This is a genomic window from Pseudomonas saponiphila (assembly GCF_900105185.1).
Classification (GTDB): Bacteria; Pseudomonadota; Gammaproteobacteria; order Pseudomonadales; family Pseudomonadaceae; genus Aquipseudomonas; species Aquipseudomonas saponiphila.
The window spans coordinates 1,379,842-1,437,512 of sequence record NZ_FNTJ01000001.1 but is presented as its reverse complement, the minus strand read 5'-3'; the positions used below and the strand labels follow the sequence as shown (position 1 = coordinate 1,437,512).

Below are 57,671 nucleotides of genomic sequence, written 5' to 3'. Positions count from 1 at the left end.
AGCCGTCCGGCTGGATCAGGGCAATGTCACCGGTCTTCAGCCAGCCTTCGCTGCTGAGGACTTCGTCGGTGGCGTCCTGGCGCTGCCAGTAGCCCTTCATCACTTGCGGGCCCTTCACGCACAACTCGCCGACCTCGCCCAGCGCCAGCTCTTCGCCGGCGTCGTTGACCACCCGGCACAGGGTCGAAGGCACCGGAATGCCGATGGTGCCGACCTGGATGTTCTGGATCGGGTTGACCGTGGCCACCGGGCTGGTTTCGGTCATGCCGTAGCCTTCGCAGATCGGGCAGTTGGTCACTTCCTTCCAACGCTCGGCGGCCGCCAGTTGCAGGGCCATGCCCCCGGACAAGGTGACTTTCAGCGCAGAGAAATCCAGCTTGCGGAAGGCTTCGTTGTTGCACAGAGCCACGAACAGGGTGTTGAGGCCGACAAAACCGCTGAACTTCCACTTCGACAGTTCCTTGACCATCGCCGGCAAGTCCCGCGGGTTGCTGATCAGGATGTTGTGGTTGCCCATGAGCATGATGGCCATGCAATGGAAGGTGAACGCATAGATGTGGTACAGCGGCAGCGGGGTGATGAGGATCTCGCAGCCTTCATTGAGGTTGGAGCCCATCAGCGCCTTGCACTGCAGCATGTTGGCCACCAGGTTGCGGTGGGTCAGCATCGCGCCCTTGGCCACGCCGGTGGTACCGCCGGTGTATTGCAAGACAGCCACATCGCCGCCAGCGGGATTGGCTTCCTGCACCGGCTGGCCGCGGCCCTTGCTCAAGGCGTCATTGAATTTGACCGCCTGGGGCAAGTGGTAGGCCGGCACCATCTTCTTCACGTACTTGATCACGCTGTTGATCAGCAGGCGCTTGAGTGGCGGCAGCAGATCCGCCACTTCGGTGACGATCACATGCTTGACCCCGGTCTTGGGCACCACGCTTTCTGCCAGATGGGCCATGTTGGCCAGGCAGACCAGGGCCTTGGCCCCGGAGTCATTGAATTGGTGTTCCATTTCCCGCGCGGTGTACAGCGGGTTGGTGTTGACCACGATCAGGCCGGCGCGGATCGCACCAAATACCGCGATCGGGTATTGCAGCAGGTTGGGCAGTTGCAGAGCGATTCGATCGCCGGGCCGCAAATCGGTATGCTGCTGCAGGTACGCGGCGAAGGCACCGGACAATTCATACAACTCACCATAGGTGATTGTCTTGCCAAGGTTGCTAAAGGCCGGTTTGTCAGCGAAACGTTGGCAGGATTGTTTCAATACCGCCTGAATATTCGGATACTCGTCTGGATTGATATCGGCAGCAATTCCAGCTGGGTACTTATCCTTCCAAAAGTCTTCGATCATGGAAGCCCACTCCTCAGCAACGCGAATTCATCACCGCAGTTGATGCGATTATTATTTGTCTGTGTTTTTTATTGGTGTCTATTGTTGGTGAGTCTGGCTGTTTACTTAGGCCGAGAAGTCACAAAGCGCGCCGAGAGTAGCAGCTTTGAAAAAGGCCGCCTAGAGCCAAAGAAGGCCTGAATAGTCACGCTTGTGACTCAAGACCATTTAATGGTCATTTTTAGAGTAAAAATTCTATCACTTTGAATTCCGCTCTAGCTCGGGGCTTTGCGCCCCTGAAATGACTCGGGGGCCAGCCCGTTGCGTCAACCGACCGGCCCCCGAGGGAGGAACTCAAGGATCAGGCGATGTCACGCAACTCGCGGCGCAGGATCTTGCCCACGGGCGTCATCGGCAGCGACTCACGCAGGACGATGTGCTTGGGCACCTTGTAGGCGGTGAAATTCTCCTTGCAGTAGGCCTTGAGCTCTTCCAGGCTGACCCCCGTTTCACGGGGCACCACAAACAGCTTCACCGCCTCGCCGGAACGCTCGTCCGGCACGCCGATCACCGCGCAGTTGGCGACCTTGGGGTGAGCCATGACCACGTCTTCGATCTCGTTGGGATACACGTTGAAACCCGAGACGATGATCATGTCCTTCTTGCGATCGACAATACGCACGAAACCGTCCGGATCGATTACCGCGATATCCCCGGACTTGAACCAGCCTTCGGCGTCCAGCACCTCCGCGGTGGCTTCAGCCTTGTTCCAGTAGCCCTTCATGACCTGCGGCCCCTTGATGCACAGCTCGCCGCGCTCGCCCAGTGGCTGCTCGTTGCCCTGGTCATCGACGACCTTCAAGGTGGTGCCCGGCACCGGCAGACCGACCGTGCCCAACCGCGAGCGGTCGCCATAAGGGTTGGTGCACGCCACCGGCGAGGTTTCGGTGAGGCCATAGCCTTCGGTGATCCGGCATCCGGTGAGCTGCTGCCAGCGTTCCGCCGTGGCCTTGACCAGGGCCGTGCCACCGGAGTTGGTCAGCTTGAGACTGGAAAAATCCAGGTGCTTGAACTCCGGATGATCCATCAGTGCCACGAACAGCGTGTTCAGCCCCAGCAGCGCGGAAAACCGCCACTTCTTCAACTCCTTGATAAAGCCACCGATGTCTCGCGGGTTGGTGATCAGCACGTTGTGGTTGCCAGTGACCATCATGCACATGCAGTTCGCGGTGAAGGCATAGATGTGGTAGAGCGGCAGCGGCGCGATCATCACTTCCTGGCCTTCGCGCCACTGGGTATGGCCATCGGGCCCATGCTGGCCGAGGCAGGCCCGGACCTGCTGCATGTTGGCCACCAGGTTGCCGTGGGTCAGCATTGCCCCCTTGGCCAGGCCAGTGGTGCCACCGGTGTACTGCAGCACGGCAAGATCTTCCAGGCCGACCTGCAGCGGTTTGATCCCCTGGCCACGCCCGAGGCGCAAGGCACTCTTGAAGGCAATGGCCTGGGGCAGGTGATAGGCCGGCACCATCTTCTTGACCTTGTCCACCACGGTATTGACCAGCCAGCCCTTGGCACTGGACAGCATGTCGCCCATCTTGGCTTCGATCAGGAACTGGATGTCGGTGTCGCCCAGCACTTCCTGAACCTTCTGCCCGAACACGTTCAGGTAGACCAGGGCCCGGGCTCCGGAATCCTTGAATTGATGACGCATCTCCCGCGCGGTGTACAGCGGGTTGGTGTTGACCACCACCAGCCCGGCCCGCAGCGCGCCGAACACCGCGATCGGGTACTGCAGGACATTGGGCATCTGCACCGCGATACGATCCCCCGGAACCAGGTCGGTATGGCTTTGCAGATAACCGGCGAAAGCCGCGCTGTAGCGTTCCAGCTCGGCGTAGGTGAGGGTCACCCCCATATTGCTGAACGCCGGGCGGTCAGCAAACTTCTTGCAGGAACGCTCAAACACCTCGATCACCGACTTGTAGGCCCCCAGATCGATCTCGTTGGGGACGCCGGCGGGGCGCTTATCATTCCAGAAATCAGGTTGCATTATTCTTGTCCTCTTTTTGCCTGAACGGTCCGGGACGCCACTGTAACGCTATCAGCGGCGGGGCTCCTCGGACGTTAGCAGCTATGGCGATTCAGGCAAATATGCGCAAGTGTGTCATTAACTGTGTGAATCTTGCGTCCAACAGGCCGACGAATCGGACGGACACGCATTGATGCGCTATAAAGTGCAGCGTCTTCGAGCAAAGGAATCGCCATGACCCACGACACCTTCTGGTTGACCACAAGCGACCACCAGCGCCTCTTCGTCAACCAGTGGCTGCCCGAGCCTGCGCTCAAGGCGGTGATCCTGCTGTCCCACGGCATGGCCGAGCACAGTGGGCGCTATGCCCGGCTGGCGGCGGCCCTGTGCGCCGCAGGTTATGGCCTCTATGCCCCGGATCAGCGCGGCCACGGCAACACCGCGCAGCACGGCGTGCTCGGCCACTACGCGGATCACGGCGGCTGGAACAAGGTGGTCGGCGACCTGGCCAGCCTCAACCAGCACATCGGCCAGCAGCACCCTGGCACCCCCATCGTGCTGCTGGGCCACAGCATGGGCAGCTACATCGCCCAGGCATACCTGCTGCACCACAGCGCCAGCCTGCATGGGGCGATCCTCAGCGGCTCGAACTTCCAGCCCGTGGCCCTGTACCGCATCGCCAGCCTGATCGCCCGTTTCGAACGCTGGCGCCAGGGCGCAACTGGACGCAGCGCCCTGATCGAGTGGCTGTCCTTCGGCTCGTTCAACAAGGCCTTCAAACCCAATCGCACCGCCTTCGACTGGCTCAGCCGCGACCCGGAAGAAGTCGACAAGTACGTGAATGACCCCTTGTGCGGCTACCGCTGCAGCAACCAGCTATGGATCGACCTGCTGGGCGGCCTGCAGCAGATCAGCAAGATTTCCAACCTGGCACAGATCGATCCGGGCCTGCCGTTGCTGGTGATGGGCGGTGAATGTGATCCAGTAAGCGCCGGCAAGCGTCTCAAGGATCTGGCCAGCGCCTTGCGCGAGGCCGGCAGCCAGTGCCTGCAACTCAATATCTACCCGCAAGCGCGTCATGAGCTGTTCAACGAAAGCAACCGTGACCAAGTGACCCACGACGTCCTGGCCTGGCTCGATCAGGCCCTGCTACACCGTCGCCCGCCCCGCGCGGAGTAAGGGCTGGCACAGTCGCTACGTTCATTTATCTGTCAGAGGATTTCAGCAACATGACCCAGGTTACCAACACCCCTTACGAAGCCCTGGAAGTCGGTCAGACCGCCCAGTACAGCAAGACGGTCGAAGAGCGTGACATCCAGCTGTTCGCCGCCATGTCCGGCGACCACAACCCGGTGCACCTGGACCCCGAGTTCGCCGCCGCCACCATGTTCAAGGAGCGCATCGCCCACGGCATGTTCAGTGGCGCGCTGATCAGCGCCGCCGTCGCCTGCGAGCTGCCTGGCCCGGGCACCATCTACATCGGCCAGCAGATGAGCTTCCAGAAGCCGGTGAGGATCGGCGACACCCTGACCGTGCGCCTGGAAATCCTCGAAAAACTGCCCAAGTTCCGCGTGCGCATCGCCACCCGCGTGTTCAACCAGCGCGATGAGCTGGTGGTGGACGGCGAGGCCGAGATCCTCGCCCCACGCAAGCAACAGACCGTGACCTTGCCGACCCTGCCGGCCATCACCATCGGCTGAGCCTCGCTCCCGGCAGGAGCCGGCTGCCGACGACGGCGATGGATTCGCCGGCAAGCCGACTCCTACCGTTTACCCTCCTCCACCTGCACGCTGGCGGTCATGCCGGCACTCAGGCTGATGCCTTCAGGCACCTTGTCGAGCTGGATCCGCACCGGTATCCGCTGGGCCAGACGCACCCAGTTGAAGGTCGGTTCGACTTCCGCCAGCAGTTGCCCGTCAGGGGTGGCGTTGCGATCGGTAATGCCCCGGCTGATGCTTTGCACGTGCCCCTGCAAGGCATCGCCAGCACTCATCAGCCAGACCTTGACCGGATCGCCGACGCGGATCCGCGGCAGCTTGGTTTCCTCGAAATAGGCCTGCACGTAGAACGTCGAATCATCGATCAGCGCCATCACCGGCTGCCCGGCGTTGACATAGTTGCCTTCGGCCAGACGCAGATTGGTGATGTGCCCATCGCGGGGTGCGCGCACCTGGCTGCGGGCCAGGTTCAGTTCGGCGACCTTGGCCTCGGCCTGGGCCTGGCGCAATTCGCCGCGGGCGATACCGGCGTTGATCTGGGCGTTCTCCCGTAGTTCGGCACTGATGGCCTGGGGCCCCAGGGCGGCGCGGCGGCTGGCCTCGTGCTCGCGCAGGCTCAGTTGCTGCTGGCGGGTCTGCACCACCGCCTGGGCCTTCTCCAGCGCGGCCTCGAAACGCTCGCGATCGATGCTCAGCAGCAAATCACCGGCCTTGACCTGCTGGTTGTCCGCCACCTTGAGTTCGCGCACCCAGCCGGACACGTCCGGGGCCACGATCACCACATCGGCACGGATCCGCGCATCCCGGGTCCAGGGCGTGAGCATGTAGTACTGCCACAGGTGATACCCGGCGAAGATCGCCACCGCCACCAGGCACAAGGTCACTACGACACGTACAGGTGTACGCATAATCAACTCCTTATAAAGGTCCCAGGACCACCGTGATCAGGGTCAGGACGCACACGTAAAGGGCGCAATCGAACAGGGCTTCATGCCAGATCCAGCGCCCCAGCCCGGTGACTCGCACCAGCACCCGCAGACCGGCGGTGACCACCAGGGCCAGCACCACATAAATCAGAAACGGGCTGAGCAACACCCCGCCCAACGACCACTCACGCAGCCCCATGGCTGTCCTCCTGCTGCCGGCACCAAGTGCGCCAGCTGTTGTGCAATTGCACCACCGCGCCCTTGGCCAGCTTCAAGGCGTCGCTGGGCGGCTGTTGCTCCAGGGCGGCGAGCAAGGTGGCGCTGGGCTGCGCCAGCGCTTCCTGACATGGGCCCGCCGGCCCCTGTTCCAGAACCCGTTGCAACTGCTCGAAATACTCGCGCTGCGCAGCACTGACCGGCACCTGGGCCACCGCCAGGCTCAGGCGCAGGTGCAGCAGCTCGTCACCGATATCCAGGCCCAGCAAACCATCGTCCCAGCGGCTGCGGGCCGGTTCCGGCAGCTCCGGGTAATGCCGAGCCAGTTGCAGCAGACGGTCGGCCATGCGCCCGCCGAACCAGCTTTCCGCGCCCCGCAGGTTACGCCGGGTCAGGCGCACCAGATCGCTCAGGGTCGCCGCCAACAGCCGCCGGCCATGCCAGGCCGGGTTGCGCAGGATCAGCAGGTGAAAGGCCAGCACCGCAGCTCCCACCCCCAGCACCATGGCCTGGGCGTTATTGAAGAAACTGGCGACATCGAAACTCATGTGGTTCATCGGCGAGATCAACACGATGAAGTGCAGGCAGAACGAGGTGGCCGTGGCGCCGGTCTGCGGCTTGGCCATGCCCAGTGCACCGAAGAACAGCGGCACGCCCATGGCCATGGCCAACAGCGCAAAACCGCTCCATTGCGGCAGCAGGATCTGCCCCACCAGGAACGCCGCCGGAACCGCCAGGAAGATCCCGCGCATGAAGCTCATGCCGATCTGCGCACCGTTTTCACGACTGGCGAACAGGCTGCAGACCACACAGGTCAGGAGCATGGCCCCAGAGGCGGCAGGCCAGGCCGTGGCCAGCCAGAAGCTGGCCACGGTCAGGAATGCCAAGGCACTGCGAGCACCGAACACCAGGGCCAGCGACAGGTCGCGATGGGGCGTCAGGGTTGCCGGCTGCTCCAGCGGCGCGCGCCCTTGCTGCACCGCTTCCAGCGCATTGCTTGCCGCCAGAGCGGTATCCAGCAGCAGCGCCAGGCGTGCCAGACAAAAGCTCTGCGCCGCGCTGAGCCGGGCATCATGGGAGGCCTCCAGCAGGCGCGGACGCAACGCTTGCAAGGCCTGCTTGTCGGAGCCGCCCAGGGCCTCCTGCACCGGCGCCATCAAGGGCTGCAGTTGCCGGGCCTCGTCGGCGTCCAACTGTTTCCACTGGCGGCGTACCGAGCGGGCAATCCGCAACAGCATCAGCAGCTTCTGGCTCAGGCCACTGATGGCCCGCGCTCGTTGGCGGCCCATCGGGCCTTCGAACCAGGCGTGCTCCCGCTGGGAATCCACGGCGACAATGCGCCCGAGTATCTCCAGCAAGCCCTGGCGCGCCAGCGCATCGCCGGCCAGGGTCGCGCGTGCCGCCTGCATGCCGCTGTGCCAGGCGCTGCGAGCCTGATCCGCCAGTTGCCGCTCGACCCGCATCGGCCAGATCAGGGCACTGCTGGCCGTGGCGCAAATGATCCCCAGGGAGATTTCCGTGCAACGGGCCACGGCCTGATCGAACACCGTCAACGGGTGGCTGATGGCAGGCAAGGCGATGATCGCCACGGTGTAACCCGCCAGCACGAAGGAATACGACCAGGCACTGCGCAGCAGCGTGGAACTGGCGGTGCACAGCCCCAGCCACAGGGCCAGGGCCAGCAGGAACAGCCAGGGCGTCTGGGCGAACAGGCCCATGAACAGCACCGACATCAGCGTACCGATCAAGGTCCCCAGCAGCCGGGCCAATCCCTTTTGCAGCACCATGCCGGACAACGGCTGGGCGACGATGAACGCGGTCATCAGCGCCCAGGCCGGCTGCTCCAGGCCCCAGCGCAAGGCCAGCCACAGCGCCAGACCACCGCCCAACAGGGTCTTGATCGCGAACTGCAACGCAGGAAGGCTGGGAGCAAACAACGCCTGCAAGGTAATAGGCACGAAGCGGGACTCTCGAAGGGATGAATTAACCATAGTCGTGATCGCCACGAGCGGGCGCGAGCTAATTATTAGCTAGCTAACTAAATCCCGTCCAGCACTAAATCCCGGGCATAAAAAAACGCCAGACTGGCTGGCGTTTTTGACAGGTTTATCACTTACGAACGGGCACGGGCCTGGTTGCGCAAGACTTTGACCTGATCGTGATTGCGTTGCACGCCGTGGTACTGGCGCTCCACCACGTCACGGATGCCCACCAGGTTGTGCTTGGCAATTTTCTCCAGGGCTTCCTTGTAGGACTTCAGCGCGTGATCTTCACCGCGTTCGGCCTCGTTGAGCACCGCCTCCTCGTCCTTGCCGGTCACCAGCGACTTGAGGTCGACCCAACGGCGGTGCAGGTCGCCACTGAGGCTGGTGGAGGTTTCCGGGTCACCGCCCATGGAACGCACCACAGACTGCAGTTCGGCAGCGGCAGTCGCGCAATCGGCGGAGCGCTTGATGAACAGCGCCTTGAGCTCCGGATGCTGGATGTCCTCGGCACAGGTCTTGAACCCTTCCTGACCGTCCTTGCTGGTCTCGATCAGGCTGTTGAGTACCGAAATCGCTTCTTTGTTCAAGTCAGTCATTGTCTGGCTCCTTACGGGTTGGGAGAGTTGAGTCAACTGCTGAGTTAACTGCTGGACTAACCTTTGCACCCGCCATGCCAGACTTTTCACATATATTTTTTACTTATATTTCAACGACTTAATCAATCCGAATAAATCTGTATCCGCGTTATTTGCATGATCTGTCATTTGGCCTGCATGCAGAATGCCTGTATTTTCACAGGCGTTCGAACCACCGCCAGGCCACCCATGACTCCTGAAACACTTGAACTGCTGGTCACCCGGGAAATGCCCTTCGGCAAATACAAGGGCCGCATCCTCGCCGACCTGCCCGGCCCCTACCTGAACTGGTTCGCCCGCGAAGGCTTCCCCAAGGGGGAATTGGGTGGCCTGCTGGCCCTGATGCAGGAAATCGACCACAACGGACTGTCCGATCTGCTGGACCCGCTACGCGCCAAACACGGCAAACCCAAGCCCCGTCACTGAAAGAGCCCGCCATGCCAAGGACTGCCGACACGCTTGCCCGCGACGAACAACACTGGCAGGGCATTGCTCGCCAGTTCGATCTCGAGCCGGGCCCGATCAACCTGGAAAACGGCTATTTCGGGCGCATGACCCGCACCGTGGCCGAGGAATACCAGCACAACATCCATTGGGTGAACCGCAGCAACTCGGTGCTGGTGCGCCAGCGCTTCGAACAACTCGACGCCCTGCAGATCCGCGGCCAGCTGGCGGCACTGCTGGGGGTGCCGGACAATGCCGTGGCCCTGACCCGCTGCGCCTCCGACGCCCTGCAGTCGCTGATCCGCAACTACAACCGCCTGCAACCGGGCGACCAGGTCCTGGTCAGCGACCTGGAGTACGACACGGTCAAAAGCGCCATGCGCTGGCTGGCCCGCCAGCGCGGGGTCGAGGTGATAGAAATCGTCCACCCGCACCCTGCCAGTTTTGACAGCCTTGTCGGCGCCTACACCAATGCGTTCCAGCGTTATCCAAGGCTCCGACTGATGCCCCTAACCTACGTCACTCATCGCAGCGGCCTGGTCATGCCGGTCCAGGCGATTGCCGCCGCGGCTCGGGAACACGGAGTCGATATCATCCTCGACGGCGCCCATGCCCTGGGCCAGATCGACTTCGACCTGACCGAGCTGGGCATCGCCTTTGCCGGCTTCAACCTGCATAAATGGATCGGCGCACCGCTGAGCCTGGGCTTTCTGTATATCCACCCTGAGCGCCTGCAAGACATCGCCCCGGACATGGGCGAGTTCCACTTTCCAAGTGATGACGTGCGCGCCCGCACGCCCTACAGCACCCCGAACATTCCTGCGCTGATGACCCTGCCCCGGGTGTTCGAGGAACACCGGGCCATGGGCGGCGCGGCAACCAAGGGCGCGCGCCTGAACTACCTGCGACACACCTGGAGCGAAGCGCTGCGCGAGCTGCCGGGAGTCGAGATCATGACCCCGCAGGACCCGCGCCTGTGCTGCGCCATCAGCGCCCTGCGCTTCACCGGGCATTCGGACCAGCAGGCCCTGGTGAATCGCCTGCTGCAGGACTACAACCTGTTCACCGTGGTCCGCAACGGCGCAGGGTTCGGCCCCTGCATCCGCATCACGCCGGGGCTGGCGACACCCCTTGAGCACATGCAGCGGCTGATCCAGGCGGTGACCGAACTGGCTCGCCACTAAGCGCCGCGAGCACCGCCCCCCGGCCCAGCAACAGCCGCGCCAGCCGAGCAGCGCGGCGTTGCAGGCCGTGGCGATTGAACGCTACCGGGCTTTTCGCCAGGCAAAAAAAAACGGTGCACCGACCAAGCGCACCGTAAAGCCGTAGAACACACCAACGAATCAGATAAAACTTCAGTCCAGCAGGGCCAGGGCCTCGGCCGTGCATTCTTGAATCCGTGCCCAGTCGCCGTTCTTGATCCACTCGGGATCGAGCATCCAGCTACCGCCCACGCACATCACATTCTTCAAGGCCATGTAGCTCTTGATGTTGGCCGGACCGACACCGCCGGTCGGGCAGAATTTAACTTCGCCGAACGGGCCACCCAGGGCCTTGATCGCCGCCACACCGCCACTGACTTCCGCCGGGAACAGCTTGAAGCGGCGATAACCCAGGGCATAACCCTCCATGATTCCGGAGGCGTTGCTGATCCCCGGCAACAGCGGGATCGGGCTGGCCACGCTGGCTTGCAGCAGGTCACGGGTAATCCCCGGGGTGACGATGAACTGCGAGCCGGCCGCCTCCGCTGCCGCCAGCATCTGCGGATCGAGCACGGTGCCGGCACCGGTCACCAGTTCCGGGCGCTGCTCGCGCAGGATCTGGATCGCCTTGAGGCCGAACTGCGAACGCAGGGTCACTTCCAGGGCCGTCAGGCCACCGGCGGCCAGGGCATCGGCCAGTGGCAGTACATCCTGCTCCCGGGCGATGGTGATCACCGGCAGGATCCGCGCCTTGGCGCAGAGGCTGTCGATCAGGGCAACTTTGTCCGCCATGGAAACGGTCGGGGATAGGTTTGTCATAGCGGCTGATCCTTGGCTCATGGGCACCAGTAAATCTCTAACGGGGTTTGCAGGAAGGCGCGAATCGGCATCTCGGCGACAGCGTCACCAGCCAGTGCGGCGCTCAGGGTGGCCAGCTTGGACTGACCGGAAATCGACAACAGCGAATGCCGGGCCGAAGCCAGCAAGGCCCGGCTCATGCTCAGGCGCTGATGGGGCACGCTCGGCGCCAGCATCGGCCAGCAGCGGCGAGTGCCGTCGGCCTGGAGCGCTTCGGCCAGGTTCGGGCTGTTGGGAAACAGCGACGCGGTGTGGCCGTCATCGCCCATGCCCAGAACCAGCACATCGATGCCCGGCAACTCGGCCAACAGACGATCGGCCTGCTGGGCCGCCTCCTCCAGATTGGCCGCGGCGCTGTAGAGGCTGAGGAAACCGGCCTTGGCCACAGGTCCCTGAAGCAGGTAACGCTTGAGCAGGCCAGCATTGCTGTCGGCATGCTCCACCGGCACCCAACGCTCGTCCGCCAGGGTGATCAGCACCTTGGACCAGTCCAGTTCCTGTTTCACCAGGGCCTGGAAAAACGCCACCGGGCTGCGACCACCAGACACCACCAGGGTCGCCTGCCCGCGGGCGGCAATGGCCTCGCGCAGCAGCTCGGCCACTCTCAGTGCCTGGCCTTCAGCCAACAGCGTCGGGCTGCGGAATTCGTGGGCGGCTACACCCGCCGGCAGTTGCAAATCAGATATCGCCATACCAGGACCTCCCATCCCGCGTGATCAGAGCAATCGAGCTCATCGGCCCCCAGGACCCGGCCGCATACGGCTTGGGCGCATCGCCGGATTTCTTCCACCCGGCAATCAACTGGTCACACCACTTCCACGCGGCTTCGATTTCATCTTTGCGGACAAACAGGTTCTGATTGCCGCGCATCACTTCCAACAGCAACCGCTCGTAGGCATCGGGGATCCGCGCGCTGCGATAGGTATCGGAAAAATTCAGCTGCAACGGACCGCTGCGCAGTTGCATGCCCTTGTCCAGGCCTTGTTCCTTGGTCATCACCCGCAGCGAGATACCTTCGTCCGGCTGCAGGCGAATGATCAGCTTGTTGCTGATCTGCAGGCGCTGCTCGGGGGCGAAGATGTAGTGCGACGGTTCCTTGAAGTGGATGACGATCTGCGACAGCTTCTGCGGCATGCGCTTGCCGGTGCGCAGGTAGAACGGCACCCCGGCCCAGCGCCAGTTGCGGATATCGGCACGCAGGGCGACGAAGGTTTCAGTGTCGCTCTGGGTATTGGAGTTTTCTTCCTCCAGGTAACCCGGCACCGACTGGCCTTCACTGTGGCCGGCAATGTACTGGCCACGCACCACCTGGGTGGTCAGGCCTTCCGGGCTGATGGGCGCCAGGGCCTTGAGCACCTTGACCTTCTCGTCACGGATGCTGTCGGCGGAGAGGTCCGCCGGTGGGTCCATGGCGATCAGGCAGAGCAGTTGCAGCAGGTGATTCTGGATCATGTCCCGCAGTTGGCCGGCCTTGTCGAAATAGCCCCAGCGGCCTTCGATGCCGACCTTCTCGGCCACGGTGATTTCCACGTGGGAGATGTAATTCTGGTTCCACTGGGTTTCGAACAGGCTGTTGGCGAAACGCAGGGCGATCAGGTTCTGCACCGTCTCCTTGCCCAGGTAGTGGTCGATCCGGTAGATGCGGTTTTCCGGGAAGAACTGGGCCACCGCGTCGTTGACCTTGCGCGAGGAATCCAGGTCCGAGCCGATGGGTTTTTCCAGGACCACGCGGGTGTGCTGGTTGAGCCCGACCTTCGACAGGTTCTCGCAGATCGCGCCATACACCGCGGCCGGAGTGGCGAAGTAGGCGATCAGGCGCTGTTCGCTGCCGACGCGCTCGGCCAGGGCCACGTAGTCCTCGGCCTTGAGGAAGTCCACATGCAGGTAGCTCAGGCGGGCCAGAAAGGTCTTGAGAACCTCGGCATCGATGTCCTTGTCGCCGACGTACTTGCGCAACTCGGTTTCGATGTTCGCCAGGTGCTCCAGCTCGCTGCCCGGCTCACGGGCCAGGGCCAGAATCCGCGTGTTCTCGTGCAGCAGACCGGCGGCATCGAGTTGGTACAAGGCAGGAAACAGCTTACGCAGCGCCAGATCGCCCAACGCGCCGAACAAGGCAAAGGTGCAGGGTTCAACCGTAATCGAAGGCATGATGTTTGTTCTTTTATCAAGTTAAGCTACAAATACCTTTTTTCAAGGCATCACTCAAGGAAAAATGTAGTAATAAACACAACATTTTTACAAAATACAGATTCCAGGTGGTGGTCGTTCCGAGCCATCAGTAGGATAGGCCTCCTCTCAACTTCGCATTGCGGGCGCTTGTCTCGGCTCTGCCGCGGCGCCTGTCTAGCCGATCTAGGAAACGTTAATGGACCGAGTGCGAAATCTTCTGGAGCAGATCCAGAACCGCCTTGAAGAACTGAACAAAGCGGAACGTAAAGTCGCCGAAGTCATCCTGCTCAACCCGCAGCAGGCGACTCGCTTCAGCATCGCCGCCCTGGCCCAGGCCGCCTCGGTGAGCGAACCGACGGTCAATCGCTTCTGCCGCTCCTTCGGCGTCAGCGGCTACCCGGAACTCAAGCTGCAACTGGCCCAGAGCCTGGCCAGCGGCGCGGCCTACGTCAGCCGCGCGGTGGAGGCCGACGACAACCCCGAAGCCTACACGCAAAAGATCTTCGGCAGCGCCATCGCCTCCCTGGACAGCGCCTGCCAGGCCCTGGACCCGAACCTGATCAGCAAGGCCGTCGACCTGTTGATCCAGGCCCGGCAGATCCACTTCTTCGGCCTCGGCGCCTCGGCCCCGGTGGCCATGGATGCGCTGCACAAGTTCTTCCGTTTCAACCTGGCGGTCACCGCCCATGCCGACGTGCTGATGCAGCGCATGATCGCCTCGGTGGCCCACACCGGCGAGCTGTTCGTGATCATCTCCTACACCGGCCGCACCCGCGAACTGGTGGAAGTGGCACGCATTGCCCGGGAAAACGGCGCATCGGTGCTGGGGCTGACCGCGGAAAACTCGCCCCTGGCCAAGGCCAGCACCCTGAGCCTGAACATTCCGCTGCCGGAAGACACCGACATCTACATGCCGATGACCTCGCGGATCATCCAGCTCACCGTGCTCGACGTGCTGGCCACCGGCATGACCCTGCGCCGCGGCGTGGACTTCCAGCCGCACCTGCGCAAGATCAAGGAAAGCCTCAACGCCAGCCGCTATCCGGTGGGCGACGAGTTCAACTGAGGCCGGCCGGCTCGCCGGCCAGCAACGCCTACACCGCAGCCCGCGCCTGCAAGCTCAGGTGCGCCTGCTCCCCCGGCGCCAGGCATAGGCTGTCGGTGCCCCCGGCAGCCGCTTCGACACAGACAAACCGCGACACCTCATTCCAGCTCACTCCCAGCAGCGGCCGGCTCCCCGGATGCCAGACCACGGTGTCGGCGTCGTCACCGGTATCGATGCACAGCTCGCGTTGCCAGGCGTGATCCTTGAGCTGCAACTCGCCTTCGTGCTGGAACACCCGCTGGCAACCGCCCTCGACCCGCAACTCGCCCTGCTGCTGGCAGGCCTGGCGATTCAACTGGTCGTAACCCTGGGCGCCATCGAGCCCAGACAGCGCTACCTCGCCGACGTCGCCAATACGCCAGTAGGCGTGCAAAGCCTGGCTCAACTGGCAGGGTTCAGTGTCCTGATGCTCGGTGCTCAGGCGCAGGTCCATGCCCTGGCCCAGATGCGCATGCAGGTCCACCTTCCAGTCGCACAGCTGCAATTGCCAGTGCAGGCGCACGCCGTCCTCATCGTTGCTGCTGTCCAGCAGCTTCCAGTCCAGGAGCCGCGCCCAACCGTGGGACGGCCAGGCATTCTCGCTGGGGTGACGGCCATACCAGGGCCAGCACACCGGCACCCCACCACGGATCGCCCCCACTTGCGGCCACTTCGAGGCGCACCACAGCCAGGGCTTCTGCCCGGCCGGCTGGAAGTGCAGCAACTGGGCCCCCTGGCGACTGAACACCGCCTGGCACAGCGGGTGATCGATCACCAGCACATCGCGCATCTGATAGCGCTCCCAGGCGAACACCGGGCGTTCACGCAAGGATTTGAAAAAGCGTTGTAGCGGATGCTCATGCATGGGCCGCGGTCCTGAAAATCACTGCTGTCTCGATATTCATGAGGGGCTGCGCCTGCCCCACAAAAAAAAGCGGACGGCCTGGGCCATCCGCAAAATGCGCACATGGAGAAGGAGCTTATCGCAACAGCTCTAGAACACCGACTGAATTTTCAGCCCGGCCACCACCGCGTTATCCACTTGCTCCACGCCGCCCGGATGGGTGATGTATTGCAGGTTGGGGCGCACGGTCAGCCAGTTGGTCACGTGGAAACCGTAGTTGATCTCGTAGTTGTATTCCGTATCGCGCAGCGGCATGTACAGCGGGTTGTCGTAGTTGCTGATGCCGTTGTCCTCATTGATCAGCTGGGCGTTCTTGCGCACATCGTCGTTGACGTGGATACGCGCGAAACCGATGCCCACGTCATCTTTCGGACGGGCGTCGAACGGCCCCTTGTAGACGAACATCAACGACTGGTAGTTGTCGACGACGTTGGTGTCCTTGTCGTGGAAGGTGGCGTTGGCGGCGATGTTCAGGCCACGGGAAGCGTCACCGTTGTGCGTGGTGAGCTGCTGCTGGGCAACGAACCAGTAGCCGTGCTTGCTGTCGTGCACGCGATAGGCTTTGCCTGTGTCCGCGGCGTCCTGGCCGTTGACGTCCTTGCGCACGTCATTGGCGTCGGCCGTGCTCTTGTAGTAACCCACGCGGTATTCGCCCGGCAGGCTATTGAGCTTGGGCGACCAGACCAATTCCACCGGCAACACCGTGCCCTTGGTGCCGCTGCCGCTGAGCTTGAAGCCGTTGCCGTGCTCCAGTTGCGAAGGGTTCTGGTTGTAGGCGCCGATCTGCGCATACAGCTCGGGGGTGATGTTGTACTTGACGCGCAACGCCGCCTGGCTGACCGGCCAGTTGTACCAGATGCCGGTGGCCCAGTTGCCCACCTGGGAGCCGCAGAAGGCCAGGTTCTGGAACTCGCAGGGGAAGGTGTTGAAGTCTTCGCCCTCGCCGAAATAACCAGCCTTGACGTCCAGCTTGCCGTCAAGGAACTGGTGCTGAACCCACAGCTGGGTCAGCCGCACCATGTGCCCACGACCGTAGACTTCCTGGGAGGAACTCAGGGTGCCGGCACGGGGGTCGCCGATGCGGTCATTGGAGATGTTCTGACCGTTGCGGTTGGTCAGCTGGATCTTGGCCTGGGTGTTGTCCCAGCCCAGCAGTTTCTGCAGATCGAAAGCCACGCCAAGGCCGAACTGGTCGCTGTAGCGCCCGGTCTTGTCGTCGTTGTAGCCACCACGCAGGTTGGCGCCCATTTCCCCGACGTAGTCGGCCTTGATGTCGATCCCCTGCTCGATCAGCTTGGTGCGCTCACCGCCCCAGTCGCCGGTCATCCACTTGGAACTGGCGCTGAACGCCTCGTCAGCCAGGGCATGGCCGGACAAGACCAATGCCGCAGCCGCTGACAGCTGGCAAAGCAGCCGAGTGTTGCTGTGTCGCTTTTTCATCCCTACATCCTCGTCTTTATTGTTATTAACGATCTATCCAACGTGGTTTACAGCGGGTGCGACGGATGACAGGCCATCCGCCATGGATTCAGCGGCCCTTGAACTGCGCCACATTGCCGCTACGGGGCTCGGACGCCGGCGTACCGGCGGTTCCCAGGCGCTCGCCGCTCTGGGCATCGAACAGCAGCACCCGGGCCGGATCGAACTGCAGGGTCAGGGTTTCCCCGGCATCGGGGGCCTGGTCCGGTGCCAGGCGGCAACAGACCTTGGTGCCATTGAGGGTGACGAACACCAGGGTGTCGGGGCCGGTGGGCTCGACCACCTGGACCTCGGCGCGCAGGGTCGGCAAGCCATTGGCTTCGGCGGGAGCCAGGGAAATCTGCTCCGGACGGATGCCGAGGATCACCTCGCGGTCTTCCAGACCGGCGTCCTGCGGGCCCAGGGGCAGCTCGCAACGGGCCTGGCCACTGTCCAGCAGGGCCTGCAGGCGGCCGTCCTTGCGTTGCAGGCGCAGGGGAATGAAGTTCATCGGCGGCGAACCGATGAAGCTCGCCACGAACAGGTTGGCCGGGTCGTTGTAGATCTGCTTCGGCGTGCCGAACTGCTGGATGATCCCGTCCTTCATCACCGCCACCTTGTCGCCCAGGGTCATGGCTTCGATCTGGTCGTGGGTGACGTAGACCGTGGTGGTCTTCAGGCGCTGGTGCATCAGTTTCATTTCGGTGCGCATCTCGACCCGCAGCTTGGCGTCGAGGTTGGACAGCGGCTCGTCGAACAGGTAGATCTTCGGCCGCCGCGCCAGGGCCCGGCCCATGGCCACCCGCTGTTGCTGGCCGCCGGAAAGCTGGCCCGGCTTGCGGGTCAGCAGGTGCTCGATCTGCAGCAGCTTGGCCACCCGCGCCACTTCCGCGTCGATCTCGGCAGTAGGCATCTTGCGGATCTTCAGGCCGAAGGCGATGTTGTCGCGCACGCTCATGGTCGGGTACAGCGCGTAGGACTGGAACACCATGGCAATGTCGCGATCCTTGGGGCTCATGCCGCTGATGTCGGCATCGTCCACCAGGATCGCCCCGCCGCTGATGTTCTCCAGCCCGGCGATGCAGTTCATCAGGGTGGATTTGCCGCAGCCGGAGGGGCCGACGAGGATCAGGAACTCCCCGTCGTCGATCTTCAGCTCGATGTTCTTCAGGGTGTCGGGCAGCCCGGCACCGTAGGTCTTGTTGACGTTGCGTAATTCGAGAGTGGCCATGCTTTACCCCTTGACTGCGCCGGACGTCAGCCCGCGCAGGAAATACTTGCCGGCGAAGATGTAGACCAGCAGTGTCGGCAGCCCGGCGATCATCGCCGCCGCCATATCAACGTTGTATTCCTTGGCCCCGGTGCTGGTGTTGACCAGGTTGTTCAGGGCCACGGTGATCGGTTGCGCGTCGCCGCTTGCAAACACCACGCCGAAGAGGAAGTCGTTCCAGATCTGGGTGAACTGCCAGATCAGGCAGACCATGATGATCGGCACCGACATCGGCAGCAGGATCTTGCCGAAGATGGTGAAGAACCCAGCGCCGTCCAGGCGCGCCGCCTTGACCAGGGCATCCGGCACGCTCACGTAGTAGTTGCGGAAAAACAGCGTGGTGAAGGCCAGGCCGTAGACCACGTGCACCAGCACCAGCCCTGTGGTGGTGTTGGCCAGGCCGAACTTGCCGAGGGTGAACGAGGCCGGCAGCAGCACGGTCTGGAACGGCAGGAAGCAGCCGAACAGCAGCAGGCCGAAGAACAGCTGGGAGCCGCGAAAGCGCCACATCGACAGCACGTAGCCGTTCATCGCACCGATGAAGGTGGAGATCAGCACCGCCGGCACGGTGATCTTCACCGAGTTCCAGAAGTAGCCGCCCACGGTGTCCCAGGCCTTGATCCAGCCGATGCCGTCCACCACCTGGGGCCAGCTCAGCAGGTTGCCGGTGCGGATGTCTTCCGGGGTCTTGAAACTGGTCAGCAGCATCACCACCAGCGGAATCAGGTACACCGCCGCCGCCAGCAGCAAGGTGGCGTAGATGGCGATCCGACTGAAGTTCAGGGTCGGCTTGGCGAGGGAGTTAGTCATGACGCTTGCCTCGCAGTTCGGAGTACAGGTACGGCACCAGGATGGTCAGCACGGCGCCGAGCATCAGCATGGCGCTGGCCGAACCTATGCCCATCTGGCCCCGGCTGAAGGTGAAGGAATACATGAACATCGCCGGCAGGTCCGAGGAGTAGCCCGGGCCACCCGCGGTCATCGCCGCCACCAGGTCGAAGCTCTTGATGGCGATGTGGGCGAGGATCATGAAGGCGCTGAAGAACACCGGACGCAGGCTCGGCAGGACGATCTTCAGGTAGATGGTCGGCAGGCTCGCACCGTCCACCTGGGCGGCGCGGATGATCGATTGGTCAACACCGCGCAAGCCCGCTAGGAACATCGCCATGACAAAGCCCGAGGCCTGCCACACGGCAGCGATCACCAGGCAGTAGACCACCCGGTCCTGATCCACCAGCCAGTCCAGGCGAAAGCCTTCCCAGCCCCAGTCGCGGAGCATCTTGTCCAGGCCCAGGCCGGGGTTGAGCAGCCACTTCCAGGCGGTGCCGGTGACGATCATCGACAGCGCCATGGGGTACAGATACACGGTGCGGATGAAGCCTTCCTTGCGGATGCGCTGGTCCAGCAGCACCGCCAGGAACACCCCCAGCACCAGGCTGATGGCGATGAACATGCCGCCGAACAGCGCGAGGTTCTTGCTCGCCACCCACCAGCGGTCGTTGTCCATCAAGCGCAGGTATTGCTGCAGGCCGACCCACTTGTAGCTCGGCATGAAGCTGGAATTGGTAAAGGACAGAATGAACGTCCAGATGATGTAGCCATAAAACCCTACGAGCACGATCACCATGCTCGGCGCCAGCACCAGCTTGGGTAGCCAGCGCTGCAATGCGTCCAGGGGTGAGGCCTTGCTGAAAACCGCCACAGAGCTCATCGCAATAACCCGGTTGAAGAAATGAAGTCCGACGCGCCCTCCGTAGGAGCGAGCTTGCTCGCGAACGCGATCCAACCGTCGACACCCAGGGTGAATGTCAGGCCGTCATCGCGAGCAAGCTCGCTCCTACAGAAGGGGGAGGCATCGTCAGATGAATCGCCGCAGGCAAGCCTGCGGCGTGCGCAGTCACTGAGCGGCCTTGACCGCCGAGGCCAGTTGCGCACCGGCCTTGGCCGGGTCCGCATCCTTGTCGTTCATGAAGTTAGTGACCACGTCGAAGATCGCGCCCTGCACCGCCAGGGAAGTGGCCATGTTGTGCGCCATGCTCGGCTGCAGGCCGCCGGTCTTCTCGTCCGCCAGGAAGTCCTTGGCCGACGCCTGGGCGCAGGAGTCGAAGCCTTCGGCGCTCATGTCATTGAGCATGTCGGTACGCACCGGGATCGAACCCTTGTTGATGCTGAAGACCTTCTGGAAGTCCTTGCCCAGGGCGACCTTGGCCAGGTCCTGCTGAGCGGCGATGTCACCCTTGCGATCGGCCTTGAGCTTGAACACCGCCAGGGAGTCGATGTTGTAGGTGAAGGCCTTGTCGGTGCCCGGGAACGGCACGCACTGGTAGTCCTTGCCGGCGACTTTCTTCGCCGCGGTCCACTCGCTCTTGGCCCAGTCGCCCATCATCTGCATGCCGGCCTTGCCGCCGATCACGTCGGCGGCGGCGATGTTCCAGTCACGTCCGGCGCGGTTGGGGTCCATGTAGCCGGTGATCTTCTTCAGCTCGGCGAAGGCCTTGACCATTTCCGGGCCGGCGAGGGTTTTCTGGTCCAGGTCCACCAGGGCTTTCTTGTAGCCTTCAGGCCCCATGACCGAGAGCACCACGTCTTCGAACACGGTGCTGTCCTGCCACGGCTGGCCACCGTGGGCCAGGGCGATGAAGCCCGCGGCCTTGAGCTTGTCGCCGGCGGCATAGAACTCTTCGAGGGTGGTCGGGGCCTTGTCGATCCCGGCCTTCTTGAATACGGCGGGGTTGATCCACAGCCAGTTGACCCGGTGGATGTTCACCGGCACGGCGACGTAGTCCCCTTCGTACTTGACGGTGTTGGCCACCTTGGACGAAAGCAGGCCGTCCCAGTTTTCCGCCTTGGCCACGTCCTTGAGGGTGTCGGTGCTGAGCAGGCCGGTGCTGCCCCATTCCTGGATGTCCGGACCCTTGATCTGCGCCACACCCGGCGGATTGCCGGCCACGGCGCGGCTTTTCAGCACGGTCATCGCGGTGGAACCGCCACCACCGGCCACGGCGCCGTCCTTCCAGGTGAAACCGTCTTTTTCCACTTGGGCCTTGAGCACATCGACGGCAGCTTTTTCACCACCCGAGGTCCACCAGTGGACAACTTCCACGGAACCTTTGGAGTCGGCGGCAAGGGCACTCAGGGGGAACAGAGAGGCAAGGGAAATGACAGTGGCGAGGCGAGAAATCGCATTCATTTGAAGTACCTTTCTTGTTGTTATGCATGCAAGTCTGGTGCTTGCGCTGCACACGAGTCTAAACAGCCTAGTCGAACGTTCGGGTAACGAAGCGACGGTGAAATGTCACGACATGGTTACACAAGGCCCGGAACAGACGCCTGGGCCAAGGCCGAGGCCATGCTCGGCGCCAGCGCCAGGCGCGGAATCAGCACCGCCTGCCAGGCGTGATAGAGGTCCGGCTTGCCGCCCCAGATCTCGGCGGCCGGGCGATTGTCGCGGCCCAGTTCGTGATGCCAGCTGCCCTGCTGGCGATCGATGAAATGCGCTTCGCAGAAGTCCCAGAAACGCCGGTACCAGACCTCGTACTGCTCCTGGCCGGTGCGCTTGAGCAAGGCGCTGGCGGCGGCGCTGGCCTCGGCGTGGGTCCAGTGCAAACGCTGGTGCACCACCGGCCGGTTGTCCCAGTCCAGGGTGTAGACGATGCCCAGGGCGCCATCCACGTCCCAGCCGTGGCGGCAGTTGCTGGCGAACAGGCGTTGCGCATCCAGGGCCAGCCAGCCCGGGGTCGGCATCCCGGCCAGGTCGCGCGACGCCTCCAGATGCAAGAGCAGGCGCGCCCACTCGAAACCGTGGCCCGGCGTGGTGCCGAAGGGCCGGAAACCATCGGCGGGAAAGGCCCGGTTGTAGTCGCGCAGAGGCTGCCAGTCACAGTCGAAATGCTCGATCACCATGTAGTCGTTGGCGGCGGCGTGCTGATGGATCACCCGCTCGACGATGCGCAGGGCGCGGTTGAGCCAGCGCGGGTCCCGGGTGACATCGGCCAGGGCCAGAAAGGCCTCGGTGGCGTGCATGTTGCTGTTGGCGCCGCGATAGGCTTCCAGCTCGCTCCAGTCGCGATTGAAGGATTCGAGCATGGCGCCCTCCTCCTCGCTCCAGAAATGCCCGTCGATGATGCGGATCGCCTCCTCAAGCAGGGCCTCGGCACCCGGCCGCTGCGCCACCACCGCGGAGCTGGCGGCCAGGGCGACAAAGGCGTGCAGGTAGGCGGCCTTGGCGCTGTTGCCATCCGCCTGCCCGGCCACGGCGAACCAGCCGCCGCGCTCGGCATCGCGCAACGGCCCCATGAGCGCGGCGATACCGTGATCCACCAGCCCGGCATAACCCGGCAGGCCCTGAATATGCGCCATGGCGAAGCTGTGGGTCATGCGTGCGGTGTTCATGGTTTCGGCGCGGGCGCCTTCGGGCAGGCGGCCCCGGGCATCGGGATTGCCGAAGCCCTGAGAGAGTCGTGAAGCCTTGGCGAAATCCAGCAGGCGCAGGCCTTCGGCGGCGAGCCAGGCCTGATGCGCAGGCGCATTCAACCAACTGCGCAGTGGCAGGGAAAGAGTGTCCATGGGTGACCTGTTGTTGTTTTTATCGAAGGCCTGAGTCTAATCAAGCCGTGCACAACGGCAGGTAACGAAGGGCACGCACAATGTCACCAACCCGTGACATTGCACAGCTCCCTCCCGTAGGAGCCGGCTTGCCGGCGAAGAGGCCCTTGGGTCCTGTGGTGCCCTTGAGGACGCCTTCGCTGGCAAGCCAGCTCCTACACAAGCCAGCTCCCACACAAGCCAGTTCCTGAACAAGCCAGCTCCCGAACAGGTCAGCTCCTGAACAGGTCAGCGCCTGCACAGGCCAGCCGCTCAGTCGGAGGTCCGGGGCAGGTACAGGGTCACCCGCAGGCCGCCTTCGCGCAGGTTCTGCAGGCTGACTTCGCCGCCATGGCTGTGGGCGATGTTGCGGGCGATGCCCAGGCCCAGGCCGTAGCCCTGCTGCTGGCCGGCCAGGCGGAAGTGCGGCTCGAACACCTGTTCCAGGCGCTGCTCCGGCACGCCCGGGCCTTCGTCGTCCACATGCAGGACGAAGCCGCTGTCGTCGTCTTCGATGTACAGGTGGGCGTTCTGCCCGTACTTCAGGGCGTTGTCGATCAGGTTGCCCATGCAGCGCTTGAGCGCCAGGGGCTTGCCCGGATAGCTGGCCAGCGCCCGTCCCTGCTGGGTTACCCGGCCATTGCCATGGGGCGCCAAGTAAGGCTCCACCAGGCAGTCGAGCACCTGGTTGAGGTCCACCGGCTCGATGTTCTCGTGGATGTCGGTGTCCTTGACGCACTGCAACGCGCCCTTGACCAGCAATTCCAGTTCGTCCAGGTCGCGGCCGAACTTGGCTTGCAGTTGCTCGTCCTCCAGCAGTTCGACCCGCAGGCGCAGGCGGGTGATGGGGGTGCGCAGGTCGTGGGAAATGGCACTGAACAGCTGGCTGCGCTCGGTCAGGTAGCGGCTGATGCGTTCGCGCATGCTGTTGAAGGCCCGCCCCACTTCCACCACTTCACTGCCACCGCCCTGCGCCACCGGCTCGACGTCGGCGCCCAGGGACATGTCCCGCGCCGCCCGGGCCAGGCGCTTGAGGGGCCGGCTCTGCCAGTGCACCAAGAGGCCGATGAACAGCAGCAGAAAACCGCTGGTGAGGAGGATGAACCACACCTGCTGCGCCGGCAGGCCCTGCTCTTCGAGACTGGTGTAGGGCTCGGGCAGCAGCGAGGCGATGTACAGCCACTCCCCGGGGGCCATCTGGATCTGGGTCACCAGCACCGGTGGGTTCACCGGCTCCAGGGTGAGGGCGTAATGGGCCCAGGAGCGGGGCAACTCGTCGAGCTTGAGGCCGCCATTGAAGATCCGCAGGTCATCGGGGCTGACAAAGGTCACCGAGATATCCGCGTCATTGCCCAGGGACTGGCGCAGCACCTGTTCCACCGCCTGCAGCACCGCTTCCTTGCGCGCAGTGGCGGGCAGCACCTGCATGCCCAGGGGCTTGTCATTGAGGGTCACGACAAAGCGGGTGCCGCCCATGCTGCGCAACTGGTCCAGCACCAGGGGCCGGTACGCCACCGGCAACGAACGCAGGTAGCTGACGCTGGCGGTCATCGAATGGGCCAGGCTGCGGGCGCTGGTCACCAGGCCTTCGAGCTGGGTGGCGCGCAACTGCGAAACCCAGATCACGCTGGACAGCGCCTGGGCGAACAACACCGCGAGCAAGGTCAACAGCAGCATGCGGCCCAGCAGCGAGCGGGGCACCGGCACCCGTCGCAGCAGACCGCGCAATGCCTCAGAGAGCATTGCCGGCAACCACATTGGCTGCCAACTGATAGCCGCTGCCACGCACGGTGCGGATCAGCCGCGGCGGCTTTTCGGTGTCCCGCAGGCGCTGGCGCAGGCGGCTGACCGCCATGTCGACGATGCGGTCCAGGGGCATAAGGTCGCGACCACGGGTGGCATTGCCGATGGTGTCGCGGTCGAGGATTTCCTGGGGATGGTCGAGGAACAGCTTGAGCAGGGCGAAGTCGGCGCCAGAGAGAATCACCTCCTCGCCGTCGTTGTGGAACAGCCGGTGACTGATCACATCCAGGCGCCATTCGTCGAAGCACAAGACTTCACCGGCGACCCGCTCCTGGGCGAACTGCACGCGGCGCAGCAGCGCCTTGATCCGCGCCTGCAGCTCCCGGGGGCTGAAGGGCTTGCCCAGGTAGTCGTCGGCCCCCAGTTCCAGGCCGATCACCCGGTCGGCCTCGTCGGAGCTGGCGGTGAGCATGATGATCGGCACCTGGCTGCGCCGTGGATGCTGGCGAATCCAGCGGCACAGGCTGAAGCCGTCTTCGTCGGGCAGCATCACGTCGAGGATCACCAGGTCGCTGGGCGCCTCGTTCAGAGCCTGACGAAAACCGGCGCCATCGGCGGTCGTGCGCACCTGGAAACCACAACGGCTGAGGTAGGTTTCCAGCAGCTCGCGAATTTCCTGATCGTCGTCGACCAACAAGATCGACTTACTGACTGAACTCACCGGGGCCGTCCTCATTGTTGGGCAGGGAGCGCGATTATGCCTGATGGCGGGAGGCCTGTTAGCGCCTCTTCGCCGGCAAGCCGGCTCCTACGCCATGCGGCTCGGTGTCAGCCCTGGGCCTGCTCCAGGGCTACACCGGCGCCGGTCAGCCCGGAGTACGGCGCGGTGACCAGCCATACCGGAATGCCCTTGAAGTAATCGCTCATGCAGCCCTTGTCGGCAAAACTCTTGGCAAAGCCACTCTGGATGAAGAAATCGGCAAAGCGCGGAATCACCCCGCCGACGATATACACCCCGCCCCGCGCGCCCGTGGTCAGCACGTTGTTGCCCGCCACCCGCCCCAGCCAGCAGCAGAACTGCTCCAGCACTTCCCGGGCAATCGGATCACCGGCCAGACCGGCCGCGGTGATGGCTTCCGGGGTATGCAGACGCGGTTCATGACCGTCCACCGCGCAGATCGCCCGGTACAACCGGGGCAATCCGCTGCCGCTCAAGGCGGTTTCGGCGCTGACATGGCCAATCTCGGCGTGGATGTGTTGCCAGAGCTGGGTTTCCCGCGGACTGCTCAAGGGCAGGTCGACATGGCCGCCCTCCCCCGGCAAGGCCATGTAGCGACCGTCGCCGAAATCCAACAGGGTGCCGACGCCGAGGCCAGTGCCCGGGCCGATCACTACCGCCGGACGCAAGGGCTCGGCGACACCTTCGCAGACCACGCGAAACTCATCAGGCTGCAGACGGGTCATGCCCAGGGCCATGGCCGAGAAGTCGTTGACCAGCAACAGCCGCTCCACTTGCAGGGCCTGGCAGAACGCCTGACGGCTCAGGCGCCAGTGGTTGTTGGTGAAACGGAACTCATCACCGCTGACCGGACCGGCCACCGACAGGCACACCGAGCCGATGGCGCCCGGGGCCAGGCCCTGGGCGTGCAGATAGGCCAGGATGGCGTCTTCCGGGCAGCGATAATCCGCCGTTGCCAGCACCTGGATCGCGTCCAGCTGCTGATCCTTCCACAACGCGAACCGCGCGTTGGTCCCACCGATGTCACCGACCAGGGCCAGTTTCAATTAAGCGTCTCCAGTGCAGAGGTAAAGGCGCTGGCGCCCTGCTCCGCCGAGCTGAAGGCCATGCGCATGAAAGCGAAGAGTTCGCGGCCGGTGCCGACGTTGTTGCCCAACAGGCCCTTGGCCGGTTCCCGGGCGGCGAATTCGGCGGCGTCGACCTTGAGTTCCAGGGTGCCCTTGACTCCGTCGACGCGAATGATGTCACCGTCCAGCACCCGGGCCAGGGCTCCGCCGACCTGGGCTTCGGGACTGACATGAATCGCCGCCGGAATCTTGCCCGAAGCACCGGACATACGTCCATCGGTGACCAGCGCCACCTTGAAGCCACGGTCCTGCAGCACCCCGAGGAACGGGGTCATCTTGTGCAGCTCGGGCATGCCGTTGGAGCGCGGGCCCTGGAAGCGCATCACCGCGACGAAGTCCTTCTCCAGCAGGCCGGCCTTGAACGCATCGGCCAGATCCTGCTGGTCCTGGAACACCACCGCCGGGGCTTCGACGATCTGGTGTTCGGCAGCCACGGCGGAGACTTTCATCACCCCACGGCCGAGGTTGCCTTCCATGACTCGCAAGCCGCCTTCCGGGGAGAAGGCACGGTCCACCGGCCGCAGGATGTTTTCGTCGAGGCTTTCGATCGGGCCGTCGCGCCATACCAGCTTGCCGTTGTCGAGGAACGGTTCCTGGGTGTAGCGACTCAGGCCGCGGCCGGCCACGGTGTTGACGTCCTCGTGAAGCAGGCCGGCTTCCAGCAGTTCGCGAATCAGGAACGACATGCCCCCCGCGGCCTGGAAGTGGTTGATGTCGGCCTTGCCGTTGGGATAGACGTGGGACAGGGTCGGCACCACCTCGGACAGGTCAGCCATGTCCTGCCAGGTCAGCTGGATGCCCGCCGCCTGGGCGATGGCTGGCATGTGCAGGGTGTGGTTGGTGGAACCACCGGTGGCGTGCAGGGCGACGATGGAATTGACCAGGCAACGCTCGTCGACGATCTCGCCGATGGGCATGAAGTTGCCGCTCTGCTTGGTCAGGCGCGTGACCTGCTGCGCCGCCTCATGGGTCAGGGCGTCGCGCAGCGGCGTGTTGGGGTTGACGAAGGAGGCGCCCGGCAGGTGCAGGCCCATGACTTCCATCAGCAACTGGTTGGTGTTGGCGGTGCCGTAGAAGGTGCAGGTGCCAGGGCTGTGGTAGGACTTCATTTCCGACTCCAGCAACTCTTCGCGGCTGGCCTTGCCTTCGGCATAGCGCTGGCGCACATCGGCCTTCTGCTTGTTGGAGATCCCCGACACCATCGGCCCGCCCGGGACGAAGACCATCGGCAGGTGACCAAAGCGCAGGGCGCCCATCATCAGGCCCGGGACGATCTTGTCGCAGATCCCCAGCATCAGCGCGGCGTCGAACATGTTGTGGGACAGGGCCACCGCCGTGGACAGCGCGATCACCTCACGGCTCGGCAGGCTCAGCTCCATGCCGGCCTCGCCCTGGGTCACGCCATCGCACATGGCCGGGGTGCCACCGGCGAACTGCCCCACCGAACCGATCTCGCGCAGGGCTTTCTTGATCTGCTCGGGAAAGTGCTCGTAAGGCTGGTGGGCCGACAACATGTCGTTATATGACGAAACAATTGCCACGTTGGCCGCGTTCATCATCCGCAGGCTGTGCTTGTCTTCGGCGCCGCAACCGGCCACGCCGTGGGCGAAGTTCGCGCACTGCAGCTTGCCGCGCTGCGGACCATCGCTGGCGGCACCGCGAATCAACGCCAGATAGGCCTGGCGAGTGGCGCGACTGCGAGCGATAAGCCGTTCGGTGACCTCAAGAACGCGGGGATGCATATGTAGAACTCCAGGCTAACGGATGTGGCGACCTGTTTGTCTATGCTGTTCAGACGCACCGCCACTCAGAGACAGCGGAGGAGTTTCTGACCACTTGGACCAGTTGATTCAGGTCACTCGTTGTAGATAAAACAAAATATTGCCACTAAAAAGGCTTGTTTTCTATTTCTATGCGAATAATCTTGTAATTCCAACAACAAATTCAACGACAGGCGTTTGCACATGACTCTTCGAATCGCAATCAATGGTTTTGGCCGTATTGGCCGTAACGTCCTGCGCGCACTCTATACCCAAGGCTATCGTCAGGATCTGCAGATCGTCGCCATCAACGATCTGGGGGACAGCGCGATCAATGCCCACCTGCTGAAATACGACACCGTCCACGGTACTTTCGACGCCGAGGTCCAGCACGATCAGGAAAGCCTGACCGTCAACGGCGACCGCATCGCCGTCAGCGCCATCCGCAACCCGGCCGAGCTGCCCTGGGCCGCGGAAAAGATCGACGTAGTCTTCGAATGCACCGGCCTGTTCACCGACCGCGCCAAGGCCGCCGCCCATCTTACTGCCGGCGCCCGCAAGGTGATCATCTCGGCCCCGGCCAAGGGTGCCGACGCCACCGTGGTCTACGGGGTCAACCACGACATCCTGCGCCAGTCGCACCAGATCATTTCCAACGCCTCGTGCACCACCAACTGCCTGGCCCCGGTGGCCCAGGTGCTGCACCGCGAACTGGGCATCGACAACGGCCTGATGACCACCATCCACGCCTACACCAACGACCAGAACCTCACCGACGTCTACCACAGCGACCCGTACCGTGCCCGTTCGGCCACCCAGAACATGATCCCGAGCAAGACCGGCGCCGCCGAAGCCGTGGGCCTGGTGCTGCCGGAACTGGCGGGCAAGCTGACCGGCATGGCGGTGCGCGTGCCGGTGATCAACGTCTCCCTGGTGGACCTGACCGTGACCCTCAAGCGCGACACCAGCGCCGAAGAGGTCAACGCCCTGCTCAAGAACGCCAGCCAGCATTCGAAGATCCTCGGCTACAACACCCTGCCGCTGGTCTCCAGCGACTTCAACCACAACCCGCTGTCGTCGATCTTCGACGCCAACCACACCAAGGTCAGCGGCGGTCGCTTGCTCAAGGTGCTGGCCTGGTACGACAACGAGTGGGGCTTCTCCAACCGCATGCTGGATAACTGCCTGGCCCTGTGCAACGCGGAATAAAACGGATATTCGTCGATGATCGGTATCGGTTTTACGCAAAAGACCATGGCGGCGCGCAAGCGCATCGCCCTGGTCGCCCACGACCATTGCAAGGTCTTTCTGCTGGACTGGGCCGAGCGGCAGAAGTCACGCCTGGCCGAACATGAGCTGCTGGCCACCGGCACCACCGGGCTGCTGCTGAGCAAACGCCTGGGGTTGCCGGTGCACAGCATGATCAGCGGCCCGCTGGGCGGCGATCAGCAGCTGGGCGCGCTGATCGCCGAACAACGGGTCGACCTGCTGGTGTTCTTCTGGGACCCCTTCGAGCCCCAGCCTCACGATCCGGACATCAAGGCCCTGCTGCGCGTGGCGGCGGTGTGGAACATCGCGGTGGCCTGCAACGAATGCAGCGCCGACTACCTGCTCAGCAGCCCGCTGATGAACCAGGCCCACGAGCACCGGATTCCCGACTACCAGGCGTACCTCGCCGGCCGCGGATAATTCACGCAAGGCTTGACCATTGACGCAGATGACAATCATTATCATCCGCTGAAAAAATGGATCAGGCCTTGCCGTGAGTCAATCGCACTTCAACCACGTATTCCTCACTCAACGCATTTCCCTGCTGCGAACCCTGGAGCGGATGGTCAACAACCACAGCACCGCCGAAGACCTGCTGCAGGAAACCTATCTGCGGGTGACCCGGGCCCTCAGCGAGCGGCCGATCACTCACCTGGAACCCTTCGTGTTCCAGACCGCGCGCAACCTCGCCCTCGACCACCTGCGGGCCCGGCGCATCCAGGGGCGCACCCTGCTCGAAGACGTGCCAGCAGAAGTGCTGGAGAACGTCGCCGCCCCCGTCAGCAGCGCCGAAGACGCCGCCCACGCCGAACAACTGCTCGAACGCCTGAACCTCAGCCTCGGCCAGCTCAGCCCGCGCCAGCAGCAGATCTTCATCCTCAGCCGCTTGCACGGCCACAGCTATCAGGAGATCGCCGACGAACTCGGGGTTTCGCTGAGCACGGTACAAAAGGAATTGAAATTGATCATGGCCATCTGCGTCGGCGTCGCCGAACGTCTCGACGGCCAGTGAGTCTCAACCGCCAAGCACAATGACTGCGTCAGCCCCAGGCCTTTGCTAACCTTGGCCGGCTTTCGCTCTCTCTTGAAAAAACAGCTGCGCACAGACACAGCCGAGGAACACCCGTGACGGATTCTCACAGCGCCGAGCCGCCCAACACCACCGGCCCGCACTCAAGCACCCTTGCCATGGATCAGGCGCTGGATTGGCTGATCGAGCTGGAACATCCGAACGAGGAACAGTTGCGCCAGTTTCATCAATGGCTGGCGGCTTCACCGCTCAACGCCCAGGCCTTCGAAAAAGCCCGGGCAATCTGGAACGGGCCGCACGTGGCGCAATGCGCGCAGGCCCTGGCAGCACCGCCGAAAGTCTCGCGCCTGGCCCGCCTGCGCCCGCACTGGAAGCCCCTGGCCACCGCCGCGGTGCTGGTGCTCGGGCTGTTCAGCTTCAGCAACCTGCCACTGCGCCTGCAGGCCGACCACCTGACGCTGGTGGGCGAGCGCCAGCGCCTGCAACTGGAAGACGGCTCCAAGGTGCTGCTCAACACCAACTCGGCCTTCTCCAGCCAGATCAACGATCACCGGCGCGTGGCGCGGCTGTACCAGGGCGAAGCCTTCTTCGAGATTCCCGGCACCCCGGGCCTGCCCCTGGAGCTGGACGCCGGCCCGGTCAAGGCCAGCGTGGCCGACACCGCCTTCGCCGTGCGCTACCTGGACGGCATTGCCCAGGTCCAGGTGCAGCGCGGTGACATCGACCTGCGCGCCACCCACGCCGATCAGCGCATTCGCCTGCGCGCCGGCGAGAGCGTTCGCGTCGGCCCCGAAGGCTTCGACCCACCGGCCAGGCTCGATGCCGGCAAGGACCTGGCCTGGATCGACGGCCGCCTGGTGTTCGAGAACTGCCCCCTGAGCCAGGTGCTGGCGGAACTGCGGCGCTACTACCCGGGCTGGATCGTCAACAACAACGAGCAGTTGGCGAACCTCGCGGTCACCGGCAACTACCGCCTGGACCAGCCTCTGGACGTGCTGCGCTCCCTGGCCCACATCACCTCGGCACGCCTCTCGGAATACCCGGCACTGGTCATTCTCAACTGAGAATAATTATTTTTACGCGATCACCCCGGGTGGTACGTCTCGTTATAGCCAATGCAACTGATTCGCATTTTTGAATGCGTATCTGCACCTATAAAAGATTCGTGCGACCCGGAGCGCTCTCGATGTCCCCTCGCCTCAACAGCCGATCCTCTGTTCCCTGTGCCCGCCTACAACACTGCACCCTGTCGCTGCTGACCGCGGCGATCCTGCTGGCCGGCGCCCAAGCCACGCCAGCGATGGCCGCCGATGCCCCGGCCTCCTCCAGCCAGCGCATGGGCAACTACAACTTCGCCATTGCCCAGCAACCGCTGGTATCGGCGCTCAACGCCTTTACCGCGGTCACCGGCTGGCAAGTCGGGCTGCCGGCCGAGCTGGGCAGCGGAGTGTCATCACCGGGCGTGCGCGGCTCGCTGCCCCCGGAAAAGGCCCTGGAGCGCCTGCTCGGCGGCACCCAACTGAGTTACCGCAAGCTGGGCAATAACAATATCGTTCTGGAACGGCGCAGCGCCGCCAATGCGGTGAACCTGCAGCAAGTGACCGTCAGCGCCACCCGCCAGGAGCAGGACATCAACTCGGTGCCGAGCACCGTGAGCGTGCAGACCCGGGAAGAGCTGGACCGCCAGAACGTCAACACCATCAAGGAGCTGGTGCGCTACGAGCCTGGGGTTTCCGTCGGCGGTGCGGGCCAGCGCGCGGGCATCAGCGGCTACAACATTCGCGGCATCGACAGCGACCGGATCCTCACCCAAGTCGATGGCGTCGAAGTGCCGGATCACTTCTTCAGCGGTCCCTACGCCAAGACCAACCGCAACTATGTCGACCCGGAAATCGTCAAGCGTGTGGAAATCCTCCGCGGCCCGGCCTCGGTGCTCTACGGCAGCAGCGCCATCGGTGGCGCCGTCAGCTACTACACCCTGGACGCCGACGACATCATCAAGCCCGGCCAGGACGCTGGCGCGCGCCTGAAGACCGGCTACAGCTCGGCTGACGAAAGCTGGCTGAAATCCGCCACCGTCGCCGGGCGGGCCAGCGACTTCGACGCCCTGCTGCACCTCAGCCGGCGCGACGGCCACGAAACCGAGTCCTATGGCAGCAACAACGGCACCGGCCTCAACCGCACCGCCGCCAACCCGGAAGACGCTCGCACCACCAACGTCCTGGCCAAGCTCGGCTGGAACTATGCGCCGGATGCTCGCCTGGGCCTGACCTACGAAAAGTACAAGGACGACCGCGACACCAACCAGAAAAGCGCGGTAGGCGGCCTGTTTCTCAACGGCGTCGGTCAGAACTGGTATCGCTCCCGTGTCGGCAACGACACCATCACCCGTGAACGCTTCGGCCTGGAAAACAGCTTCGCCCTGCAGTCGCCCATCGCCGACCAGATCAAATGGAGCCTGAACTACCAGATCGCCAAGACCGACCAGAGCACTTCCGAGCGCTACAACCCGGTCTCGGCGTTCTCCCCCAACGCCCGCGACGTGCTGCGGGAACGGCAAACCCTGTACCAGGAACAGCAATGGGTCTTCGACACCCAGCTGGACAAGGCCTTCACCCTCGGTGAAACCGAGCATCAACTGACCTACGGCACCACCCTCAAGCAACAGAAAATCACCGGCTCGCGCTATGGCACCGCCACCTGCCTGAAGGTCGGTGCCGGTTGCACCGCCATCGGTGCGCCAAGCCCGAGCGCCAGCGACAGCGTGAAAAAATCCAGCGATTTCCCGGACCCCACCGTCAGCACCTACAGCCTGTTCGCCCAGGACCAGATCAGCTGGAACGCCTGGACCTTCACCCCGGGCCTGCGCTACGACTACACCCAGCTCAAGCCGAAACTGACCCAGGAATTCCTCAATGTCGCCAACCCTACCGGCACCTATCCGGTCAGCGACGAGAAGAAGACCTGGCACCGGGTTTCGCCCAAGTTCGGCCTGACCTACGCCTTCGACGAGCACTACACGGCCTATGGCCAATACTCCGAGGGCTTCCGCACGCCGTCGGCCAAGGCGCTCTACGGGCGCTTTGAAAACCTCGCCACCGGCTACGTCGTCGAGCCCAACTCCAACCTCAAGCCGGAAACCAGCAAAGGTTATGAAACCGGCCTGCGGGGCAATTTCGACGCAGGCTCCTTCGATGTCTCGGTGTTCTACAACCAGTACCGCGACTTCATCAACGAGGACGCCATCACTGCCGGCGCGCTGCAATCGGTGTTCCAGAGCAGCAACATCAAGCACGCCACCATCAAGGGCGCCGAAGCGAGGGGCCGTCTCAACCTCGATGCCTTCGGTGCACCACAGGGCCTGTACAGCCTCGGCTCGGTGGCCTACGCCTACGGCCGCAACAATGACAACGGCGAGCCGATCAACAGCGTCAACCCGCTCAAGGGCGTGTTTGGCCTTGGCTACGATCAGGACAACTATGGCGCGCTGCTGAGCTGGACCCTGGTCAAGCGCAAGGACCGGGTCGACGACAGCAGCTTCAAGGCCCCGGATGGCCGTGCTACCAGCGGCCAGTTCAAGACCCCGGGCTACGGCATCCTCGACCTCAGCGGCTTCTACAAGGTCACCGACGACCTGACCCTGAACGCCGGCCTGTACAACCTGACCGATAAAAAATACTGGAACTGGGACGACGTGCGCGGCTACGACAGTGTCGGCGAGGCCGGGCAAACCGCCCCCGCCAACCTCGACCGCCTGACCCAGCCGGGCCGCAACTTCTCGGTCAACCTGGTCTGGGATATCTGACGCCAAAGCGCCTCGCTGCCCTTTTTCGCCTGGGCAGTGAGGATTTTTTACGCTGTCGCGTCTTCTTGTTCGTCTAGTTACTAAGTGCCTCTCATTCTCAAGGACATCTGCATGAGCCCCCAGGATTCCTCCCAGCGTCATCACCTGCGTTCCCAGCGTCTGAACCAGATCACCCATGAACCCCATGCCAAGCTCGACGCCCTGGTCAAGGCCCACGCACCGTTCGAGACTCAGGGTGCCTTCGCCCGCTTCGTGGTGGCCCAGTACCTGTTTCAGTCGGAACTGGTAGACCTGTACAACGATGCCGAACTGAACAGCATCGTCCCCGACCTGGCCCAGCGCTGCCGCGCCGAAGCGGCCAAGGCCGACCTGGCGGACCTGGACACCGAAGTCCCGGCACCGGTGGCCGGTGCAGTACGCAATCCAAGCCAGGCCGAAGCCCTGGGCTGGATCTTCGTTTCCGAGGGTTCCAAGCTCGGCGCCGCGTTCCTGATCAAGCGCGCCGTGGGCCTGGGCCTGAGCGAAACCTTCGGCGCCCGGCACCTGGGCGAGCCGGCCGGTGGCCGCGCCGAAGGCTGGAAGACCTTCACCCGCATCCTCGACGGCCTGGAATTCACAGCCGAAGAAGAAGCCGCAGCGGAAAAAGGCGCGCTGGATGCCTTCAACCGCTTCACCGTGCTGCTGGAACAGGCTTACTCCAGCGCCGCACAACCAGCCTGACCCCGTCGTTGCGGGCCCGCGGCAAGCGTCCAGGCCGCAGGCCCGCAACGGTATTTTGTCGGCCCGCGTGCTCTCTGGATTGAGCCGCAAGGCGCGTTACCTCATCATCGAAGCCATGACCCCCACTCGCCCCTCCTCGTCGAAGATTTCCCGCCTGCTGTTCGGTGCGCTGGCCTATGTCAGCCTGGCCATCGGCCTGATCGCCATCGTCGTGCCCGGCCTGCCGACCACCGAGTTCATCCTCCTGGCCGCCTGGGCCGCCACCAAGAGCTCGCCCCGCCTCAGTGCCTGGATGGAGAACCACCGCCTGTTCGGCCCGATCCTCTGCAACTGGCGCAACGGCCGGATCATCAGTCGCCGGGCCAAGGTCAGCGCCACCCTGAGCATGTTGCTGTGCGCCGGGCTGATGCTGAGCCTGCTCAATCATCACTGGACGATGTACGCCGCCATCGCCGGCATGGCCCTGGGCAACCTGTGGATCTGGTCGCGCCCCGAAGCCCTGCCGCAAACCTCCTGAATGACGCGCTCTGGCGGCTATGCCCTCGCCCTCTAGGCCATATATGTCAAGGACATGACCGTTCGTCGGCGCCCTCTCACGCAAAGGCCACCCAAGCCGATGTTCCGGGCATAGCGCTGAATGGACTTGGCGAGCGGAGTCATCCGATTCCGCGCTTTCCATCCGTCCTTTCGCGAGATTGCCCCCATGTTCGACTCTCTCTCCATACGCCTGAAAATCGTACTGCTGTCCGGGCTGTGCCTGTTGGGCGTGGTGGCGCTGATCGTCGGCATGAACCTGTACCAGAGCCGGCAGAACAACCAGCTGGTCAACACCTCCAGCACGCGGATGCTCACGGCCGGGGTCGAGGACCTGTTGCAGGCCAAGGCCGCCGAACAAGCCGCGCGCATCCAGAAGACCTTCGGTGAAAGCCAGCTGGTGATCACCGCCCTGGCGGACCAGGTCCAGGATCTGCGGGCAATGGCTGCAAAGCGTGGCCTGGATGCCGCGGCCCTGCGCGAAGAGCTCAACCACAGCCTGAAAACCGCCTTCGAGCGCAACCCCAAGGTGCTGGGGATCTGGCTGGCCTACGAGCGCAATGCGCTGGACGGCCAGGACAGTGCGTTCGCCAACGACGCCAACCGCGCGTCCAACGAACAGGGGCGTTTCGCCAGCTACTGGAGCCGTCCCGCCGGCAAGTCCCTGAATACGGTGATGGTCGAGGAGGACATGAACAAGACCACCCTCAACCTCAGCGGCACGCCTTACAACATCTGGTACACCTGCCCCCGTGACACTCGCCGCACCTGCCTGCTCGATCCCTATGCCGACACCATCGGCGAGGACAAGAAACAAGTGCTGATGACCACCATCTCCCTGCCGCTGCAGACCGACGGCAAGGTCGTCGGGGTGATTGGCGTCGACATCGCCCTGGACTCCCTGCAAGCGGCCGCCGTCGAGGCGCAACGGAGCCTGTTCGGCGGTGCCGGGCACATGCTGATCACGGGCGGCAGCGGACTGCTGGCAGCGGTCGGCGCGGATGCCGCCCAGGTCGGCAAGAACATCAATGAAACCGCCGGTGCCCAGGGCCCGGACATCCTGGCGACACTTGCCGGTGGCCAACCCAAGGTGTTGCAGCAGGGCGACCTGATCCGCGCGGTCTATCCCTTCAGTCCGATTGCCGATGCCAAGGCCTGGGGCGTGGCCATCGACCTGCCCCGGCAGGTCCTGCTGGCGGACTCGGTGAAACTGCAGACCCTGCTGGATCAGGCCCAGACCAGCGGCACCCTGAAAACCCTGCTGGTGGCCATCGGCGCCGGCCTGCTGGGGCTGCTGCTGATCTGGCTCAGTGCCTCCGGCGTGACCCGGCCGATCAACAGCGTGGCGCAGATGCTCAAGGCCATCGCCAGTGGCGACGGCGACCTGACCCAACGCCTGAACTACAGCAAGAAGGATGAACTGGGCGAGCTGGTGAGCTGGTTCAACCGCTTCCTCGACAAGCTGCAGCCCACCATCGCCCAGATCAAGCAGAGCATCATCGAAGCCCGCGGCACCGCCGACCAGTCTTCGGAGATCGCCCGCCAGACCAGCGAAGGCATGCAGGTGCAGTTCCGCGAGATCGACCAGGTGGCCACCGCGTCCAATGAAATGAGCGCCACGGCCCACGATGTCGCCAACAGCGCCTCCAATGCTGCCCAGGCCGCCCGTGGCGCCGACCAGTCGGCCAAGGATGGCATGACCATCATCGAGCGCAGTACCCGGGATATCAGCCTGCTGGCCGAGGAAGTGAGCAAGGCGGTGGGTGAAGTCGAGGCCCTGGCGGTGAGCAGCGAACAGATCGGCTCGGTGCTGGAAGTGATCCGCAGCATCGCCGAACAGACCAACCTGCTCGCCCTCAACGCCGCCATTGAGGCGGCCCGCGCCGGCGAAAGCGGCCGCGGCTTTGCGGTGGTGGCCGATGAAGTGCGCAACCTGGCCAAACGTACCCAGGACTCGGTGGAAGAGATCCGCGTGGTCATCGAGCGCATCCAGAGCGGCACCCGCGATGTGGTCAACACCATGCACGCCAGCCAGAGCCAGGCGCAGAACAACGCCGGACAGATTCATCAGGCGGTCCAGGCGCTGGGCAAGATCAGCGACGCGGTCACCGTGATCAGCGACATGAACCTGCAGATCGCCAGCGCCGCCGAGCAGCAGAGCGCGGTGGCCGAAGAGGTCAATCGCAACGTCTCGGCGATCCGTAGCGTCACCGAAACCCTCACCGAGCAAGCCAGCGAGTCGGCTCAGGTCAGCAGCCAGCTCAACGCCCTGGCCACCCAACAGATGAAACTGATGGATCAGTTCCGGGTGTAAACGCGGTTCTCGCCCCGCCACGACCGATGACCGGAGGTGATCGACAGTGGCGGCGGTTTCAGGGTGCAATGCCCTCCTCTGAACCGGGGAGTGCGTCATGACCGAACTACTGGCAACCCTCCAGGCCGCGCTGGGCCTGGCGCCTGCAAGCGTCCGACAAACCGGCCAGGGCTCCCTGCCCTCGGCCTTCGCCGTGACCGACCTGGCCTGTGCCAGTATCGCCACCACCGGGCAAGCCCTCGCCGAACTCCTCTACAGCCAGACCGGACGCCAGCCACAGGTCAGTGTCGACCGGCGCCTGGCCTCATTCTGGTTCGCCACTTCGATCCGCCCGCAAGGCTGGAGCCTGCCATCCCCCTGGGACCCGATTGCCGGGGATTATCCCAGCCGCGATGGCTGGATTCGTCTGCACACCAATGCGCCCCACCACCGCGCCGCCGCCGAACGGGTGCTGGGCGCGGTGAACGGGCGCGACGCCATGGCCGCCCGAGTGGCCAGCTGGGATGCCCTGGAGCTGGAACAGGCCATCGTCGATCAGGGCGGTTGCGCCGCGCAGATGCGCAGTTGGGCGCAGTGGCAGCTGCACCCGCAGGGGCAGGCGGTCAACGCCGAGCCCCTGGTGCACTGGCTGCCCCACAGCGGCTCGCGACCGAACACCTGGAGCGGTTCCAGCACCCGGCCCCTGGCCGGATTGAAAGTGCTGGACCTGACCCGGGTCCTGGCCGGTCCCGTGGCCAGCCGCCTGCTGGCGGGGCTGGGCGCCGAGGTACTGCGCATCGACCCGCCGGGCTGGAACGAACCGGCCCTGGAGCCGGAGGTGACGCTGGGCAAGCGCTGCGCGCGCCTGGACCTGCACGACCTGCAACAGCGCGCGGTATTCGAGGGGCTGCTGGCCGAAGCCGACCTGCTGCTGCACGGCTATCGCGCCGATGCCCTGGAGCGCCTGGGTTACGACGCCGAGGCACGCCAGCGAATCGCCCCGGGGCTGATCGAGGTCAGCCTCAACGCCTATGGCTGGAGCGGCCCCTGGCGCGACCGCCGGGGCTTCGACAGCCTGGTGCAGATGAGCGCCGGCATCGCCGCAGCCGGCATGGACTGGAAAGCCGCGGACAAACCGCTGCCGCTGCCGGTCCAGGCCCTGGATCACGCCACCGGCTACCTGATGGCGGCCAGTGCCCTGCGGGCCCTGAACCTGTCCCTGAACAGCGGCCAGGGCACCTCGGCGCGCCTGTCCCTGGCCCGCACCGCCAAGCTGCTGGTTGAGCATTGCCGGTCAACGGGAGATGAAATGCCACTGCGGGCCGAAGACGATGACGATCTGGGGCTGGTTCAGGAACAGACCCCTTGGGGACCGGCCAGGCGCCTGCGGGTGCCATTGCATGTCACTGGAACCCCCGTGCAGTGGGATTGCCCTGCCAGCCCCCTGGGCGCTCATCGCCCCCGATGGTGGTGAGCAGCTTCGCCGGCGAGCCGGCTCCTACGGGATTACCAGCCCCGCAGGCGCGGGCTTGGCAGCGAACCACCCGCACCAACAACCTCCCGCCGAAGCCGCCCACCAATGCCGCGCCAGCCCGAGGCGTCCTGGCCGCCAGCAAGCGCGAGGGCACAAGCTCGATCACAGCGCCAGCAGACCGCTGTACAGACCATAAGCCGCTAGCGAGGCGCCGATGATCACCGCACCGAAGATCAGTTTTTCCAGGTGGGTGAACAGCGGCTCGCCCTGCTCGCGCTTGGCCTTGGCAAACAGGATCACCCCGGGCGCGTAGAGCAGCGCCGAGAGCAGCAGGTACTTCAAGCCGCCGGCGTACAACAGCCAGATGGCGTAGCTCAGGGCCACGACCGCGATGCACAGGTCCTTCAGCCGCTCCCGGGACGCCTGCTCGTAGGTTTCTCCTCGGCCGCTGAGCAGCACCGCATAGGCCGCCGACCACAGGTAGGGCACCAGGATCATCGATGAGGCGAGGTAGATCAGGTTGGTGTAGGTGCCGGCGGAGAACAGGGTGATCAGCAGGAAGATCTGGATCATCACGTTGGTCAGCCACAGGGCATTGACCGGCACATGGTTGGCGTTTTCCTTCTTCAGGAAGGCCGGCATGGTCCGGTCCCGGGCGGTGGCGTAGAGAATTTCCGCGCACAGCAGGGCCCAGGACAGCAAGGCGCCCAGCAACGAAACCGCCAGGCCGATGCTGATCAGCAAGGCGCCCCAGGGGCCGACGATGTGTTCCAGCACCGCCGCCAGGGACGGGTTCTGCAGCTTGGCCAGTTCCGGCTGGCTCATGATCCCCAGCGACAGCACGTTCACCAGCACCAGCAGCGCCAGCACGCCGAGAAAGCCGATCACCGTGGCCCGACCGACATCCGCGCGCTTTTGCGCCCGGGCCGAATAGACGCTGGCGCCCTCGATGCCGATGAACACGAACACCGTGACCAGCATCATGTTGCGCACCTGATCCATCACCCCGCCGAAATTCGGGTTGCTGCGCCCCCAGATATCCCGGGTAAAGATCTCCGCCTTGAACGCCACGGCGGCGATGACGATGAACATCATCAGCGGCACGATCTTCGCCACCGTGGTCAGCTGGTTGATGAACGTGGCCTCCTTGATCCCCCGCAGCACTAGAAAATGCACGGCCCACAGCAGCAAGGAGGCACAGCCGATGGCGACCGGGGTATTGCCCTGGCCGAACACCGGAAAGAAATAGCCCAGGGTGCTGAACAGCAGGACGAAGTAACCGACGTTGCCCAGCCAGGCACTGATCCAGTAGCCCCAGGCCGAGGAAAAACCCATGTAGTCACCGAATCCGGCCTTGGCGTAGGCATAGACCCCGGAGTCCAGCTCCGGCTTGCGGTTGGCCAGGGTCTGGAAGACGAACGCCAGGGTCAGCATGCCCACCGCCGTGATCCCCCAGCCAATCAGCACGGCCCCGGCATCGGCCCGGGCCGCCATGTTCTGCGGCAGCGAGAAAATCCCGCCACCAATCATCGAGCCCACGACCAGAGCGATCAGTGCACCGAGTTGAAGCTTCTGCGCCGGTTGTGACATTCCTACCTCTGCTTCAGTGAGTCGATCGGGCAATAAAACGATAGGCCATTAATTAACTTCCAGAAATGTGCATCTAACAGTAACAGTCAATTAAACAGCCTTTATGGACGGCCCCCTGAATGGCCTCCAGAAGGCACTGAATAACCGACTATTTTGTTAAATATATGTACTAAGTGCCATCACGAATTGGTCATTAGTTAACCAACCTAGAAGATTTGCAGATTCGCCAAAAGGGTCTAGTTTCAAACGACAGCAACAATCGGAGCAACCAGTTGAAAGTAGTTTAAAGCCTCTGGAATGGCCCTCTCAGGGCAGCATTCTACCTCCCGCAATAAATCTTAAGTCATTCATTCACAACGGAATGCGGCAATGAACTGATCTAAGTCAGCTGTTCGGATTGCAAGCAGATTTACTCTGACGTCTCTCTTCTCCTGCATTGGAGTCATGCAATGTCTGAATCTCCCGGAAAACTAAGACTGGGCGCCTTAGTCGCCCTGGTAGTGGGTTCCATGATTGGCGGAGGGATCTTTTCCTTACCGCAAAACATGGCAGCCAGCGCCGATGTTGGTGCAGTTCTTATTGGTTGGGCGATTACCGCTGTCGGCATGTTGACCTTGGCATTCGTCTTTCAAACTCTGGCCAATCGCAAACCTGATCTGGACGGCGGCGTCTATGCCTACGCCAAGGCCGGTTTCGGCGACTACATGGGCTTTTCATCGGCCTGGGGCTACTGGATCAGTGCCTGGCTGGGCAACGTCGGCTATTTCGTCCTGCTGTTCAGCACACTGGGCTACTTCTTCCCGATCTTCGGCGAGGGCAACACCCCAGCCGCGGTGATCGGTGCCTCGGTACTGCTCTGGGCCGTGCACTTTCTGGTGCTGCGCGGAATCAAGGAAGCGGCCTTCATCAACCTGGTGACCACGGTCGCCAAGGTCGTACCGCTGCTGCTGTTCGTGCTGATCGCCCTGTTCGCTTTCAAGCTGGACATCTTCACCGCCGACATCTGGGGCCGGAACAACCCGGACCTGGGCAGCGTGATGAATCAGGTGCGCAACATGATGCTGGTCACCGTGTGGGTGTTCATCGGCATCGAGGGCGCGAGCATCTTCTCGTCCCGGGCGGAAAAACGCTCGGACGTGGGCAAGGCCACCGTCATCGGCTTCATCACCGTGCTGCTGTTCCTGGTGCTGGTGAACGTGCTGTCCCTGGGGATCATGACCCAGCCGGAACTGGCCAAGCTGCAGAACCCGTCCATGGCTGCCGTGCTGGAGCACGTGGTGGGCCACTGGGGCGCGGTGCTGATCAGCGTCGGCCTGATCATCTCGCTGCTGGGGGCGCTGCTGTCCTGGGTGCTGCTGTGCGCGGAGATCATGTTCGCCGCGGCCAAGGACCACACCATGCCGGAGTTCCTGCGCCGCGAGAACGCCAACCACGTACCGGCCAATGCCCTGTGGCTGACCAACGTCATGGTGCAGGTCTTCCTGATCATCACCCTGTTCTCCAAGGGCACCTACCTGTCGCTGATCTACCTCGCCACCTCGATGATCCTGGTGCCCTACCTGTGGTCGGCGGCCTATGCGGTGTTGCTGGCGGTACGTGGCGAAACCTACGAACAGGCCCTGGCCGAACGCAAGAAGGACCTGGTCATCGGTGGCATCGCCCTGCTCTACGCGATCTGGCTGCTGTATGCCGGCGGGGTCAAGTACCTGCTGCTCTCGGCCCTGCTCTACGCCCCCGGCGTGGTGCTGTTCGCCAAGGCCAAGCTGGAACTGCAAAAACCGATTTTCACCAACGTCGAGAAGCTGATTTTTGCCGCGGTGGTCATAGGCGCCCTGGTGGCGGCCTACGGACTCTACGCCGGCTTCCTGACCCTGTAGCACTGCCTTTGAAGCCACACCCCGATTGTTTTGTCTCTGGAGGATCACAGTAATGACCACGGAAAAAGTTAAGTACGGCGTCCATTCCGAAGCCGGCAAACTGCGCAAAGTCATGGTTTGCTCCCCAGGCCTGGCCCATCAGCGGCTGACCCCGAACAACTGCGATGAACTGCTGTTCGATGATGTGTTGTGGGTGGCCCAGGCCAAACGCGACCACTTCGACTTCGTCACCAAGATGCGCGAGCGGGACATCGACGTGCTGGAAATGCACAACCTGCTGACCGACATCGTCGCCATGCCCGAAGCCCTGGACTGGATCCTGGAGCGCAAGATCACCGCCAACCAGGTCGGCCTGGGCCTGGTCAATGAAGTCGGTTCGTGGCTGCGCAGCCTGGAGCCGCGCAAGGTCGCCGAATTCCTGATCGGTGGCGTATCCGCCGATGACCTGCCCACCAGCTTCGGTGGCAAGACCATCGAGATGTTCCGCGACTTCCTCGGCCACTCCAGCTTCATCCTGCCGCCGCTGCCCAACACCCAGTTCACCCGCGACACCACCTGCTGGATCTATGGCGGCGTGACCCTGAACCCGATGTACTGGCCGGCGCGACGCCAGGAAACCCTGCTGACCACCGCCATCTACAAGTTCCACCCCGAGTTCACCCACGCCGACTTCCAGATCTGGTACGGCGACCCGGACCAGGAACACGGCAACGCCACCCTGGAAGGCGGCGACGTGATGCCCATCGGCAATGGCGTGGTCCTGATCGGCATGGGCGAGCGCTCCTCGCGCCAGGCCATCGGCCAACTGGCGCTGAACCTGTTCAAGCACAAGGCCGTGGAACGGGTGATCGTCGCCGGCTTGCCGAAATCCCGCGCGGCGATGCACCTGGATACCGTGTTCAGCTTCTGCGACCGCGACCTGGTCACGGTCTTCCCGGAAGTGGTGAGCCAGATCGTCGCCTTCAGCCTGCGCCCTGACGACAGCAAGCCGGGCGGCATCGACGTGCGCCGCGAGGAAAGCAGCTTCCTCGACACCGTAGCCAAGGCCCTCAACCTCAAGGCCCTGCGCGTGGTGGAAACCGGTGGCAACAGCTTCGCCGCCGAGCGCGAGCAATGGGACGACGGCAACAACGTGGTGGCCGTGGAACCGGGCGTGGTCATCGGCTACGACCGCAACACCTACACCAACACCCTGCTGCGCAAGGCCGGGGTCGAGGTCATCACCATCAGCGCCGGCGAACTGGGCCGGGGCCGTGGCGGTGGCCACTGCATGACCTGCCCGATCATCCGCGACCCGATCGACTACTAAGCGCCCTTATCCGACATAGCAGCTTGCCGTTGCCCCTACAAAGGGCCTCGGCAAGTGGACGACCGAAATCAAAGGAGATCCATCATGGCTTTCAATATCCACAACCGTAATCTGCTGAGCCTGGAACACCACACTCCGCGTGAGCTGCGCTACCTGCTGGACCTGTCCCGCGACCTGAAACGCGCCAAGTACACCGGCACCGAGCAGCAGCACCTCAAGGGCAACAACATCGCCCTGATCTTCGAAAAAACCTCGACCCGTACCCGTTGCGCCTTCGAAGTGGCGGCCTATGACCAAGGTGCCAACGTCACCTACATCGACCCCAACTCGTCGCAGATCGGCCACAAGGAAAGCATGAAGGACACCGCCCGAGTGCTGGGGCGCATGTACGACGCCATCGAGTACCGCGGCTTCAAGCAGGAGGTCGTCGAAGAGCTGGCGAAGTTCGCCGGGGTTCCGGTATTCAACGGCCTGACCGATGAATACCACCCGACCCAGATGATCGCCGACGTGCTGACCATGCGGGAGCACGCCGACAAGCCGATCCACGAGATCAGCTACGCCTACCTGGGCGACGCGCGCAACAACATGGGCAACTCGCTGCTGCTGGTGGGCGCCAAGCTCGGCATGGACGTGCGCATCTGCGCGCCCAAGGCGCTGTGGCCCCATGACGACCTGGTGCAACGCTGCAAGCAGTACGCCGAGGAAAGCGGGGCGCGCATCACCCTCACCGAAGACCCGAAAGCCGCGGTCAAGGGCGTGGACTTCATCCACACCGACGTCTGGGTGTCCATGGGTGAGCCGGTGGAAGCCTGGGCCGAGCGCATCGAGCAACTGCTGCCGTACCAGGTCAACGCCCAGTTGATGAAAGCCACCGGCAATCCACGGACCAAGTTCATGCACTGCCTGCCGGCTTTCCACAACAGCGATACCAAGGTCGGCAAGCAGATCGCCGAGCAGTATCCGCACCTGGCCAATGGCATTGAAGTGACCGACGACGTGTTCGAGTCGCCAGCCTGCATCGCCTTCGAGCAAGCGGAAAACCGCATGCACACCATCAAGGCGATCCTGGTTTCGACCCTGGCCGATCTCTAACCCGCCTCCCCTGCCGGGGCTGGCTTGCCAGCGAACCGCTGTTCGCCGGCAAGCCGGCTCCTACAGAGCCTCCAGAAGGACTGCATTATGCGTATCGTCGTTGCACTGGGCGGTAACGCCCTGCTCCGCCGTGGTGAACCCATGACCGCGGACAACCAACGCGCCAACATCCGCATCGCCACCGAACAGATCGCCAAGATCCACCCTGGCAACCAACTGGTGATTGCCCACGGCAATGGCCCGCAGGTCGGCCTGCTGTCGCTGCAGGCAGCGGCCTATACCCAGGTTTCGCCCTACCCGCTGGACGTGCTCGGGGCCGAGACTGAAGGCATGATCGGCTACATCATCGAACAGGAACTGGGCAACCTGCTGGACTTCGAGGTGCCCTTCGCCACCTTGCTGACCCAGGTGGAAGTGGACGCCAAGGACCCGGCCTTCAAGAACCCGACCAAGCCCATCGGCCCGGTCTACAGCAAGGAAGAAGCCGAGAAACTGGCCAAGGAGAAAGGCTGGGCCATCGCTCCGGATGGCGACAAGTACCGCCGGGTGGTGGCCAGCCCGAAACCCAAGCGCATCTTCGAGATCCGCCCGATCAAGTGGCTGCTGGAAAAGAGCAGCATCGTGATCTGCGCCGGCGGTGGCGGCATCCCGACCATGTACGGCGAGGACGGCAAGCTCAAGGGCATCGAGGCGGTGATCGACAAGGACCTGTGTTCGGCGCTGCTGGCCGAACAACTGGAAGCCGACCTGCTGGTGATCGCTACCGACGTCAACGCAGCCTTCATCGACTTCGGCAAGCCGACCCAGAAGGCCATCGCCCAGGCCCACCCGGATGAAATGGACAAGCTGGGCTTCGCCGCCGGCTCCATGGGGCCCAAGGTCCAGGCCGCCTGCGAATTTGCCCGGCACACTGGCAAAGTCGCGGTGATCGGTTCACTCTCGGACATCGAAGCGATCGTCCAGGGCAAGGCCGGCACCCGCATCAGCACAGCCAAAACCGGCATCAGCTACCTGTAAGACGCTTGCTGTAAGAACACGGGGCAGGCCCGCTGCCTGCCCTCATTCGAAGCCCTGGAGGAGAGACGCCTATGGCCATGTTTGCGCCCGGTCACCTGCATATAGAGCGCCATGCGCTGAGCAAGGACGACTTCAGCTACAACCTGTGCATCGACTATGAACTGGCCCAGGACCCCAAGGAGGGTCACGGCATGCTGTTCACCCTGCACGGCACCATCGAAGGCAAATCCTTGAAAGAGCAGTTCTTCCTGGCCAAGGACCTGGCCTTCGACTTTGCCCGTCACGCCACGCGCATCGCCCAGCAGTACGGTTTGCCCAAGAGCGCCAGCATTGCCTCCATGCACAAGTACTACGACGAGATGTTCGAAGACGTGCGCAAGCAACTGAACGTCAAGCCCGGCGACCCGATCAGCCCCGAACACCTGGCATAACCACCCACTTCAGTAGGAGCCGGCTTGCCGGCGCAATGCCCCCTCCCCGGATCGGCCTGCGATGCGCCTTCGCCGGCAAGCCGGCTCCTGCGACAGCTCCAGCGATTTCGACTAAGGCTCTCGCCCAAGGCATACTGGCGCCCTTCAGTGTTCCAGAAGCCTCTGTCGCCTCATGCGTATCCACGTCAGCTTCATCGACCGCGTCGGCATCACCCAGGAAGTCCTGGCCCTGCTGGGCGGGCGCAATCTCAACCTGGATGCGGTGGAAATGGTGCCACCCAACGTTTATATCGATGCCCCAACCCTGAGCCCGCAGGTGCTGGAGGAGTTGCGCGACGCGCTGTTCAACGTGCGTGGCGTGCAGGCGGTGACCGTGGTCGACATCCTCCCCGGCCAGCGCCGGCACTTGCAGCTGGACGCCTTGCTGGCGGCCATGACCGATCCGGTGCTGGCCCTGGACAGCGCCGGCAAGGTGCTGCTGGCCAACCCGGCGCTGATCGCCCTGTATGGCCGCGAGCCGGCCGGGGAAAGCATCGCCGAGCTGTTTGCCGATCCCGCGCTGCTGGAGGCCCTGCTGGAAAACGGCTTTCGCCTGCCGCTGCGGGAAATCATCGTCAATGGCCAGACCCTGCTGCTGGACGCCACGCCCATCACCGACGCCGGCGCGCTGCTGACCCTGTACCAGCCCAACCGCATCGGCGAGCGGCTTTCGGCCCTGCACCACGATCACGCCGAGGGCTTCGATGCCCTGCTTGGCGAATCCCCGGCAATTCGCACCCTCAAGGCTCGGGCACAAAGGGTCGCGGCCCTGGATGCACCGCTGCTGATCCAGGGCGAAACCGGCACCGGAAAGGAGCTGGTGGCCCGTGCCTGCCACGCCATCAGCGCCCGACACAGCGCGCCGTTCCTGGCGCTGAACTGTGCGGCCCTTCCAGAAAACCTGGCCGAGAGCGAACTGTTCGGCTATGCCCCCGGGGCCTTTACCGGTGCCCAGCGCGGCGGCAAGCCGGGGCTGATGGAACTGGCCAACCAGGGCACGGTGTTCCTCGATGAAATCGGCGAGATGTCGCCCTATCTGCAAGCCAAACTGCTGCGCTTTCTCAATGACGGCAGCTTTCGCCGGGTGGGCGGCGATCGCGAGATCAAGGTCAACGTGCGCATCCTCAGCGCCACCCACCGCGACCTGGAAAAAATGGTCGGCGAAGGCAGCTTCCGCGAGGACCTGTTCTACCGCCTCAACGTCCTGAACCTTGAAGTGCCGCCGCTGCGCGAGCGTGGCCAGGACATCCTGCTGCTGGCCCGCTACTTCATGCAGCAGGCCTGCGCGCAGATCCAGCGCCCGGTGTGCCGCCTGACCCCGGGCACCTATCCGGCGCTGCTGGGCAACCGCTGGCCGGGCAACGTGCGCCAGTTGCAGAACGTGATCTTCCGGGCGGCGGCGATTTGCGAGAGCAACCTGGTGGACATCGGCGACCTGGACATCGCCGGCACCTCGGTGGCCCGGCAGAACGACGCCGAAGTCGAAAGCCTGGAACAGGCCGTGGAAGCCTTCGAGAAAGAGCTGCTGGAAAACCTCTACGTCAACTACCCCTCGACCCGACAACTGGCCAACCGCCTGCAGACCTCCCACACCGCCATCGCCCATCGCCTGCGCAAGTACGGCATTCCCAACAAGGCTTGACCGGCCCCTCTTGCGTAGGAGCCGGCTTGCCGGCGATGAGATCCTTGAGCCTGGCGCAGCCCTTGAAGACGCCTTCACTGGCAAGCCAGCTCCTGCGTCAGTTCTGTCCCCGCAGGGTCAGTTGCAGATACACGTCTGAAAACGACCTGCAACTGTACTGAAAGCGCTACAGCGGCACGATTTCGCTACACCTCCTTGTAATCGCTGCCGTGCAAGGCTTTGATCCTCAAAGCCTTTTTTCCACGCCGTCAGCTGTAGCGATTTCGCTACACTCGACGCCGACACGAATCCAGATTGAATATTCAACTCATTGATTTTAAAGAATTAAATATTTATTGGCCGCGTTCTTGCTAAGGGTATAGCCATCCGGCTCGGCCCCGCACGAGCATTCAATCGCGTCCACCAGACGAGTCTGGCCCCTGAGGAGTTTCCATGAGCGAGTTGCGTTTTACTGAAGATCACGAATGGCTGCGTAGCGAAGCGGATGGCAGTGTCACCGTCGGCATCACGGCTTTCGCCCAGAACGCCCTGGGTGATGTGGTGTTTGTGCAACTGCCGGAGCTGCAGAGCTACGAAAAGGGCGCCGAAGCCGCCACCGTGGAATCGGTAAAGGCCGCCAGCGGCGTGTACATGCCGCTCAACGGTGAAGTGGTCGCCATCAACCCGGCCCTGGAAGACAGCCCGGAACTGGTCAACGAAGATCCGCTGGGCGAAGGCTGGTTCTTCCGCTTCATTCCCGCCGATGCCGCCGCCGTTGGCCAACTGCTGGATCAGGACGCCTACGATCGCCTGATCAAAGCCAGCGCCGAAGCCTGAGGAGCCCGTCATGACCGTCAACCTGACCACCGCCAACGAATTCATCGCGCGCCACATCGGCCCGCGCCAGGCCGATGAACAAGCCATGCTCAACAGCCTGGGCTTCGACTCCCTGGAAGCCCTGAGCGCCAGCGTGATCCCCGACAGCATCAAGGGCACCAGCGTGCTGGACCTGGGCCAGGGCCAGAGCGAAGCCCAGGCCCTGGCCTCGATCAAGGCCATCGCTGCCAAGAACCAGCTGTTCAAGACCTACATCGGCCAGGGCTACTACAGCTGCCATACCCCCTCGCCGATCCTGCGCAACCTTCTGGAGAACCCGGCCTGGTACACCGCCTACACCCCCTACCAGCCGGAAATTTCCCAGGGCCGCCTGGAAGCCCTGCTGAACTTCCAGACCCTGATCAGCGACCTGACCGGCCTGCCGATCGCCAACGCCTCGCTGCTCGACGAAGGCACCGCCGCCGCCGAAGCCATGACCTTCTGCAAGCGCCTGAGCAAGAACAAGGGCAGCCACGCCTTCTTCGCTTCGGTGCATTGCCACCCGCAGACCCTGGACGTGTTGCGCACCCGTGCCGAGCCCCTGGGAATCAACGTGGTGGTGGGCGATGAGCGCAAGCTGACCGACGTCAGCCCGTTCTTCGGTGCCCTGCTGCAATACCCGGCAAGCAACGGCGATCTGTTCGACTACCGCGAACTGACCGAGCGCTTCCACGCCGCCAACGCCCTGGTGGCCGTGGCCGCCGACCTGCTGGCCCTGACCCTGCTGACCCCGCCCGGTGAGTTCGGCGCCGACGTGGCCATCGGCAGCGCCCAGCGCTTCGGTGTACCGCTGGGCTTCGGTGGCCCGCATGCGGCCTATTTCTCCACTCGCGATGCCTTCAAGCGCGACATGCCGGGCCGTCTGGTCGGCGTCTCCGTAGACCGTTTCGGCAAGCCGGCCCTGCGCCTGGCCATGCAGACCCGCGAGCAGCATATTCGCCGCGAAAAGGCCACCAGCAACATCTGCACCGCTCAGGTCCTGCTGGCCAACATCGCCAGCATGTATGCCGTCTATCACGGTCCCAAGGGCCTGATCCAGATTGCCCAGCGCATCCACCAGCTGACCGCGATCCTGGCCAAGGGGCTGAAGGATCTGGGGCTGGTCGTGGAGCAGGACAACTTCTTCGACACCCTGAGCCTGCACACCGGTGCCAGCACCGCCGCGCTGCACGACAAGGCCCGCGCCCAGGGCATCAACCTGCGGGTGATCGACGCCGAGCGCCTGGGCTTGTCCCTGGACGAAACCACCACCCATGCCGACGTCGAAGGCCTGTGGAGCCTACTGGGCGAGGGCAAGCCCGCGCCGGACTTCGCCGCACTGGCGGCTGCGGTCACCAGCAGCATCCCCGCGGCCCTGGTACGTCAGTCGGCGATCCTCAGCCACCCGGTGTTCAACCGCTATCACTCGGAAACCGAGCTGATGCGCTACCTGCGCAAGCTGGCAGACAAGGACCTGGCCCTGGACCGCACCATGATCCCGCTGGGCTCCTGCACCATGAAGCTCAACGCCGCCAGCGAGATGATCCCGATCACCTGGGCCGAATTCGGTGCCCTGCACCCCTTCGCCCCGGCTGAGCAAAGCGCCGGCTACCAGCAACTGACCACCGAGCTGGAGGCGATGCTCTGCGCCGCGACCGGCTACGACGCCGTCTCCCTGCAACCCAACGCCGGTTCCCAGGGTGAATACGCCGGTCTGCTGGCCATTCGTGCCTATCACCAGAGCCGTGGCGATGACCGTCGCGACATCTGCCTGATCCCGTCATCGGCCCACGGCACCAACCCGGCCACCGCCAACATGGCCGGTATGCGCGTGGTGGTCACCGCCTGCGACGCCCGCGGCAACGTCGATATCGAAGACCTGCGGGCCAAGGCCATCGAGCATCGCGAGCATCTCGCCGCGCTGATGATCACCTACCCGTCGACCCACGGCGTGTTCGAGGAAGGCATCCGCGAAATCTGCGGGATCATTCATGACAACGGCGGCCAGGTGTACATCGACGGCGCCAACATGAACGCCATGGTCGGCCTCTGCGCGCCGGGCAAGTTCGGCGGCGACGTGTCCCACCTGAACCTGCACAAGACCTTCTGCATTCCCCACGGCGGTGGCGGTCCGGGCGTCGGCCCGATCGGCGTCAAGGCGCACCTGGCGCCCTTCCTGCCGGGCCACGCCGCACTGGAGAACAAGAAAGGCGCGGTGTGTGCCGCACCGTTCGGCAGCGCCAGCATCCTGCCGATCACCTGGATGTACATCCGCATGATGGGCGGCGCCGGCCTCAAGCGCGCATCGCAACTGGCGATCCTCAACGCCAACTACATTTCGCGGCGCCTGGAAGAGCACTACCCCGTGCTCTACACCGGCAGCAACGGCCTGGTGGCCCACGAATGCATCCTCGACCTGCGTCCGCTGAAAGACAGCAGCGGAATCAGCGTCGATGACGTGGCCAAGCGCCTGATCGACTTCGGCTTCCACGCCCCGACCATGTCCTTCCCCGTGGCCGGCACCCTGATGATCGAGCCGACCGAAAGCGAATCCAAAGAGGAACTGGACCGCTTCTGCGATGCCATGATCCGCATCCGCGAGGAAATCCGCGCGGTGGAAAACGGCACCCTGGACAAGGACGACAACCCGCTGAAGAACGCTCCGCACACGGCGGCAGAACTGGTGGGCGAGTGGGCCCACCCGTACAGCCGCGAGCAGGCCGTTTACCCAGTGGCCTCGCTGATCGAAGGCAAGTACTGGCCGCCGGTTGGCCGGGTCGACAACGTGTTCGGCGACCGCAACCTGGTGTGTGCCTGCCCGTCGATCGAAAGCTACGCCTAAGGCAGCCACAAGCTAGTAGCCTCAAGCTGCAAGAAAGAGCCGAACGGCCTCTGACTTGCAGCTTGTCGCTTGTGGCTTGCCGCTGTCTCTATAACAAGAAACCGGAGAACCAACATGTCCCTGAGCGTGTTCGACCTGTTCAAGATTGGCATCGGCCCCTCCAGCTCCCACACCGTCGGCCCGATGCGCGCGGCTGCGCGCTTTGTCGAAGGCCTGCGCCGCGATGACCTGCTGGCGGCTACCGCTTGCGTCAAGGTCGAGCTGTACGGCTCGCTGGGCGCCACCGGCAAAGGCCACGGCAGCGACAAGGCGGTCTTGCTGGGCCTGGAAGGCGAACATCCGGACACCGTGAATACCGAGAACATCGCCGCGCGCCTGCAGGCAATACGCAGCAGCGGGCAAATCAACCTGCTCGGTGAGCGCAGCATTGCGTTCAACGAGAAAGAACACCTGGCAATGATCCGCAAGCCCCTGGCCTATCACCCCAACGGCATGATTTTCCGAGCCTTCGATAGCGCCGGTCTGCAGATCCGCAGCCGTGAGTACTACTCCGTGGGCGGCGGTTTCGTGGTCGACGAAGACGCCGCCGGCGCCGACCGTATCGTCGAAGACACCACTCGCCTGACCTTCCCCTTCAAGACCGCCAAGGAGCTGCTGCAACATTGCAGCACCTATGGCCTGTCCATCAGCCAGGTGATGCTGACCAACGAAAGCGCCTGGCGCCCGGAAGCGGAAACCCGCGCCGGTCTGCTGAAGATCTGGCAAGTGATGCAGGACTGCGTGGCTGCCGGTTGCCGCAATGAAGGCATCCTGCCGGGCGGGCTCAAGGTCAAGCGGCGCGCCGCCGCCCTGCACCGCCAGTTGTGCCAGCACCCGGAAGCGGCGCTGCGTGACGCGCTGTCGGTGCTGGACTGGGTCAATCTCTACGCCCTGGCGGTCAACGAGGAAAACGCCAACGGCGGGCGAGTAGTTACCGCGCCCACCAACGGTGCAGCCGGGATCATCCCGGCGGTGCTGCACTACTACATGCGCTTCATTCCCGGGGCCAACGAAGACGGGGTGGTGCGTTTTCTCCTCACGGCTGCGGCCATCGGCATCCTGTACAAGGAAAACGCCTCGATCTCCGGCGCTGAAGTCGGCTGCCAGGGCGAAGTGGGCGTGGCCTGCTCGATGGCCGCCGGGGCCCTGTGCGAAGTCCTCGGCGGCAGCGTGCAGCAGGTGGAGAACGCCGCGGAAATCGGCATGGAACACAACCTCGGGCTGACCTGCGACCCGATCGGCGGCCTGGTGCAGGTGCCCTGCATCGAGCGCAATGCCATGGGTTCGGTGAAGGCCATCAATGCGGTGCGCATGGCCCTGCGCGGCGACGGCCAGCATTTCGTCTCCCTCGACAAGGTCATCCGTACCATGCGCCAGACCGGCGCCGACATGAAAAGCAAATACAAGGAAACCGCCCGTGGCGGTTTGGCCGTGAACATTATCGAGTGCTGATACGCAGCCTGTGTCCGCACGTTTTTTTCAGGAGTTGCCCATGTCCACCGAAACACTGTTGAAAACCCCGTTGCACAGCCTGCACCTGGAACTCGGCGCCCGCATGGTGCCATTCGCCGGTTACGACATGCCGGTGCAGTACCCGCTCGGGGTAATGAAAGAGCATCAGCACACCCGTGAGCAGGCCGGGCTGTTCGACGTGTCCCACATGGGGCAAATCCGCTTGAGCGGCTTCAATGCCGCACAGGCTCTGGAAACCCTGGTGCCGGTAGACATCCTTGACTTGCCGGTGGGCATGCAGCGCTACGCCATGTTCACCAACGAACAAGGCGGCATCCTCGACGACCTGATGGTCGCCAACCTGGGCGACGGGCAACTGTTCCTGGTGGTCAACGCCGCCTGCAAGGAACAGGACCTGGCCCACCTGCGCCGCCATCTCGGTGAGCAGTGCGACATTCAGCCGCTGTTCGAAGAACGCGCCCTGCTGGCCCTGCAAGGTCCGGCGGCAGTCAAGGTGCTGGCGCGCCTGGCGCCGGAAGTGGCAAGCATGACCTTCATGCAGTTCAAGCCGGTGACCGTGCTGGGTGTGGACTGCTTTGTCAGCCGTTCGGGCTACACCGGTGAAGACGGTTTCGAAATCTCGGTACCTGCCGAGCAGGCGGAAAAGCTCGCCCGTGCCCTGCTGGCTGAACCGGAAGTAGCGGCCATTGGCCTGGGCGCCCGCGACTCCCTGCGCCTGGAAGCCGGCCTGTGCCTGTATGGTCATGACATGAACAGCGACACCACGCCGATCCAGGCCAGCCTGCTGTGGGCCATCTCCAAAGCTCGCCGCGCCGATGGCGCACGGGCCGGCGGCTTCCCCGGGGCCGAGGTGATCTTTGCCCAACAACAGGGCGGCGTCGATCGCAAACGTGTCGGGCTGCTGCCTCAGGAACGCACGCCAGTGCGTGAAGGCGCGGAAATCGTCGACGCCGAAGGGAACATCATCGGCAGCGTGTGCAGCGGTGGCTTCGGTCCGACCCTCGGTGGTCCATTGGCGATGGGTTACCTCGATATCCAGCACTGCGCACTTGATACGCCAGTTGCAGCAATAGTACGTGGGAAAAAGGTGCCAATGCTTGTAAGCAAAATGCCATTCGTAGCCCAACGCTACTACCGAGGCTGAGGGACTGTTTCTATAAGTAACGCGGTTGCGTTAAAACTGCACTAATCTGTAACGCAACCGCCATAAAACAGTGCATATTTTTGCTACTGAACTCTACTTATAACCCCCGAAAACAATTGAACAACTCTATCGAATAAGCCCTGCCCGCTAGTTCCGCCAAACCTCGGCAAGCTGAGTAAAACCGGGGCTTCGCGGGGCTTGTTTTTTCTCCCGTAGTTGGCGTAGAGTTTCCCCACTGTGTTTGCATGGGTCGCTTGGAATCGTGACCTGGGCAGTAGCTAACAAGTTTGCTACAACCCGTTCGACGTCTCTTACTTTCCTGCAACCCAGCCCAGTACTCTTCCATGAGGAAGAGACTGTCATTAATTTTTTAGCGTCAAAGGAAATAAGAAATGTCCCAACGTCAGAGCGGTACCGTCAAGTGGTTTAACGACGAGAAAGGTTTTGGTTTTATCACTCCAGAAAGCGGTCCGGATCTGTTCGTACACTTCCGCGCCATTCAGGGCAACGGCTTCAAGAGCCTGAAAGAAGGCCAAAAAGTGACCTTCATCGCTGTGCAAGGCCAGAAAGGCATGCAAGCTGACGAAGTACAAGCAGAAGCTTAATCGTCTGTAACGAAAAAGCCCCTGATGCTGACATCAGGGGCTTTTTTGTGCGCGCAATTCCGTAAAATGGCTTCTTTTTTCAGTCGAGAGCCTGTCATGTCGAAACATCTGCTAAGCCCCCAAGGCGAGTTTCCCGCCGCCGGCCTGGGTCGTCGCCTGGCAGCGATGTTCTATGATTTTCTACTGTGCGTCGCCCTGCTGATCGTCACCGGCGGCATCTACAAACTGATCCAGATGCAGATCATCGGCGAAGCACGGATGCGTGCCTTGACCGAATCCGGCGCTCTGGATGGCGACCCGCTTTACTCCACCGTCCTGCTGTTTGTGCTATTCGGCTTCTTCGCCAAATTCTGGACCCATTCAGGGCAGACCCTGGGCATGCAGGTCTGGGGCATCCGCGTACAGAATGCCGACGGCAGCCGCATCAGCCTGTGGCAGGCATTGCTGCGCTTCATGGTGTCGATCGCGTCCTGGCTGTGTGCCGGCCTGGGCTTCTTCTGGGTGCTGGTGGACAAGCAGAAACGCAGCTGGCACGACATCTACTCCAACACCCAGCTGGTACGCATCCCTAAACAGAAGAAATAACCCGCCAGCAACAAAAACGCCCCGACAAGTCGGGGCGTTTGCATGACTACGGAATAAAGCCGCTCAGGCGTTACCCGCCAGTTTCATCCGCGCCGCCTGGGTGAAGTCCAGCATGCGCTTGAGTGGTCGAACGGCATTGGGGATCAGCGCCGGGTCCACCTGAATCTCGTTGCTGCCTTGTTGCAGGCACTGCAGGGTGCGCTCCAAGGTATTCATGGCCATCCACGGGCAATGAGCGCAACTGCGGCACGCTGCGCCGTTACCGGCCGTAGGCGCCTCGATGAACACCTTGTCCGGGCACAGCTGCTGCATCTTGTAGAAGATGCCGCGGTCGGTGGCGACGATGAAGGTCTTGTTCGGCAGACGCTGTGCGGCGGCAATCAGCTGACTGGTGGAACCGACCGCATCCGCCAGTTCGATCACCGAGCTCGGGGACTCCGGATGCACCAGGATGGCAGCCTCCGGGTACAGCGCCTTCATGTCTTCCAGTTGCTTGGACTTGAACTCTTCGTGAACGATGCAGGCACCGTCCCAGAGCAACATGTCGGCCCCGGTCTGGCGCTGGATGTAGGTGCCCAGGTGCTTGTCCGGCCCCCAGATGATTTTCTCACCGTTATCCATCAGGCTTTCGACGATCTCCAGCGCACAGCTGGAAGTCACCACCCAGTCGGCACGGGCCTTGACCGCCGCCGAGGTGTTGGCATAAACCACCACGGTGCGCTCGGGGTGCTTATCGCAGAAGGCCGAGAACTCGTCCACCGGGCAACCCAGGTCGAGCGAGCAAGTGGCCTCCAGAGTCGGCATCAGCACGCGTTTTTCAGGGTTGAGAATCTTCGCCGTCTCCCCCATGAAGCGCACCCCGGCAACCACCACGGTCTTGGCCGGATGAGCGTTGCCGAAACGGGCCATTTCCAGAGAGTCGGACACACAGCCACCGGTTTCTTCGGCCAGGGCCTGAATCACCGGATCACAATAGAAATGCGCAACCAGCACCGCGTCCTGAGCCTTGAGCTCTGCAGCGATGGCGGCACGAAAATGGGCCTCTTGCTCAGCACTCAAGGGTTTGGGCTGTTTGGCGTCGAGGTGGGCTTGAACCAGAAGGCGTTCGGAAATTTGCGTCATGTTCGCAAGACCTGCAGGCGCTTGGGCGCGAAAGTCGAGTATACCACCGGCTCCGGACCGCTTAGGGCCCCGCCGGGAGAGTGAGTTCATCAGGTACGGACAGCATTGGAGCCGCGCAAGGCTACAGAATATCCGGGGCATTCAAAAGCCAATTCTGCCCCGCGTCTAATCCTCCCGGCCCGGGTCGACCCGCGCAAACAACACCAAGACGCACAACCCGCTCCTGGCCTGTTCATCGGTGTAAGCGAAACGGATCTGGGCGCCGTAGCGCTCGGCGATCACCTTGACGATGGAAAGCCCCAATCCCGACCCCAGCTCCTCGCTCCCTAGACAGCGATAGAACGGGTCAAACACCCGATCACGCTCCTCTGGCGCAATACCAGGCCCCGTGTCGCAGACCTTAACCCCCACCTCACCGTGCTCCAGGCTTACCGACAAATCCACCTGCCCCCCCGGCGGGGTATAGCGAATAGCGTTATCCACCAGGTTCTTCACCACAACCAACAGGTCCACCTCGCTGATGCGTACCAGACCGTCCTGCCCGCCCTCCACGCCGATATCAATGGCCTTTTCTTCCGCCAGCGGCAGCAGGTCCTCCAGGACCTGCCGATAGACCGCGTGCACTGAAACCATGGCCACACCGGCACCAGCACCGGACTGTGCGGACGCCAGGCTCAACAACTGATCGATCAGCTTCTTGCTGCGCTCGATGCCCCGTCGCAACAACATC

At 63.3% G+C, this 57,671-nt stretch carries 49 protein-coding genes and 1 pseudogene (2 of these 50 only partly in view); 27 read left to right on the top strand and 23 right to left on the bottom strand.

The features are described from left to right. Together fadD1 and fadD2 are read right to left on the bottom strand one after the other, a co-directional pair. Positions 1 to 1,342: the 5' portion of a long-chain-fatty-acid--CoA ligase FadD1 gene (fadD1, locus tag BLV47_RS06870; protein WP_092311412.1), read on the bottom strand. 350 nt of this gene lie to the left of the window's left edge; only the first 1,342 of its 1,692 coding nucleotides appear in the window; the start codon lies at positions 1,340 to 1,342; its stop codon lies off the left edge, out of view. Between the two features lie 340 nt (positions 1,343 to 1,682). After that, entirely contained in the window at positions 1,683 to 3,371 is a 1,689-nt protein-coding gene (gene fadD2, locus BLV47_RS06865; RefSeq protein WP_092311409.1) for a long-chain-fatty-acid--CoA ligase FadD2, read from the bottom strand. 213 nt (positions 3,372 to 3,584) lie between these two features. Between fadD2 and BLV47_RS06860 the strand changes: the two genes are divergently transcribed. Both BLV47_RS06860 and BLV47_RS06855 read left to right on the top strand, forming a co-directional pair. Then, positions 3,585 to 4,529: an alpha/beta hydrolase gene (locus BLV47_RS06860; protein WP_092311406.1), complete on the top strand. Its 945-nt coding sequence runs from the start codon at positions 3,585 to 3,587 to the stop codon at positions 4,527 to 4,529. Between the two features lie 50 nt (positions 4,530 to 4,579). Then, positions 4,580 to 5,050 (top strand): MaoC family dehydratase, encoded by a 471-nt coding sequence (locus BLV47_RS06855; protein ID WP_092311403.1) that lies wholly within the window; start codon positions 4,580 to 4,582, stop codon positions 5,048 to 5,050. A 62-nt stretch (positions 5,051 to 5,112) separates the two neighbouring features. Here the strand turns inward: BLV47_RS06855 and BLV47_RS06850 are convergent, their stop codons facing one another. The 4 genes from BLV47_RS06850 to BLV47_RS06835 form a co-directional block, all read right to left on the bottom strand. Continuing rightward, entirely contained in the window at positions 5,113 to 5,976 is an 864-nt protein-coding gene (locus BLV47_RS06850; RefSeq protein ID WP_092311400.1) for an efflux RND transporter periplasmic adaptor subunit, read from the bottom strand. 10 nt (positions 5,977 to 5,986) lie between these two features. Next, positions 5,987 to 6,193, bottom strand: a complete 207-nt coding sequence (locus BLV47_RS06845; RefSeq protein ID WP_092311397.1) for a DUF1656 domain-containing protein — start codon at positions 6,191 to 6,193, stop codon at positions 5,987 to 5,989. After that, positions 6,180 to 8,168, bottom strand: coding sequence for an FUSC family protein (locus BLV47_RS06840; protein WP_092311394.1), 1,989 nt, complete (start codon positions 8,166 to 8,168; stop codon positions 6,180 to 6,182). Before BLV47_RS06840 ends, BLV47_RS06845 begins: the two co-directional genes overlap by 14 nt. A 155-nt stretch (positions 8,169 to 8,323) precedes the next feature. Beyond that, on the bottom strand, positions 8,324 to 8,791 hold the full coding sequence (locus tag BLV47_RS06835; RefSeq protein ID WP_092311391.1) for a ferritin-like domain-containing protein: 468 nt from the start codon (positions 8,789 to 8,791) through the stop codon (positions 8,324 to 8,326). Between the two features lie 228 nt (positions 8,792 to 9,019). Between BLV47_RS06835 and BLV47_RS06830 the strand changes: the two genes are divergently transcribed. Together BLV47_RS06830 and BLV47_RS06825 are read left to right on the top strand one after the other, a co-directional pair. Continuing rightward, on the top strand, positions 9,020 to 9,256 hold the full coding sequence (locus BLV47_RS06830) for a DUF3820 family protein (protein WP_015636734.1): 237 nt from the start codon (positions 9,020 to 9,022) through the stop codon (positions 9,254 to 9,256). A gap of 11 nt (positions 9,257 to 9,267) precedes the next feature. Then, positions 9,268 to 10,458: an aminotransferase class V-fold PLP-dependent enzyme gene (locus BLV47_RS06825; protein WP_092311388.1), complete on the top strand. Its 1,191-nt coding sequence runs from the start codon at positions 9,268 to 9,270 to the stop codon at positions 10,456 to 10,458. Positions 10,459 to 10,629: 171 nt separating this feature from the next. Here BLV47_RS06825 and BLV47_RS06820 read toward each other — a convergent pair whose 3' ends face one another. Genes BLV47_RS06820 through zwf form a run of 3 tightly spaced genes read right to left on the bottom strand, consistent with a single transcriptional unit; the run spans position 10,630 to position 13,482 of the window. After that, positions 10,630 to 11,295 (bottom strand): bifunctional 4-hydroxy-2-oxoglutarate aldolase/2-dehydro-3-deoxy-phosphogluconate aldolase, encoded by a 666-nt coding sequence (locus tag BLV47_RS06820; protein ID WP_060844418.1) that lies wholly within the window; start codon positions 11,293 to 11,295, stop codon positions 10,630 to 10,632. 17 nt (positions 11,296 to 11,312) lie between these two features. Then, positions 11,313 to 12,026, bottom strand: a complete 714-nt coding sequence (pgl, locus tag BLV47_RS06815) for a 6-phosphogluconolactonase (protein WP_092311385.1) — start codon at positions 12,024 to 12,026, stop codon at positions 11,313 to 11,315. After that, entirely contained in the window at positions 12,013 to 13,482 is a 1,470-nt protein-coding gene (gene zwf / locus BLV47_RS06810) for a glucose-6-phosphate dehydrogenase (protein WP_092311382.1), read from the bottom strand. The genes pgl and zwf overlap by 14 nt, the downstream gene beginning before the upstream one ends. 226 nt (positions 13,483 to 13,708) lie before the next feature. On the opposite strand from zwf, the gene BLV47_RS06805 reads away from it, so the two are divergent. After that, positions 13,709 to 14,569, top strand: coding sequence for a MurR/RpiR family transcriptional regulator (locus BLV47_RS06805; RefSeq protein ID WP_170001736.1), 861 nt, complete (start codon positions 13,709 to 13,711; stop codon positions 14,567 to 14,569). A 28-nt stretch (positions 14,570 to 14,597) separates the two neighbouring features. Here the strand turns inward: BLV47_RS06805 and BLV47_RS06800 are convergent, their stop codons facing one another. The 11 genes from BLV47_RS06800 to edd all read right to left on the bottom strand — a co-directional run bounded on the left by BLV47_RS06800 (position 14,598) and on the right by edd (position 28,154). Next, a complete protein-coding gene (locus BLV47_RS06800) occupies positions 14,598 to 15,452 on the bottom strand; it encodes a D-hexose-6-phosphate mutarotase (RefSeq protein WP_092311379.1) in 855 nt (284 codons plus the stop codon). Positions 15,453 to 15,581: 129 nt separating this feature from the next. Further along, a complete protein-coding gene (locus BLV47_RS06795) occupies positions 15,582 to 16,931 on the bottom strand; it encodes a carbohydrate porin (protein WP_092311375.1) in 1,350 nt (449 codons plus the stop codon). An 88-nt stretch (positions 16,932 to 17,019) separates the two neighbouring features. Then, the gene (locus BLV47_RS06790; RefSeq protein WP_092311372.1) at positions 17,020 to 18,180 is read right to left on the bottom strand and encodes an ABC transporter ATP-binding protein; all 1,161 of its coding nucleotides are present in this window, start codon (positions 18,178 to 18,180) and stop codon (positions 17,020 to 17,022) included. 3 nt (positions 18,181 to 18,183) lie between these two features. Continuing rightward, positions 18,184 to 19,029 (bottom strand): carbohydrate ABC transporter permease, encoded by an 846-nt coding sequence (locus BLV47_RS06785; protein ID WP_019094567.1) that lies wholly within the window; start codon positions 19,027 to 19,029, stop codon positions 18,184 to 18,186. Then, positions 19,022 to 19,930, bottom strand: coding sequence for a carbohydrate ABC transporter permease (locus BLV47_RS06780; protein WP_060840679.1), 909 nt, complete (start codon positions 19,928 to 19,930; stop codon positions 19,022 to 19,024). The genes BLV47_RS06785 and BLV47_RS06780 overlap by 8 nt, the downstream gene beginning before the upstream one ends. 186 nt (positions 19,931 to 20,116) lie before the next feature. Next, complete coding sequence (locus BLV47_RS06775) at positions 20,117 to 21,409, bottom strand: ABC transporter substrate-binding protein (RefSeq protein WP_092311369.1); 1,293 nt, start codon at positions 21,407 to 21,409, stop codon at positions 20,117 to 20,119. 116 nt (positions 21,410 to 21,525) lie between these two features. Continuing rightward, on the bottom strand, positions 21,526 to 22,785 hold the full coding sequence (locus BLV47_RS06770; RefSeq protein WP_092311366.1) for a D-mannose isomerase: 1,260 nt from the start codon (positions 22,783 to 22,785) through the stop codon (positions 21,526 to 21,528). Positions 22,786 to 23,076: 291 nt separating this feature from the next. Beyond that, positions 23,077 to 24,546: an ATP-binding protein gene (locus BLV47_RS06765; protein ID WP_092311363.1), complete on the bottom strand. Its 1,470-nt coding sequence runs from the start codon at positions 24,544 to 24,546 to the stop codon at positions 23,077 to 23,079. After that, a complete protein-coding gene (locus BLV47_RS06760) occupies positions 24,536 to 25,282 on the bottom strand; it encodes a response regulator (protein ID WP_371920244.1) in 747 nt (248 codons plus the stop codon). Before BLV47_RS06760 ends, BLV47_RS06765 begins: the two co-directional genes overlap by 11 nt. Before the next feature lie 92 nt (positions 25,283 to 25,374). Next, positions 25,375 to 26,331 (bottom strand): glucokinase, encoded by a 957-nt coding sequence (locus BLV47_RS06755; protein ID WP_092311360.1) that lies wholly within the window; start codon positions 26,329 to 26,331, stop codon positions 25,375 to 25,377. Beyond that, positions 26,328 to 28,154 carry a phosphogluconate dehydratase gene (gene edd, locus BLV47_RS06750; protein WP_092311357.1) on the bottom strand — a complete coding sequence of 609 codons (1,827 nt, stop codon included), beginning with the start codon at positions 28,152 to 28,154 and terminating at the stop codon, positions 26,328 to 26,330. Before edd ends, BLV47_RS06755 begins: the two co-directional genes overlap by 4 nt. 222 nt (positions 28,155 to 28,376) lie before the next feature. Between edd and gap the strand changes: the two genes are divergently transcribed. From gap to BLV47_RS06705, 10 genes and pseudogenes are all read left to right on the top strand, one after another. Then, positions 28,377 to 29,381 carry a type I glyceraldehyde-3-phosphate dehydrogenase gene (gene gap, locus BLV47_RS06745; protein ID WP_092311354.1) on the top strand — a complete coding sequence of 335 codons (1,005 nt, stop codon included), beginning with the start codon at positions 28,377 to 28,379 and terminating at the stop codon, positions 29,379 to 29,381. Between the two features lie 15 nt (positions 29,382 to 29,396). Then, positions 29,397 to 29,861, top strand: a complete 465-nt coding sequence (locus BLV47_RS06740; protein ID WP_092311351.1) for a methylglyoxal synthase — start codon at positions 29,397 to 29,399, stop codon at positions 29,859 to 29,861. 73 nt (positions 29,862 to 29,934) lie between these two features. Then, complete coding sequence (locus BLV47_RS06735) at positions 29,935 to 30,453, top strand: RNA polymerase sigma factor (protein WP_092311348.1); 519 nt, start codon at positions 29,935 to 29,937, stop codon at positions 30,451 to 30,453. A 113-nt stretch (positions 30,454 to 30,566) separates the two neighbouring features. Then, positions 30,567 to 31,535: a FecR family protein gene (locus tag BLV47_RS06730; protein WP_092311345.1), complete on the top strand. Its 969-nt coding sequence runs from the start codon at positions 30,567 to 30,569 to the stop codon at positions 31,533 to 31,535. 122 nt (positions 31,536 to 31,657) lie between these two features. Then, positions 31,658 to 34,276: a TonB-dependent receptor gene (locus BLV47_RS06725; RefSeq protein WP_092311342.1), complete on the top strand. Its 2,619-nt coding sequence runs from the start codon at positions 31,658 to 31,660 to the stop codon at positions 34,274 to 34,276. Positions 34,277 to 34,387: 111 nt separating this feature from the next. Then, complete coding sequence (locus tag BLV47_RS06720; protein WP_092311339.1) at positions 34,388 to 34,996, top strand: biliverdin-producing heme oxygenase; 609 nt, start codon at positions 34,388 to 34,390, stop codon at positions 34,994 to 34,996. Positions 34,997 to 35,111: 115 nt separating this feature from the next. Further along, a complete protein-coding gene (locus BLV47_RS06715; protein WP_092317076.1) occupies positions 35,112 to 35,513 on the top strand; it encodes a YbaN family protein in 402 nt (133 codons plus the stop codon). A 120-nt stretch (positions 35,514 to 35,633) separates the two neighbouring features. Continuing rightward, a pseudogene (locus tag BLV47_RS36920) lies at positions 35,634 to 36,986 on the top strand (methyl-accepting chemotaxis protein); the annotation flags it as partial. A gap of 102 nt (positions 36,987 to 37,088) precedes the next feature. Next, complete coding sequence (locus BLV47_RS36915) at positions 37,089 to 37,844, top strand: methyl-accepting chemotaxis protein (protein WP_371920246.1); 756 nt, start codon at positions 37,089 to 37,091, stop codon at positions 37,842 to 37,844. 97 nt (positions 37,845 to 37,941) lie between these two features. After that, the gene (locus BLV47_RS06705; protein ID WP_092311333.1) at positions 37,942 to 39,297 is read left to right on the top strand and encodes a CoA transferase; all 1,356 of its coding nucleotides are present in this window, start codon (positions 37,942 to 37,944) and stop codon (positions 39,295 to 39,297) included. 162 nt (positions 39,298 to 39,459) lie between these two features. Here the strand turns inward: BLV47_RS06705 and arcD (BLV47_RS06700) are convergent, their stop codons facing one another. Beyond that, positions 39,460 to 40,887: an arginine-ornithine antiporter gene (gene arcD / locus BLV47_RS06700; protein WP_092311330.1), complete on the bottom strand. Its 1,428-nt coding sequence runs from the start codon at positions 40,885 to 40,887 to the stop codon at positions 39,460 to 39,462. 449 nt (positions 40,888 to 41,336) lie between these two features. On the opposite strand from arcD (BLV47_RS06700), the gene arcD (BLV47_RS06695) reads away from it, so the two are divergent. From arcD (BLV47_RS06695) to BLV47_RS06640, 12 genes are all read left to right on the top strand, one after another. Next, the gene (gene arcD, locus BLV47_RS06695; protein WP_092311327.1) at positions 41,337 to 42,764 is read left to right on the top strand and encodes an arginine-ornithine antiporter; all 1,428 of its coding nucleotides are present in this window, start codon (positions 41,337 to 41,339) and stop codon (positions 42,762 to 42,764) included. A 52-nt stretch (positions 42,765 to 42,816) separates the two neighbouring features. Next, positions 42,817 to 44,073 (top strand): arginine deiminase, encoded by a 1,257-nt coding sequence (gene arcA, locus BLV47_RS06690; protein ID WP_092311324.1) that lies wholly within the window; start codon positions 42,817 to 42,819, stop codon positions 44,071 to 44,073. Positions 44,074 to 44,157: 84 nt separating this feature from the next. Further along, a complete protein-coding gene (locus BLV47_RS06685; RefSeq protein ID WP_092311321.1) occupies positions 44,158 to 45,168 on the top strand; it encodes an ornithine carbamoyltransferase in 1,011 nt (336 codons plus the stop codon). A gap of 87 nt (positions 45,169 to 45,255) precedes the next feature. Continuing rightward, a complete protein-coding gene (gene arcC / locus BLV47_RS06680; RefSeq protein WP_092311318.1) occupies positions 45,256 to 46,185 on the top strand; it encodes a carbamate kinase in 930 nt (309 codons plus the stop codon). Between the two features lie 71 nt (positions 46,186 to 46,256). Next, positions 46,257 to 46,616, top strand: a complete 360-nt coding sequence (locus BLV47_RS06675) for a DUF5064 family protein (protein WP_092311315.1) — start codon at positions 46,257 to 46,259, stop codon at positions 46,614 to 46,616. Between the two features lie 172 nt (positions 46,617 to 46,788). Beyond that, a complete protein-coding gene (locus tag BLV47_RS06670; RefSeq protein WP_092311312.1) occupies positions 46,789 to 48,297 on the top strand; it encodes a sigma-54-dependent transcriptional regulator in 1,509 nt (502 codons plus the stop codon). A 432-nt stretch (positions 48,298 to 48,729) separates the two neighbouring features. Next, positions 48,730 to 49,113, top strand: coding sequence for a glycine cleavage system protein GcvH (gcvH, locus tag BLV47_RS06665; RefSeq protein ID WP_092311309.1), 384 nt, complete (start codon positions 48,730 to 48,732; stop codon positions 49,111 to 49,113). Between the two features lie 10 nt (positions 49,114 to 49,123). Continuing rightward, positions 49,124 to 51,973 carry an aminomethyl-transferring glycine dehydrogenase gene (gene gcvP / locus BLV47_RS06660; protein ID WP_092311306.1) on the top strand — a complete coding sequence of 950 codons (2,850 nt, stop codon included), beginning with the start codon at positions 49,124 to 49,126 and terminating at the stop codon, positions 51,971 to 51,973. A 114-nt stretch (positions 51,974 to 52,087) separates the two neighbouring features. Further along, complete coding sequence (locus tag BLV47_RS06655) at positions 52,088 to 53,464, top strand: L-serine ammonia-lyase (RefSeq protein ID WP_092311303.1); 1,377 nt, start codon at positions 52,088 to 52,090, stop codon at positions 53,462 to 53,464. A gap of 40 nt (positions 53,465 to 53,504) precedes the next feature. Continuing rightward, positions 53,505 to 54,629: a glycine cleavage system aminomethyltransferase GcvT gene (gcvT, locus tag BLV47_RS06650; protein ID WP_092311300.1), complete on the top strand. Its 1,125-nt coding sequence runs from the start codon at positions 53,505 to 53,507 to the stop codon at positions 54,627 to 54,629. A 392-nt stretch (positions 54,630 to 55,021) separates the two neighbouring features. Beyond that, positions 55,022 to 55,234 carry a cold-shock protein gene (locus BLV47_RS06645; RefSeq protein WP_007977299.1) on the top strand — a complete coding sequence of 71 codons (213 nt, stop codon included), beginning with the start codon at positions 55,022 to 55,024 and terminating at the stop codon, positions 55,232 to 55,234. Between the two features lie 96 nt (positions 55,235 to 55,330). Continuing rightward, the gene (locus tag BLV47_RS06640; RefSeq protein ID WP_092311297.1) at positions 55,331 to 55,819 is read left to right on the top strand and encodes an RDD family protein; all 489 of its coding nucleotides are present in this window, start codon (positions 55,331 to 55,333) and stop codon (positions 55,817 to 55,819) included. Positions 55,820 to 55,882: 63 nt separating this feature from the next. Here the strand turns inward: BLV47_RS06640 and nadA are convergent, their stop codons facing one another. Continuing rightward, positions 55,883 to 56,941 carry a quinolinate synthase NadA gene (gene nadA / locus BLV47_RS06635; RefSeq protein ID WP_092311294.1) on the bottom strand — a complete coding sequence of 353 codons (1,059 nt, stop codon included), beginning with the start codon at positions 56,939 to 56,941 and terminating at the stop codon, positions 55,883 to 55,885. Between the two features lie 165 nt (positions 56,942 to 57,106). Beyond that, on the bottom strand, positions 57,107 to 57,671 hold the 3' portion of the coding sequence (locus BLV47_RS06630; RefSeq protein ID WP_092311291.1) for an ATP-binding protein. Its footprint extends 806 nt past the window's final position; the window shows 565 of its 1,371 coding nt (coding positions 807-1,371); the start codon falls outside the window, past its right edge; its stop codon occupies positions 57,107 to 57,109.

What these genes read in the sequence shown, in the direction of transcription:
- fadD2 (WP_092311409.1), bottom strand. Translation starts at nt 3,371, where the DNA reads ATGCAACCTGATTTCTGGAATGATAAGCGCCCCGCCGGCGTCCCCAAC.
- BLV47_RS06860 (WP_092311406.1), top strand. Translation starts at nt 3,585, where the DNA reads ATGACCCACGACACCTTCTGGTTGACCACAAGCGACCACCAGCGCCTC.
- BLV47_RS06855 (WP_092311403.1), top strand. Translation starts at nt 4,580, where the DNA reads ATGACCCAGGTTACCAACACCCCTTACGAAGCCCTGGAAGTCGGTCAG.
- BLV47_RS06850 (WP_092311400.1), bottom strand. Translation starts at nt 5,976, where the DNA reads ATGCGTACACCTGTACGTGTCGTAGTGACCTTGTGCCTGGTGGCGGTG.
- BLV47_RS06845 (WP_092311397.1), bottom strand. Translation starts at nt 6,193, where the DNA reads ATGGGGCTGCGTGAGTGGTCGTTGGGCGGGGTGTTGCTCAGCCCGTTT.
- BLV47_RS06835 (WP_092311391.1), bottom strand. Translation starts at nt 8,791, where the DNA reads ATGACTGACTTGAACAAAGAAGCGATTTCGGTACTCAACAGCCTGATC.
- BLV47_RS06830 (WP_015636734.1), top strand. Translation starts at nt 9,020, where the DNA reads ATGACTCCTGAAACACTTGAACTGCTGGTCACCCGGGAAATGCCCTTC.
- BLV47_RS06825 (WP_092311388.1), top strand. Translation starts at nt 9,268, where the DNA reads ATGCCAAGGACTGCCGACACGCTTGCCCGCGACGAACAACACTGGCAG.
- BLV47_RS06820 (WP_060844418.1), bottom strand. Translation starts at nt 11,295, where the DNA reads ATGACAAACCTATCCCCGACCGTTTCCATGGCGGACAAAGTTGCCCTG.
- pgl (WP_092311385.1), bottom strand. Translation starts at nt 12,026, where the DNA reads ATGGCGATATCTGATTTGCAACTGCCGGCGGGTGTAGCCGCCCACGAA.
- zwf (WP_092311382.1), bottom strand. Translation starts at nt 13,482, where the DNA reads ATGCCTTCGATTACGGTTGAACCCTGCACCTTTGCCTTGTTCGGCGCG.
- BLV47_RS06800 (WP_092311379.1), bottom strand. Translation starts at nt 15,452, where the DNA reads ATGCATGAGCATCCGCTACAACGCTTTTTCAAATCCTTGCGTGAACGC.
- BLV47_RS06795 (WP_092311375.1), bottom strand. Translation starts at nt 16,931, where the DNA reads ATGAAAAAGCGACACAGCAACACTCGGCTGCTTTGCCAGCTGTCAGCG.
- BLV47_RS06790 (WP_092311372.1), bottom strand. Translation starts at nt 18,180, where the DNA reads ATGGCCACTCTCGAATTACGCAACGTCAACAAGACCTACGGTGCCGGG.
- BLV47_RS06785 (WP_019094567.1), bottom strand. Translation starts at nt 19,029, where the DNA reads ATGACTAACTCCCTCGCCAAGCCGACCCTGAACTTCAGTCGGATCGCC.
- BLV47_RS06780 (WP_060840679.1), bottom strand. Translation starts at nt 19,930, where the DNA reads ATGAGCTCTGTGGCGGTTTTCAGCAAGGCCTCACCCCTGGACGCATTG.
- BLV47_RS06775 (WP_092311369.1), bottom strand. Translation starts at nt 21,409, where the DNA reads ATGAATGCGATTTCTCGCCTCGCCACTGTCATTTCCCTTGCCTCTCTG.
- BLV47_RS06770 (WP_092311366.1), bottom strand. Translation starts at nt 22,785, where the DNA reads ATGGACACTCTTTCCCTGCCACTGCGCAGTTGGTTGAATGCGCCTGCG.
- BLV47_RS06765 (WP_092311363.1), bottom strand. Translation starts at nt 24,546, where the DNA reads ATGCTCTCTGAGGCATTGCGCGGTCTGCTGCGACGGGTGCCGGTGCCC.
- BLV47_RS06760 (WP_371920244.1), bottom strand. Translation starts at nt 25,282, where the DNA reads ATGAGGACGGCCCCGGTGAGTTCAGTCAGTAAGTCGATCTTGTTGGTC.
- edd (WP_092311357.1), bottom strand. Translation starts at nt 28,154, where the DNA reads ATGCATCCCCGCGTTCTTGAGGTCACCGAACGGCTTATCGCTCGCAGT.
- gap (WP_092311354.1), top strand. Translation starts at nt 28,377, where the DNA reads ATGACTCTTCGAATCGCAATCAATGGTTTTGGCCGTATTGGCCGTAAC.
- BLV47_RS06740 (WP_092311351.1), top strand. Translation starts at nt 29,397, where the DNA reads ATGATCGGTATCGGTTTTACGCAAAAGACCATGGCGGCGCGCAAGCGC.
- BLV47_RS06725 (WP_092311342.1), top strand. Translation starts at nt 31,658, where the DNA reads ATGTCCCCTCGCCTCAACAGCCGATCCTCTGTTCCCTGTGCCCGCCTA.
- BLV47_RS06720 (WP_092311339.1), top strand. Translation starts at nt 34,388, where the DNA reads ATGAGCCCCCAGGATTCCTCCCAGCGTCATCACCTGCGTTCCCAGCGT.
- BLV47_RS06715 (WP_092317076.1), top strand. Translation starts at nt 35,112, where the DNA reads ATGACCCCCACTCGCCCCTCCTCGTCGAAGATTTCCCGCCTGCTGTTC.
- BLV47_RS36915 (WP_371920246.1), top strand. Translation starts at nt 37,089, where the DNA reads ATGCAGGTGCAGTTCCGCGAGATCGACCAGGTGGCCACCGCGTCCAAT.
- BLV47_RS06705 (WP_092311333.1), top strand. Translation starts at nt 37,942, where the DNA reads ATGACCGAACTACTGGCAACCCTCCAGGCCGCGCTGGGCCTGGCGCCT.
- arcD (WP_092311330.1), bottom strand. Translation starts at nt 40,887, where the DNA reads ATGTCACAACCGGCGCAGAAGCTTCAACTCGGTGCACTGATCGCTCTG.
- arcD (WP_092311327.1), top strand. Translation starts at nt 41,337, where the DNA reads ATGTCTGAATCTCCCGGAAAACTAAGACTGGGCGCCTTAGTCGCCCTG.
- arcA (WP_092311324.1), top strand. Translation starts at nt 42,817, where the DNA reads ATGACCACGGAAAAAGTTAAGTACGGCGTCCATTCCGAAGCCGGCAAA.
- BLV47_RS06685 (WP_092311321.1), top strand. Translation starts at nt 44,158, where the DNA reads ATGGCTTTCAATATCCACAACCGTAATCTGCTGAGCCTGGAACACCAC.
- arcC (WP_092311318.1), top strand. Translation starts at nt 45,256, where the DNA reads ATGCGTATCGTCGTTGCACTGGGCGGTAACGCCCTGCTCCGCCGTGGT.
- BLV47_RS06675 (WP_092311315.1), top strand. Translation starts at nt 46,257, where the DNA reads ATGGCCATGTTTGCGCCCGGTCACCTGCATATAGAGCGCCATGCGCTG.
- BLV47_RS06670 (WP_092311312.1), top strand. Translation starts at nt 46,789, where the DNA reads ATGCGTATCCACGTCAGCTTCATCGACCGCGTCGGCATCACCCAGGAA.
- gcvH (WP_092311309.1), top strand. Translation starts at nt 48,730, where the DNA reads ATGAGCGAGTTGCGTTTTACTGAAGATCACGAATGGCTGCGTAGCGAA.
- gcvP (WP_092311306.1), top strand. Translation starts at nt 49,124, where the DNA reads ATGACCGTCAACCTGACCACCGCCAACGAATTCATCGCGCGCCACATC.
- BLV47_RS06655 (WP_092311303.1), top strand. Translation starts at nt 52,088, where the DNA reads ATGTCCCTGAGCGTGTTCGACCTGTTCAAGATTGGCATCGGCCCCTCC.
- gcvT (WP_092311300.1), top strand. Translation starts at nt 53,505, where the DNA reads ATGTCCACCGAAACACTGTTGAAAACCCCGTTGCACAGCCTGCACCTG.
- BLV47_RS06645 (WP_007977299.1), top strand. Translation starts at nt 55,022, where the DNA reads ATGTCCCAACGTCAGAGCGGTACCGTCAAGTGGTTTAACGACGAGAAA.
- BLV47_RS06640 (WP_092311297.1), top strand. Translation starts at nt 55,331, where the DNA reads ATGTCGAAACATCTGCTAAGCCCCCAAGGCGAGTTTCCCGCCGCCGGC.
- nadA (WP_092311294.1), bottom strand. Translation starts at nt 56,941, where the DNA reads ATGACGCAAATTTCCGAACGCCTTCTGGTTCAAGCCCACCTCGACGCC.